Consider the following 57,671-nt stretch of genomic DNA (forward strand, 5'->3'; position numbering starts at 1 on the left):
GGCCGAGCTCGGCGAGGTTCCTTTCCGCCGCTATTACGGCAGCATCGATGCGACGCCACTGTTCGTGATGCTGGCAGGGGAATATCTCGAGCGGACCGACGACCTTGCCACCCTCGAAACTGTCCTGCCCAATATCGAGGCGGCGCTGACCTGGATCGACGAGCACGGCGATCGCGACGGAGACGGATTCGTCGAGTATGGGAGGCTGACCGAAGAAGGGCTGATCAACCAGGCATGGAAGGACAGCCACGATTCTGTCTTCCATGCTGACGGAATGCTTGCCAAAGGGCCAATCGCGATTGCTGAGGTTCAAGCGTACGTCTATGGCGCTTGGCAGGCGGGAGCCGAGATTTTTAGACGGCTTGGGCGGCCCGAGCGGGCGGCGAAATTCCTTGCAAGAGCAGAAGGCTTGCGCCGTCTCTTCGACATCAGTTTTTTCGACGAGGAGATTGGCACCTACGTACTGGCGCTCGACGGAGACAAGCGCCCCTGCCGGGTTCGCTCCTCTAATGCCGGCCATTCATTGTTTACCGGCATTGCCTACCCGGAACGGGCCGAAGTGGTCGCTCGCACGTTGATGGGAGCTTCTTCCTTCTGCGGCTGGGGCGTCCGGACCATTCCCTCGACCGAGGCCCGCTACAATCCGATGAGCTATCACAACGGCTCGATCTGGCCGCATGACAACGCCATGATCGCCAGCGGTCTTGCACGCTACGGCTACCGCGCTGAAGCGGCGCGGATCTTCGAGGGATTGTTCGCTGCGTCGACCTATATCGACCTGCGCCGACTTCCAGAACTCTTGTGCGGAATGTCGCGCCAGCGGGCTCAGGGGCCGACCTTCTATCCGGTTGCCTGTGCTCCGCAAGCCTGGGCAGCAGCGGCTCCTCTGTCACTGCTGCAATCGTGCTTGGGCCTCGACTTCGACCCGCATGGTCGGCAGGTCAGTTTTGGCGAGCCTATCCTGCCATCTTTCCTGGAGGATGTCATGCTGCGGAACCTGCGGCTTTCGAATTGCTCGGTTGACGTCGCACTGTGCAGATCGGGGCGGCATGTGGTCGTCGACGTCATCGAACGCCGGGGCGATATCAAGGTGGTGTCAACCTCATGAGCAGGCTGCAATGAGAGCAATAGGACAAGACTCGCCTGCGGGCGCATCCTGACCAAAGTTCGCCCCCGGATGTACTCGCTTTCGCCTTCGCCGCAAGAGAAGCGTATGCTTAGTATTGTCTATGTCCTGCTTATGATATCCGCTTTCATCGCAGCGGTGGCCGCCGGCGCGATCGGTGGTCTGCTGCTCACACTTGCGGCCTCCGTCGCTGGAGCGCTCGTCGGAACGAGCCGGTGATTTGGTCGGCCTGCTGCTCCGCTCTTGCTGTTGATCGGGCTAACGGTTGCACGGCTCCTGGATCGCTTGAATAGAATAGCCGAGTTCCGCCAACGGCGACGGCCCGTGGAGGATTTTTGACCAAACGGGTGAGCGGCGTGACCAGGAAGTGAGATTACGGCGGTCTTGAACCGGTTCGAACCGCCGACCTACCTCTCACTTTCGCCAGCTGCCGAAAGGAAAGTTTGTCAAGGCTGGTTAGAGCCGCGACGGTTCCAGCCAATTAGAAACGCGACACTTGCGCTTCGGATCAGCCCCCGATCCGACCGGCTGGGCCGGGTTGCAAGGGAGGAGCGGGGGCGGGTGAGATGCACCCTTTCGGCTTTAGCTTTTAGATATGCTCGCCACCGTTCATTCTGCAGCCTCCATACGAGCCAGAGCTTTCTGTCGCTTAGCAATTACGTCCGGATCGCTCATGAAGTCCTTCCGTTTACCCGGCTTGCGCCCCCGCTTCTGATATCCGTTGCTCGTGCTGCCGTCGCGAATGCCGAACATATGATCTGTCTGGCCGGGCCGGCGGGGCGGAGCTCTTCCGTTTCCGGGACCTTCCTCAAGAGTTACCCGCGACAAACACCAGCAAGCCTGTTCAAGGCGCTTGGCCTGTACGGTAACTGACGTGGAGGACGCCGCGAGCTGTTTAAAACATGAACATTCGCACCTGCCGCGTGCCGTCCTGACGGGCGCGGAGATGATTTTGGCCGACGACTCTTTACTCTCTTGAGGAGGTTTTGCCGATGAAGATCGCTCAGATCGCACCGCTTGCCGAAAGTGTTCCGCCCAAGCTCTACGGGCAACCGAACGCATCGTTTCTTATCTCGCCGAAGAATTTGTCGCCCAGGGCCACGACGTGACCCTCTTTGCCAGCGGCGATTCCGTTACCGACGCCAAGCTTGTTCTATGCTCGGATGTCGCCTTACGGCTCAATCCCGCCGTCAAGGACCCCCTGCCGCAACCGGAAGAAGCGGTCAGCGGCAGAGATCAGTTGAAGATGAGGCCCCACCATCCGTGCAACGACGCGACGGCGTTTAAGGCGCAAGCCCCCGCCGCCGACCAGCGCGTAGGGTGAAGGAGAACCAAGGCCGCCGAAAGCAGCGCGACCGCCGACATCACTGAACTCATATTCAATCCCCAGCTTTGATAATGCCCCTATCCTTCATCGCTTGGCTAACCTGCGGGTGGCTATCGTGTTCCCCGACGGCATTTCATTGTCTTGCACCGCACCGAGGAGGCTGCAGCGAGCTCCACACGATGATGCCGCCTCTACCTCGCCTGCGGTCGCGCTTTGAAGTGCCACGGGAACCGTCCCGGTTACGGCGGCACAGACGCACGTCCTGAGCTAGCCCGGCGGCTGGCTGATGAGGTATGCCCTGTTGGTAGACCGGCGGCGGTTCGGTGAACCGGCGCCGGAGTTGCCGCCGCGGCGGCGCGCGCGGATGCAATGAGCATGGCTGCAACCCGTTCTTGGTTTACGCCAACCCTTCTGCGGGTGAGCCCACAACGCCCCCTGGGAAAGCGGTCTGGCTGTTGAGGTTCAGGCGCCGATCTAGGCCGCGGCGACCATCTCTCTCACGGTGCTGATAACCCGGCTATGATCATATGGCTTGCTGAAGAACCGGCCCTTGACCGGCAGGACCTCGTCACTTAGGTCATGATGACCCGATGTAACGATGATTTGGACGGGCGGCCACCGGTCGCGTACCGCAGCAGCAAGCTTAAGACCATCCATTGACCCTGGCATGTCTATATCGGTGAACATCAACCGGATCTCTCGGTGGACATTCAGAATTTCTATCGCAGCGTCCGCGTCAGAGGCTTCGAAGACCGTGAACCCCTCGTCCTCGAGCGACATCACAATGGCCAAGCGGACGAGAACCTCATCCTCAACCACAAGAACCGCCGCGCCGACATCTGACATCTCAACGCTCTCCGCTCCAACCGCGAGCACCTCTCGCATCGGCCTAGAGCAGGTAACCCTTGGGCGGCTGGATGGATCCACCCTTCGGTGAAAATTGCAGATGGCCCTCAAACGATCTTCGAATCCGGCATCAGCCGCGAAACCGGACCCTCGGCGCTGCACTGAAAGCCTGCTGCAGCGAACGTCATGGTCGGCGCTGTGCCTAATAACGCGCCCAGTGCTGAGCGCACATAGCGTGTTCCATATCCCTGACGCGTCGGTGGCCGTACGGGCGGGCCATCTGACTCAGTCCAGTCGATGGAAAAGACCGGCTCTTTGCTGCCGGCGATGGTCCAGGAAACCTTCACCTTTCCGTCTGGAAGCGATAGCGCACCATACTTGATCGCATTTGTCGTCAGCTCATGCAGACAAAGAGCGAGCACCGTGCCCGCCTCGCGGGTGACCGCCAGGTCGGGACCAATGAAGTCGATACGGTTGGAGTCGTTGCTCCTGTAAGGGGCCACCGTCAGGCTGACAATCGATAGGAGTGAAATCTCCTCGCCGCCGGCTTCAAATACCGCGGTATGAACGTTGGAAAGCGCCTCCAGCCTGCCGGTGAATTCCCTGGCGAGATCATCGACCGTCGCCGCTCCCCGTTTGGTCATCTGGAAAATCGAGGTAACGCTGGCGAGGATGTTCTTAACCCGGTGATTGAGTTCGAGCCGCAACTCTCGCTCGCGCTCAAAGGCGTCGCGAACTTGTCGTTGCCGGAGGCGCACCAGCAGATTTGACTGCAGGACATTCACAAGTTCCAACGGAGCGATCGGCCTCATGTGGAACAGAAGGCGTGACCCCGGCCATGACGACTGCAGCCGCGTGCGAATTGCTGCGAGCGGCGCGGACCTCTCCAGAAGAATAATGATCGGCACCTCCGACCAATCAGGCTGGGTCGAAAGGTGTTCGGCGATCTTTGCTACCGTGTTCGGATCAAGCGCTTCGTTCGTGACGACGATTATGGCGGGCTCCAATACAAGATGTTGGCTCAAATCATCATCGACTTTGGCCGCAACGACGCCGATTTTTTGCTCCCGCAAAAAAGCGGCGATGTAGTCGGCATCCCGGCGAAAAGGAGCCAGGACCAGCACCCAGTCTAGTTCGCTTTCGCTTTGACTTTCGTTCATTTGGGGTCTGGGAGGGGATTGTAGGCGACGACGCTGACACTGCCGCTTTCGATGATCAATTCCCTCACGTTCAAGTCGTGCGGACCGTGGCGTTTCTTGACCACGGTGATGTTCCGCCGCAGTCGTCCTTCATGTTCGACGATCCTGAGCAACAAGACAGTGTCTCCCAGGAAGCTGACATCGACATCGATGCCAACATTTTGCCCAAGAAGGCCGTGTTGCGCCACAATAAGCATGGTCAACACGCCTGAGCGAGAGAGGTATTTTAGAAGAGACTGGATATCGCGGACGGCCTTGTCGCGATGCGGCAGCGAATTGAGGTAACCGGTCAAGCTGTCGATCACTACGACCTTCGACTTGCTCTGCGTCACCGCATCTTGAACGATCTGACCGAATTCCCCTGGCGAGATTTCGTTCGGATTGAAGTCGCGCAGGATCAGTTTGCCGTCTCTGTGGAACTGCCTGAGTTCCATGCCAAGGCCCTCCGATCGCCGGAAAAACGTCTCAAGCCGTTCCTCGAAGAGGAAGAGCGCGACGTTTTCCCCGCGCTCAAGCGCCGCCGTCGCATAAAGAGACGACATGGTCGACTTTCCGGTTCCGGACTGCCCGATCACCAAGGTCGTCGTTCCGGCTTCCTGACCGCCGCCGAACATTTCGTCGAGCTCTGCGACCCCTGATTTGATTAGCGGCGGCTTGCCACTGTCCGATGCCGTGTTCGGCATGATGCGGGGGAAAACCACGACACCTTCCCCCTCACGAATCGCCATATCGTGATATCCGTCGGCAACCGGCACGCCGCGCATCTTGGAGATTTCGACGCGGCGGCGCACGCCTCCATATTCTTCTAGGGATTTGTCGAGCCGGATGACGCCGTGAGCAAGGCCCTCAACCTCCTCACCGCTGCGGTCGTATCCCGCCGTTTGCGTATCGAGCAGCAATGCCACGACATTCCTTTTGGCAAGAAATGCCTTGAAGGCAATAAGTTCGCGGCGGAAGCGGGGCGAATCTCCGGTAATGAGCCGAATTTCAAGCAGGGAATCGTAGACGAGACGGCGGGGCTTGTGTTCCTCGATGGCAGCCTCGATGGCTTTTCTGGTCTCATCCAGCCTGAGATCGGAAGTCATGAAGATGCTTTGCTCATCAGCCTCATTGACCGAGCCAGACGTCGCGAGCTCTTCGACACGGATGCCGTCGAGCGTCCAGCCATGGGATAAGGCTATGGCGTTGAGTTCGGCGGCTGTCTGCGACAAGGTCACGTAGACGCAGCTTTCGCCCACTTCGACACCGGCACGCAAGAACTGCAGTGCAGCAGTCGTCTTGCCGGATCCCGGAGCGCCCTGAAGCATATACAGGTTGGACGCGGGAAGGCCACCGCGGAGGATTTCATCCAATCCTGATATTCCGGTGCTGACAACAGAGGGAGTTTTCCGTTTGGGCATAGTCACCTTCCGTTGCAAATGTCCGGGCGGCGTCGACCGGACGGAGACGCCTCTGCTTTATATTTATCTCCCCCCAAACATCAATAGAATGAGACATGGCTGCAGGTCCCTCAGAGCTAAAGGATGGCTTACCGAATTGCACACACCGGCCCAGGCTTGAAGATCGAAGTAACCAGTCCCAGATTGTCGGGATCAAAACGCTTAGAAAGGAGACAGCGATGACAAGCACTTTGTTTGACAGACCGCTCTTCGTTAAGCGGGGCCACCACATTCAGGAAGTGGCAAGCCTGGATGACGTATTTGACCTCCTTGATGAATGGCCGGCGGAAAAACGAGGCACAACCTACGAGGTGCTGGTGAAAGCCTGCCGGATGGCAGCTCAAGGGATCTTTCCGTTGAACTCCATTCGTGAAAATGTCCGGCGGTATCTCATCAAGGAACGGGCTCTTGCAAACATCGAGGAACTTCCGGTGATCGCGGAGAGGGTTACCTCCCGCCGCTTGACCTCCTAGACACTGCGGCATCGCAAAAATGTTCGAGGCCCGGAGAAAATCTGGCGTGGCGATTTAGCTGTCGGGGCATACACATGGTAACATGGTTCTCGGCCTCGACCGATTGATCGCGCGCGCCAATGGAGGGTTTGTTTGGGCTCTACCAAATCGGAGCCATGACGTTGTACGTAAACAACGGAACAGCCCTGTGGCCCGGATTCGCATTAAGGCTCGGAGCTCCATGGGATAACCAGAATCAACCTCCGGGCGATAACCAAGTGATTGGCAAGCATACCTGTCTGTAACTCGTTTGTACGGAAAACGACCCGGACCGTGTGGAAACTCAAAACCAAACTCGCTGCATAGAATGCAATTTCATCGAATTCTGACTTTCAATGATCTGGCCGCCTTGATGGGAGTTGAACCTGCCACCAGATTATTCAGTCGCGCACATTGGCCATTAATTTCAAGAGGTTAGCAAATCCCATATTTCACAGGGATTGAAATGATTAGAGAAATCACGGCTTCCAATATCAAAAGCTTCCTCCTCCATTTGGCAAGATCCTTACACAGTGAGTCCCGTCATCGCGCCGAAGCTTAAATCCTATTGCTCATCAGTTTGCAGCCACTTTTCTTTTGACCTTGCGTCCTCTTACTCCTACTCGGGGCTGATGGCTCATTCGCGTTCTATGAAAAGGCGGTATTCGTGGGTAATAGGTCATCTCGTAAGGTAGTCCGAATTGCTCCTCTGCCGCGGCTGAAGAATATGCTGGCGGATACAGATGACGGCGAACTTCTCCAAATGTTTTGGGCGGTGCACGCGCTACAGGACGGAAGAGAACATCTGGCGCGCCGCTTGATTTCGTTCCCATCCGACGCAGCAACGACAGCAATCACGTCACGCTGGAAGGTTCATCCGTGGAACCTTGAGACGCTGATAACCCTCCAGCTGAATACTCCGAACGGCCTGACCTCCTACCAGCGTGTCGACACCTCGAAATTCGACACGATTGCCGGTCTGACGAACTTGCTCGGCCGCGTTGAAGATGTGGAGAACAGAGATCGCATCAACGATCGCAATATTCTCCTTGAGATGCATCGGATCGGCCATCGAACCTTTCAGTGGCAGAGAGGCTGGCGGCGGCAGCAGGATCTCTATCGCTACATGTATATCTATGGTCAGGGCAAATGTGCCCAGTTCTTTGAAGGGCGGTATGGACTGACGATCGTAGATTTTGTGAGTGTCTGCTTTGCTTTGTTTGGTATCCTGTCGCAGGGCTGCTGGACATCCAAGCTTCACGGGCTCCACATTATGGGTCTGGATGACAAATTGGTTGATATCGTTCTTCCTCTCGTGTCGGCAGAGATCCACGACGTCAGGCAGGCCTCGCGAGACCTTCTCGAAAAAGTCGAAACAGGCCTAGGGACGAAGCTGCCGGTCATCTATCAACCAAGCTATCTTCGGGTAAAGCCTATCATTCGCTCGTTTGCCAATCGAAATTACTTCATTGCTCCATTGCCCGAGCTAATCTTGATGCGGGCGACCGTTGGCCTCTTTTACGACCTGATCCCTGGCGGACAGGATATCTTGAACGATGCCAATGAACGCTTCGAGGCCTACGCGCGTCACTCCATCAAAGCGCATTGCCCCGACTTTGATCCTTTGCCGGCGATTAGGTACCGACATAATAAGAACAATGTCGACACGCCGGACATCATCCTCAAGAAAAACAACAAGGTCGTGGCAGTTTTTGAATGTAAAGCAACCAAACTAACCTTCGAGGCGCAGTATGGCGAGGATCCGATCACCAATGCAGAAAAGGGATATACGCAGATTGCTAAGGCGATATTCCAGCTGTGGAAGTTTTTCTCGCATGTCCGGCGCGGCTTATTAGAACTCGATGTGGCGGAGGATGCCGTTGGCATCGTTTTGACCATGGAAGCCTGGACGCAGATGGGTGGGCCGTTGCGGGAGAAGCTCATAAACGACGCCAAGGCTCTCGCCGCTCAGAAAGATACGGATATCATCCTCCAAGATATGCGGCCGCCGGTATTCTGCCCAATCCAAGACCTGGATGATCTTCTCGCTACGTCAGACGGAGACCAGTTGCTGACGGCTTTCCGTGCTGCGACGCAACATCGCTATCACCCGTGGGGCATACGCGAAGTCAGGCAGCGGGAAGCCCTCCAACTGTCGGCATCAAAGCCCTATCCATTCGATATCGGGGAATTCTTTCCTTGGTGGAGAGAGTTACCAAGCCAGAAAAACCGGTCGACTTCGCAACGTCCGGTGACGTGATTGGATTTCAATCACACATACCGAGTCGCGGCGCTTTACCTGTGTAGTTGGAAGAACCAGCCGACTGTATCTTGGAGCCGGGCCCGGATCCGACCGCGAATGAGATCACGCATCTTGCGGAGAGCACTGTCGAGAGCATGGTAAAGGCTCTACCAAAAGCATCCATCCTCGAAGAGAGAACTTCTGACGGCCTATCACCGGCCCGTTTCTTAACATCTTTAGTCACGCGCGTTCTCGCGACTACACCCGTCAACATGTATGAAGAGGGCAGGAGGCCTAGGTCCTCAGTGTTGGCCAAGAGATAAAGGCCCTTCAAAATCTAATACACCCAAACTGTCACAGTCGCTTACAAGGATGGTGGATGCAGTACGCGTTGGTTGATGAGGTTCGTCGCGAGGCCTTCCCCAAGGGTAAGGGTACTTGCCCGACGTGCGGGTCGGCGATGGTCGCTAAATGCGGCCCAAGGATTCTTCACCATTGGGCTCATGCCGGGAGGCAAAATTGCGATCCCTGGTGGGAAAACGAAACAGTCTGGCATCGGGAATGGGAGGAGCTGTTTCCTGAAAGCTGTCGAGAAATCTCCCATATGGCGCCTGATGGTGAGATCCATCGTGCCGACATCAAGACACCCACAGGCATCGTCATCGAAGTACAACATTCGAGCATGACGGATGCCGAGCGGCTATCCCGCGAGTCTTTTTACGGCAACCTAGTTTGGGTGATCGACGGTCGAGGTTTCCGTGATAACTTCGACATTTACCACCTGTTGCCCGATCCGACGTCAGATCTCGCACAAGATCTGGTCTGGTCGAAGGCTCGACGTCATATGAATGGCTCTAATAGGGGCTTATTTTTCAGGCCGTCAGAGAACCAAGACCATCAACCTGGCGCTACGAAGGCCACACTCAAGGGCGGATGGGTGCATGGCATTCACGAGATCGAGGACCAAGTTAACACCAGCTACCGCGGTCACCATCAATATGATTGGGTTCGCCCGCGCAAAACGTGGCTTGATGCAACCTGCCCGGTCTACATAGACTTTGGCGAAGATTCGCTGATGAGACTTGAGATCTACGACGAGACTGGCCTCCGCTGCATTCGTATGATTTCCAAGAGAAAATTCGTGCATGACGTCATGGTCGAAACGTCGGCACGGGCCATTGCCACGCGGTTTTATCCCCTTCCGCGACCAGACAGTCCCCAAGACCAACTCACTGCGTGAATCAGTCGATGGCGCCCTAATGCCGAGAAAACTCTTTTAGCACAGCGCCCTTCACAGTCTTAGCGAACCCATTGACTGTCATGCGCCTGCCCGCCGTTCGCGCTGCACACGCCGATCAACCTGCAAAATTATGTGCGCCTCGGCCGGAGTGCTAATGTACTTGCACTTTATTCTTGCTTTTGTAATGACTCAGCAAAATGATGCCTCAACTTGTACGAGCGAAGGATTCGTTCTTGATCGAGGCATTGCGAAAACACCACAATGATGGCCGTCTTTACGAACGCCGCGCCGACACCACGGTCGCCCTCCTTCAGTTGGAGAACCTTTCGCAGGAGCAGCTCGTCGAGCGCGCAAAAATTCGCGCAAAGACAGATCCTCTCTATTTATCTTCGGAATGCCTCCTTCACCATATTCGGCAATCCAGACGGAACAACTCCGATCGGTTCTTCGAATCTCTTTTCCGTGTTCTCTTGGCGAGGGTGGAGAGCGCGGCGACGTTGCGCAGCGAAATCTACCGCCTTCCAAACGGAAAGGTCGCGATCACCGCATTCGGAACAAAGGTCAGAGAATATGTTGTGGATCGCTTCATGGTGCGCCTTATGGCCGATCGCGATGGCTACGATGAGCGTCTCGACTACTTCGAGGTAAATTTCGCGCACGCAATTGCCGCCTTGCGGTCAACTGCGAAAAGCAAAGCTGTAGTTGAGGAAAGGCGGTCGCAGCCGCTCTCTGCTAATGACGACGAAGAGGTCTCGGCGGAGGTTGAAAAGGCTACCGGAACATTTGATCCGTTCGATGTATCAAGAATTGACGATGAAAATTACCGGTCTCGACTTTTGGCCGCGATAAAGAATTTACCCGAGAAAGAACGCCATGTCGTTGCGTTGATTTTCAAAGAGTATCCAATCGAGTCAAATGACCCCGACAAGCCCTCAATCTGCAGGCTTCTGGGGTGCGTTGAAAAAACGGTAAGGAATCGACGTGACCGCGCTTTCGAAAAACTTAAAGCAGCTCTATCGGAGGAAGAGATAGATGCCTGACGGACGCAAAGACAACGCTGAAGAGATCCTCTCCGCGTTTGCCGTCGAACCGGCCCCCACCAAGGCTACCCTTGATCTCTATCTCAAACAATATCCGGAACTCGCTTCTGAGCTGATCGATTTATCGCTGGAGTTGGAGATGTCCGATCCGACGGTAGAGGATGTTATCGACACCGATAGTCCGATCGTTAATGCTGCCTGGGCTGCATTCGTTGGCGGTGCAGTTCCCGACGAGCCAATCACGGCCGCTTCGTTCACCCGTGAAGTGGCCAATGGCATGGGATTGAAACTGGCTGCGCTGATGGGTCTTCGCGATAGAAAAGTCGAAGTCGAGTCGCTTCCTAACTCGTTTTCCGCCCGCCTATCAAAAGCGCTTGCGACGCCTGTACCACGATTGATGGAATACCTTGCAGGCCCCCAAGGCATGCCCGTTGGGGCGAGCTTCAAGTCTGATACAAAACCAGAGCAAAAGCCAAAGATTTCAATCAAGCAGTTGCTCGCTGAATGCGGCCACACCCCTGAGCAGATTTCTGAGCTCCTGAGGGAGGATTGAGCATGGATGCCGTCGAGCTGGCGCGGCAACGAGCCCAAGACCTGAATAATGCAGCTGTCCAGGCAGGGGTCTCTGCCTGGAGCCCCTATGCATTGGCTCAACACGAAGCAGCACGGCGGGGTATTGAGATTGATCGGGTGGCAAAAGGAAGCAGCCTTCTAAATGGAGCACGTGCGCTATACGACCCAAGCCTACCCCTGATTATTCATGAAGCGACGGGGAGCGACTTTGAAGACGCGTTTCTCGTTGCCCATGAACTTGGCCACGTGGAACTGGGCGACGCTACGGTTAGAGACGAGGTGAATTCAATCCACCCCGCGCGTGCTGCGGAGATGCCGCCGGTCGGCGCGGAACGAGTTGAAGACTACAGCCGACGCCAGCGCCGCGAGGTCCAAATGGATCTCTTCGCCCGAGAATTTCTCCTTCCCAGGGCCTTGGTTCGCAAAGCTCATATCGAAGAACAGTCGACTGCCGAAGAGATTGCCGGACGGCTAGGCGCGCCTAAGGCTGCCGTGGCACAACAGATGCTCGATGCATTATTGCTTCCTGCAGTTGTCATCGAGACCGAAAAGCCAAACGTTTCGCGCCCGCTTAACCCGCGACAGAAGGAAGCGGCAGAGCACTGGGGGGCTGCGTATTTACTCGAAGCTGGCCCAGGAACAGGTAAAACGCAAACGCTGGTCGGTAGAATTCTTTGGCTGCTTGATAAGGGGGTCGATCCTCGCGGAATCCTGGTTCTAACCTTTTCAAATAAGGCGGCCGGCGAGTTGTTTGATCGCGTCGCCCAAGTGAATCCTGTTGCTGCGGCCGCCATTTGGATCGGCACCTTCCACGCATTCGGACTTGATATAATCAGGCGCCATCATGACTGCCTCGGGTTGCCTGACGATCCCAAGATGATCGAGAAAGCAGACGCGATCGAATTGCTTGAAAGCGAAGCACCCCGGCTAAATCTGGTTCAATTTCGCAACATTAGCGACCCGACGGAAAACTTGGACAAAATATTGGCCGCCATCTCTCGGGCAAAGGACGAACTGACGAGCCCAACTCATTTCCACGAACTAGCGCAGACCATGAAGTTGGTTGCGTCAACCCCTGAGGACGAAAGGGAAGCGGAGCGACAGATTGAGGTCGCCAATGTTTACAGACGCTATGAGGAGCTCAAGGCCGGACTACAGCGGCTAGATTTCGGTGACCTTATGACCCTTCCAATTCGGCTTTTTAACGAAAACGAAGACGTTCGAGCCGCCATTGCTTCAACTTATGAACACGTCTTGGTCGATGAATATCAGGACGTGAACCGTAGCAGCGTAGATCTTCTGAAGAAAATCAAGCCGGGCGGCACCAATCTCTGGGTGGTTGGTGACATAAAGCAGTCGATTTACCGCTTCCGCGGGGCATCCTCGATCAACATGGCGAAATTCGCAACGGGAGATTTCCCTGGCGCTCAGACCGGCCGGCTCGAGGTCAACTATCGCTCAGTGGAAGAGATCGTTGACGCCTTTTCAAAATTTGCGGTTGATATGAACGTTGCGAAGGGTCGAGATAGCTCCCTTCAAGCGCATCGAGGGCCCTCGGGTTGCCCCCCAGAGCACAGGCTTACCGCTTCGGCCCAGAATGAGATCGAAGCTGTAGCTGATGCGATCTCTGAAATGCGCAATCTTGGACTCGCATACCGAGACCAAGCGATTCTCTGTACCGGCAATGATCGCCTCGCAAAGTTCGGATCTGCACTAGAAACACTGAATATCCCAGTGCTCTATCTCGGCAGTATTTTCGAACGGGAGGAAGTCAAGGACCTGCTATCCTTCCTATCTCTTCTTGTCGACCGGAAGCCTATGGGTCTCGTACGCCTCGCGACCATGGAAGGCTTTGCGATGCCGCTGGAAGACGTCGGTGTCATTCTGGATGCCGTTAGCAAAGGAGAGGCACCCACTCCTATATGGACTATTGGTGAAAAGGATCTGCCTAACCTGTCGCTTGATGGCAGGAATGCGCTGGCTAGCACTTGCCGGGTATTCTCTGACCACGATGAGGCCTCCCAGCCTTGGGATGTTCTCGTGTCGCTGTTGCTTGATCGCACTCGACTAGCCGCCAGAATTGCGGAAGCGCCTACAATCTCTTCACGAGCACGCGGGATCGCAATTTGGCAGCTTCTCAATTTTTGTCGCACTCAACCAAGCGGCAAGGGTCTCCCTATCAAAAGACTTCTCGACCGTGTGAGGCGCCTAGTTCGCCTTGCCGATGATAGGGATCTGCGCCAATTGCCGGCGGCGGCGCAGGGTCTCGACGCCGTGCGCCTCATGACGGTGCATGGATCGAAAGGCTTGGAATTTCGTGCGGTCCACTTCCCCGGCGTCAACGCTGACAGTATTCCCCGATCGCCAAATCATTTTCAGGGCATCGAATCGCCCGACGGTCTGATCGAGGAGATGACAGGCAAGGCCACTGCAATCCGATCCGCTGCACATGTTGATGAGCAGGAATGCCTTTTTTATGTCGCCCTGTCTCGAGCGAGAGATCGCCTCTTTCTTTATTCTCCGGCAAAGAAGGCAAATGGCCATAACTGGTCGGTTTCACCATTTGCGGCACGACTGATAGCCCCAATGGTTCAGCGGCAAGTGACTCCAATAGCGCAGCTTCCCCCGACGATCGAAGAAATCATCGATCTTCGCTTCGCCGGCCGGCCAACGTTTAAAGACACCCAGTTGGCCATATATGAGAAGTGTCCTCGTCGGTTCCTTTACACCTGCTTGCTTCAGACAGGCGGTCGTCGGGTTGAGTCCGCTTTTATGAAAATGCACAATGCGGTTCAGGCCGTGGTTGACTGGATCACTACAGTTGACCCCTCTTCCGCCGCAACTTCCGAAGCCTCTAGTCGCCTGCGGGCTGCGATGACGGCCCGCGGTCTCGACATGAATGGGTATGTCGATGATTATGTAAACATCGCACAAGTGTTGATCTCCAACTTGCTCAAAAGCAGGCAAGGTCTTTCGCTCAAGGAAAATAATGAGCTCTCGATTTCTGCTGGCACGATCGAGGTCGCAGTGCGTGTGGATGAACTGCTTCAAACAGACGATGGCGGGATCGTTGCCCGAAGGATACGCACGGGTCATGGGACGAAGGCGTCTCAGACCGATCTGGCGGCCAGCTCTTTCTTCATGGCGGTCCGCGAAGCGTTCCCCAATGCCTTGGTGGAATTGATGAACCTCGCCGACGGCGAACCGATCAGGCTCGAATTCGAGAAACTCGCCAGCCGTCGCCAGAAGATCGGCGACATTGTCGGCGGCGTTACGAGCGGCCGCTTCCCCGCGAAGCCAAACAATCGGACATGCCATCGATGCCCAGCGTTTTTCATCTGTGGCCCGATACCCGCTGGACCGCTCTCAAAAAAAATCTGACCTAAATTACCGGTCTGCCGTTTCCGCTCCGATTAGCACTCCAGAGACGTATCGCAATCAAGCGGGCGCTCCGGAGAAAAAAGAAATGTCTGACTCTAACAACGCGGCTGGCTCTGCCAACAAGTCGTTCCGTATCCGCTTCACCACCGACGGTATTGCATATCGCGATGCTTCAATTGAAGATCCAATTCCCGTGGGGAGCCAGCTCCTTATGGCGGCCGGTATCCGTGATGTGGAGAACTACAACCTCTTCGCCATCCTGCCCAACGGTGAGTTCGAGGATATTCGTCTCGACGAAACCTTCGACCTTCGCGGAAAGGGCGCCGAAACGTTTGCTTACTTCGAAAGCGATCGTTCGTTCAACTTCACGATTGAAAACCGCCAGATGTCATGGGGCAAGAATCTGATCAGCGGAAAAGCTCTTCGCAACCTGGCCGGTGTTGACGCCCGCTACAGCATCTATCTCGAAGTTCGTGGTGGTCATGATCGCCTGATCGAAGATCATGATCTGGTTGACCTGGCCGGTAAGGGCATCGAGCGCTTCATCACCGTGATTAGCGAAACCACGGAGGGGCTGGAGGCCCTCCCTTCTGCTGACCGTCGCTTTCTCGAAGCTCATGGCCTGACCTATGAGATCGTGAACGACGGCGGTGTGGGGGCGGTCGTTATCAAGGATTTCACTCTCCCTCCGGGAAAGTTCGATCACGACAAGGTCGACGTGATGATCCAGCTTCCGGCGGGATATCCCGATGCCAGTGTCGACATGTTCTACACGATGCCTTGGATTCGGCTGAAGGCGACCAACACTTACGCGGCCTGTGCAGACGTCCCGCAGCTTTTTGCTGGCGCCAACTGGCAGCGTTGGTCCCGACATGCGGACTGGCGTCCCGGCATCGACGGCATCCGCACCATGGTAACCCGCGCCCAGGCGGCCTTCGAGAAGGCAAAGTGAAATGGCGATGTTGGACATTACCGTTCTTGATCAACACATGCGCGCCCTCGCTGGCCTGCTTCCGGACAGTACATCTCCGGAAGCAGCTGCCTACATGCTGTTTGGATCGTCGGACATCGCCACTGATCCTTGGTCGGGCGGACCGCGTCACCGTCTCATTTCACATCAGGTCGTCGAGATCCCCGCAACAGATATGGTCAGCTCGTCTGGCATGCATGTGACATGGAGCACGCGAAGCTTTATGCGGATGTTAGGTGACGCTGCGATCGGGGGCAAGATTCCGGGTATCTTTCACACCCATCCCGGCAGCCATGCATTCTTCTCCGAGCAGGACGATGCCAACGAGCGAGAACTGGCGCGGACTGCTCAACAGAAGGGTGCGCGAGGTCTTGTCAGTATCGTTCTCGGTGGCGACGGCTCAGTTTGTGGGCGGATCTGGCATGGCTCCAATGCCTACACCATGGCTCTCGCCCTGCAGATTGTCGGCGGACGATATCAGCGGCATCAACGTCACCTCGCCGAAAACGCTGTCCATCATCACTTAGACCGCCAGCGCCGTCTATTCGGGCAAGGCTTCAACGACAACCTCTCGTCGTTGCGTGTGTGCGTCGTCGGGTGCGGCGGTACCGGCAGCCCGGTTGCGCTTCTCCTGGCGCGGCTCGGCGTTGGCCACATTTTCCTTGTAGACAAGGATGTGATCGATGAGACAAACCTCAATCGGGTGCATGGAGCGCGGCGCGATGATATTGGGCGGGCCAAGGTCGAGGTCCTCAAGCGCGAAATCGAATTGATGGGCGTCGGATCTCGAGTCGAAATCGCACAGGACTGGATCAACGCTGCGCACGTTCGCGATGCGCTCAAGGCTTCGGACTTTGTCTTCGGTTGCACTGATGACAACACCGGACGCATTCTGATTAACCGGCTTGCCCATTTCTACGGAATTCCTGTGATCGACGTCGGCTTGCGCATGATCGCAGCTGCCCATGAGCACGGGCATGATCTCAACGGGCGAGTCACTACGCTCATTCCAGGTCGCCCATGCCTCATTTGCGGTGGTGTCGTAAACGCCACTCGTGCCCAGGAAGAAGAATTGGAGCGCAATCAACCGGACGAATTCCAGCGCCGAAAAGCTGAAGCGTACGTCGTCGGCGCCAGTGACCCCGCGCCGGCCGTCGTGACTTTTACGACTGAGATGGCATCCGTTGCCGTCAATGAAATGATCGCTGCGATCACCGAATTTCACGGCGCCGATGGAATGATTCCGACCCGTATCAGACGTTGGCACGTCCGCGATGATCGGTTCCTGAACGTCAGGGTGCGGGAGGGTTGCCCGGTTTGCCAATCTGATGAATCCCGCGGTGCCGGCGACGTATTGCCCTTCCTCGATATGGCAGGGTGAGATCATGCTGAAATCCATAGCCCTTATCCTCCGCGCTGTTGGGCTGCTCAAGTTTGATCGGCTTGCTGACTACTCGTGCGAGTACCCGTCTACCGGTCGGGTGCTAGAGGAGAGCCTCGTCGTCGTTCGCGACGGCAACGTTGCGAAATGGGCATGTCTGGCCTGCCCGGGCGGCTGCGGGAAGATGATCACGCTGTCCCTTAATCCAAGTCGTCGGCCGAAGTGGCACGTCTCGGTGGATTTCTGGAACCGCCCTACGCTCAAACCATCGGTGCACCAGTTGAATGAATGTGGTTGCCATTTCTGGATCACCAACGGCACTATCGATTGGTGCCCAGGTGGCCGCCCTTACCACTTGGAGAGGAGTAACTAGATGGCTGATCGCGCTCAACAAGACGGCAATTTTCCGTTTCGTGAAAAAGCCCGTGAGCACCTTGATACCGCACAAAAACTACTTTGCGGACATGGACAGCGGCTAATCTACGCCTGCCTCGAGCTTCGTCTGGCGATTGAAGCAATCGCCTACGACACTCTTCAAACTTATGAAAAAAATATGAGCCCCGAGATCGCGGAGGCCTATGAACATTGGCAACCCAGCAAGATCCTTCGACTTCTATCGACACACGACCCGCTGGTGGACGTATCACTTCGGGTTCAAATTCGTGAAGTTGGTGAGGATGGAGCGCCCGTTGGGGGTGACCCAACGTTCGACGGAGTTGATCGCCGGTTAACTGTCGCCTGGGTGGAAAAAGCCCATCGATCTCTTGGTAGTTTTCTGCATCAGCGGACAATTTCCCAGCTGAAGAAGGGAAAGACAATCGATGAGGCAAAAGTAAGAACAGAGGCGAGCCGAATTCTCATCATGATGAGAGAGGTTCTGGCGTCTGAAGTCTACGGTATCAAATTGTCCAGCGAGCTTTCGATTTCGATCTGCGACCCTCTTTCGGGTTGAATGCGACTATCGCATCCACTTCTAGTCGTTCTTGTCAGAACAGCCGTATTTCTCCCGTATCCAAAGGCTGAGAAGAGCGGCATTTGTCGAAAGCCAGTGGCGACCATCCGGAGTGATGGCTTGGTGAATGGGTAATCCGATCGAAGAAGCATAACCGTCCGGTCGCCATGAAAAAATCCTGTCCTCCACAAGCCGGGACGCCAAATCGGTTATGCTAACCTCATGTTTGGCAGCGGCTTCAAGCAAAACGTCGTCGTATGTTTTCAAACCGCCGCGCCTCATCGCCATTTCGAAAAGGATCATTTCATCTGGCGTCATCTCTACCGGCGACCATTCGTCAATCGCGCGGTCGTCCAGCTGATCTTTGTTGAGTTCAATCGCCTTCAGACGCCAGCCTCGCGCGCCGTCTTTAACACCTGGTGTTCCGGTCAGGAGCCGAGCGATGGATTCGACCTGCAGGTTATCATCGACAGGGAATAGAGCATTGAACTGATTAGAAAGCCGCGTCCAGATGAGTTCCAGTAGTAGGCCAAAAGGCGCCTTTTGAGTGGAGCCGAACAGATCCCACTCTCCGTTCTCCGATCTGCGCGTAACGAACGGATAGCCGTTAAGCTTCAGGATGGCGTTGTGACGACAAATAATCAGATTTGGTAACACCCCAGGACCAGCGACCCCTTCCGGGACTGCTTCCAACGCATCGAGGAACGCGGTGCGAAGCCCAACTTCATCCACATAGCCCTGAAAGCCGAACACCACGCGAATAGGTGCGAGCTGCTCATGCGCAAGGGTTCGGAAGATTTCACCTTCGGCTGTCTCTAAATTCTCATCTTCATCCGGCTCAGGGAAACGTCCGATGACACGCGCAAACGCGTATTCCGCAGGCCTGAGGTCAACAAGGATGTTGGTCTCCAGCAATCTTTTCTGCTGCAAGGATATATACTGCATCTTCTTTATGCTATCGGCCAGATCCGCGGTGTAGAGGTTCTTTTTCACCTCGAACACCGCCAGAACATCCTTGATTGGCCAGGCCCACTTTTCCGTTCTCGGAATTCGATGCCCATCGGTGCCCATCACAAGCATAGCGTCTGTCTGCGGGCTGTAGTCCCCATCAACTCCGACCACAAAGCCATCAACAAGCTTCAAGTTAAGCTTTTCCGGTATCGCCCGTTCAATCAGCTCACGAGCCAAACCTTCGTACATGTCGCCAATCGTTGGCCCGTGCTTGACCTCCTCTTGCGCTAAGATCGCAGCTTCCCGCGCCTGGAGCTGTTCGAGAAACTGAGCAAAGGATGTAATCATGAGAGACCTTGAATCTAAGCTGGCTCCGGCCTTGCAGGACGCTAAGAATATTCTCGTCTAAACCGCCGATAAATTCACGGCAAGCTTCGTTTGAAGTCAAATCCGCTTCGCATGAAGTGTATGTCAGGCAGGTACTTCTGTTTCAGTATTCGCCGTCTCGGCATAAGGCTCGTCCTTCAGGACATAAGGCAAGACTGCGGCCAAAAGCTTCGGCAGCTTGTTCTTTGGGAATGAGACAATTCGCTCGAGGTCAACAGCCGCTAGCGTCATCTGACGGGTCGCTAATGCGATTAGAAACTCCAAGACGGCCTCGCCTTGGTTTTCGGCGTGACGCTCCAACATTTTCAATATCAGATGGCCGATCTTTGCGCTGTGATTCACTGTCGTCGTGTGGGCGTAACTCAGCTCATGTGGAAACGCCGCCCGGAGGAGCGATGCCTGAATGATTCCATCATTGAAGCGCGTGAAATTCTCGCTCGATAGTATCGTCAAATGAAATGGTGATTGTGCAAGATCAGGTGAACTTTTCGTTTTCGACGGCTTACGGCGGCTTTCCAGAATGCTCGCAATCGTCGCGAAGACATCTCCTTGCTTGATCGTGTTTGTTTCATAGCCGCCGTCCCAAAACGCGAAGCTCGGCCTCAGCTCGAGGGGAAGCTCCGCCGTGTTGGTCAGGAAAAAGTCATTCTCTACGATATCACGCAAGAGGACACGAATTCTGCGTTTGATGAAGCTGACCACTTTTTTCGTCTTGTAGCCCTCCGGAAGATCCGCTTCAACCTTCCTCCAGAACTTTAGCTCCTTTTCCCAAGCTGAAAATTGATTTTCATGGGGCAGGGTCATTGCGTCCACGACGCAAAAGATATGCTTGTGTTCCCTGTTGTTGTGCTCGAGATCTTTCAGCAAAGTCCCCTGATACTCTGCCAGGCTATGTTTGTTGACGCCGGCAAAATAGGTCCGGGGCAGATTTTTAAAGGGCGTGCGAAGGTCGCGAGACGCATCTTGAAAAGACTGTCCTGAGCCAAGTGTGGCCGCGACGATTACAACGCCTTTACGCTCTCTCGTTGCAACACCGGCGGTCGAGCTTGAGAGGATCTCAGGCCTTGGGAGGCCGAGGGCACTGATTTCATCCGCCACAATCTCGGCTAATCCCTCGCTGTCCTGGCTTTCCGTTGGCAGTATGTGCGACGTCGAGGCTGGAATGTTTCGCTGCACCATTTTGCGGATGGCAGCTCGGTTATCGTCAGCAAGCAATGTGTGCTGGAGGTCGACAAATAGGCCGTGGCCAGGTCGCTCTCGATGAAGCCGCAGGCTGAATGCGTTATGGGCGCGATATTTTTGCATAATCGCTTTGAGTGCAGGCGAGGCGGCTGACTCGACAATGGTGTAGGGCAACACAACCGCGGCATCCGCGAGAAACTGATCTCCAACGAAGGTAATCAATCGCGACCCATCCCGGCACCATGGACATTGGGTGGCATTGAAGGTCTCGAGCATTAGTGGCTCAAGGCCGCGGATTGTCTCGCGGGCATCGAAAACTACCGTTCCGTATGGCTGTTTTGATGTCGAGAAGAGGGTGATGATACGGTCTTCCGGCAATCTCGTTTTCCCGGCCACGATCTCGGGAAGGGAGCCGCTTGCGGTAGCGGAAATCAGGACCAGCGCTTTCGAGGGATCTTGGACTTGGAGGCGGTCAACGCCTTCATAGGAAAGAAAGCTCTGTATCTGAATACAAGTGATTTTCTTGGTGAGACGCCCCTTCAATGCATAAGCGGCGTACACCAGAGCAGCTATCGACGAAGAATCCACCCAGACTTTTTCGTCTGCTTCACCGAGATAGGGTAGCAGGACGAGGGCTAGAAACCCTATTTCTTCACCTTGGATCAGCGCATTTGCCGTTCGGAAGAAGGCGCGAGAATGCTTTCGCTTCGGGTGCACGAAGTGATGCCCAGGGGGTGCTTCGAGAACAGCTTCGCGAGACGTAACGAGGTGGAGCGTCCCGGCGCGAACAATGGCGGCAAAATCCTCGCTCCCAAGCGTCAACTCGCCTTGGAGGACATCGGAAACCACGATTTGTCCCCGTTCGTCAAACGCTGCAAGGATAATCGCCGTGTCATTGGGAAGCCTTAAAAGAGCCTCAGAACCCATCATGCTCGCCAAAGCGCTCTTCATTTCTTGCGCCGCATCCGCAGGCACAATGACGATGAGCCCTTCCGGATATGGATTACCGCTGATGAGGTCCTGATCAACAATCTCCATGAAGTCGTGTTGCACGAAGTCTGCAAGCGTTGTCATGAGCACGAGACAATCGGCGTGCTCCTCACGTGTCCAATGGAAGTGATAAAAGGCGCTCATTAGTTGCCGAGCCCAATCGGTATGAGGATTGTGAAAACAGCCCCTTCGGCGCGCGCATGACGTTTCGGCGGCCCACTACCGATGTCCATGAACTGCAGGTCATCAGGTGTAACGCGGGGATCTTTTATACCCGGTGGGAACCACTTACACAGCGACAGCCGACCAGTTCTGAGCCGCATGAAACCGCCGGAAGATTTCAGGGCGTGCATTACTCGCGGTAGACCCCACCCATGCGCGGGATTGGAGACCGACGTGTAAGTCTTCAGGAAGCACTTTTGCACGAGCTCGTATTCGCGCTCTATCGGCAAATCGGCAGGGATCAGGGAGCGAAGTGTCCGCGCGGCCAGGCCTGGCCCACTGTCGAAAACTGAAACTTCGAGGAATTCGACCCGCGGCCGAGCCGCCTCACGCTCCATGCTCTCGATGTAATCCTTGAGAACCGGCAATCCGGCTGCAAAGGAGTCGTGCGGAATATCGACTGGCCTCAGAGCGAACACGATCCCACGAGCGGAGCGCCGATAAAGCGCGCCCTCTAGATCCGTTCTTGCGTGGAGATGAGTGTTTGAGAACAATTCTCTGAAGAGGCTCGCAAGCAAGCCGACATCGACATCTCCAATTCGAAGCCTGTTTCTCTGTACAAGACGGTCGAGCGCCTGCCTTACAAGTCCCGTAAAATCAGCCAGAACTTCCCCGGTCCTCGGATGATAAAGAAAGGGGTTCGGCCCCGCACGCTCAAGGTGGTCGATAGAGACGAGGGGGAGGGACTGACCGTGGATTATTTCATCGAATCTTCCGGTGTAGAGCTCGTTCAGTCGATTGGCCACGCGACGAAGCATACTAGCGCTCACGTCTCGGGTGCCGTCCCGGCCAATGATGCGATCCGCAAAGGATGCCGCTATCAGTCCATAGGTTCTGTCGAGCAATGTTTTTGCAGCAAGCTCAGGTTCAACATCGTTGTTGAGGTAGAGTGTTGCGTCTGGTTCATTCCGACGTGACCAAGTGATCGCCAGCTGTGCGCCGCTCACCGAACCACCGGCTCGCGCCTCGAACGCCCATTTGTTTGGGAGTGTCAAACCACTCCTTCGCTCGTTGACAAGGTTGAGCGCTGACTCCACCTTGTCGTACATAGCGGTTTGAGCAAGGCGATCACGAGCTTCTGCACTTGGTGCCATGGCGGAAACACTACCGTTTTGACAAGATCGACATGAATTCATCCCATTCACGTTTCGACATCGCGGTATCAGACTGCTCGACTTTCTCTCCAGACAGCATCCGCCGCAACGTTTTTACGCCTTCGCCCGAGAACGTCGCCGCGTCCAGACGGTGTTCGCGAAAAGCTTCATAGGTCAGGGGAACCCACTTTTTAAGCACATCCAAGATGACATCAGCGTAGACCCTGATCTCATACTGGGCGTGCGAGTCAGCGCGAAGCCTCAGAAAGTTCATGAGATTGTGAAGATCAGTCTTCCAATACCATTGTGTGTAGAAATTCAGCGAGAGGTTCATGCGCGCCAGTTCGCGCGCTAGGCCCTGTCTATTCTCGTCGATTGGCTTCCCAGTTTCGTCGTGGTTCAACATGTCCAGGTAGTGATCGTAAGACCGCTGCGAATCCTCTTTCAGCAACTCGAGGATACGCTCAGCTTCAGCCGGACCAACGACGTTCCCACGACCCTGCCTATTCTGGACCGATTGTGCGGCCAGTTGTTCCGGGGCTGGAATGTAAAATTCACGATCTAGTAGCGAGTAGCGTGCAGAGTATTCGTTGACATTCGCCATCCTGTGGCGAATCCACTGTCGGGCGACGAAGATCGGCATTTTGACATGAAGCTTGATTTCAGCCATCTCAAAAGGCGTCGTATGCCAATGACGCAACAGATAGTTGATAAGGCCCCGGTCTTCGCTGACTTGTCGAGTGCCCCTTCCATATGACACGCGCGCCGCTTGAACTACAGCGGCATCATCGCCCATATAGTCGATGACCCGAACGAACCCATGATCAAGTACAGGCATCGCTTCGTAAAGTATTTCTTCCAGGCCGGAGGAAACAATCCTCCGGGTCGACGCGGAAGCCTCACGCGATTGTTGAATCTGGAGCTTTTGTTCGTTTGACAGTACGCTCATGGATTATCCTCGCATGCTCTTTTACTGAGAAAATATCTCGTTTCGTCGCCAGTCTGGACGTTAGCCACTTTTAATGGACCGGTGCAAATAAATGGTTGACGGGCAGGACATTGAAGCCCGCATATTCTGCGTCTCTTGGAGTTTCTCACGAAGAGAAATCGAGCACTCTCTTGGCGTGGCCATTGCGGAAGCACGGTCCTGACTATCTGGTTGAACAATGGTCTGGCAGGTCACGACTTCGGCTGCTTAACGTATGATGATTTCAGCTGTGCGATCCGTTCTTCGATTTCGTCGTCCGCGACTTCGATCTTCAGCTTTTCCTGGATGAAATGCAGACGGCTTTCGCTGTCTCGGATTATCTCTGCCCAAGTTTTCAGCCAAACCTTAATGTTCGGCTTGTTGACCACCAGTCCGATGGGCCAGCCGTCCTGCGTGGCACGATCCTTGGCGTAATTGTCGTACTCGCTAGTGACAAGATAGAAAGTCCAGTTGGTGGACGTGGTATTGAAGTCCGGCTGTGAGGTCAGCGAGGCCATGTAATCTTCGAGCTGATTAAGCTCCTTCCTGCCGACGACAAGAGCGGGCTTCTTTAATTCGACGACGAGATATTCGCGATGGGCCGGATTGGGGTGCGGAACCACGCGCCCAAGGAATTGATCGATCCGACCAATCTTGCCGTCAGGCTTCTTGAGTGTGGACTTCTTCGACCGTGACACCGATAGATCATCGGCTACCCGATGCATGACCTTCGTCAGACCGGCCTCTGGCATCGTGATGTGGAAGTCCTCGCCAAAAATCCAGGTATGGTCTCGGATGACAACGTCTAATTCGCCGCGCTCTTTGGTTGAGCGCCGCGACGACGGATCGAAAACGATCTCCTTAAGGATTTTCAGAGCAACAACTCGATCAGCGATGAGGTTAGATGCCGCGATAATGTTCGCGAGCTCTGTCTTATCCAGGAGCGTCGAGAACTCATCCTGCCGGTTCTTCGGGAGGTTGAAGACCGCCTTGAGGATTCGAGAGATCGATTCAGGATTATGCTGCAACGCCTCGCGAAGAAGGCCAAGCGTAATTTTCTTAAGGGAGTTCTCAGCGTTTTTGAAATCGCGTGAGTAGGAAGAAACCGCGTGCGTCGCGATGTCGAAAACCTGGCGCTCCCGCCGTTCGATATCATCACGGGGATCACCCTCATACGGATACACGCCGGCTGCCTTGAGTTCGTCAATCAACTCGCCGCTGCGCTCCGCCTGACGACCCCGGAAATAGTCCGTGACCTCATCTTTAATGTAGCCAACGACGGTCGCGAACGCCGGATCGCTGAGATTGTCGAATTCGAGGAGGTTCGCTTTGGCGATCTCTTCGAAGAACGGGGAACTGGCGTACACTGAAAAGTCAAAGCCCGGCGCGTTCACGCCTGCCGCCTGCGAGCCAAGCACGATGCCGCTCTTGCCACCGAAATATATTTTGCGGGACGCACTTTTGGTGCGCCATTCGATGACCTTCAGGGTCAAATCCCTAACGACCGTCCCACCGGGGCATACGACCGGCTTCGTCGGCAAATCCACCGATCGCTCGATAGTCACAGAAGGATCGACCGGTGCGTCGTTGTAGACTATCTGGACATTGGGATATTGCAGCAAATAGGGAGCGAAAATTGCATCGAATTCCGCCCTAGCCTCCGGGCCAATGATCCAATCGAATGTTTCCCTCAGACCGTCGAGCGCAACCTTTGTCCCTGTGTCATTATTTTCAGCATCGCTCGGCTCAGGCACATCCGCATGATTCAGACGATCACCGTCAATCTTGATTTCGAGCCCGAGCTTCTTCTCTTTTTCCGCATAGACTGTTTTCCAGGTCGCCCATCTGGCCAAGGAGAAGAATCGCAGACGACCACGCCCCTCCTTGCCATGGATAGCGCGCTTCTCACCGGCGGTCCGGTTGAGCGAAAGCTTCCACGAATCGCCGATATTGGTGAAGTCTCTATCCGCTCGGACCTTTGTTATGCCCGTCCCATTGTCACTGATCTCAATGCGTTCAATACCGCCCAATCCGTTTCGGACAAAATCAACGGCGACCACAGTCGAGTCCGCGTCCAGGGCATTCCACACGAACTCCGAGAGCGCTCTTACCGGTTCACGCGTACTCGCGACCTTGCGCAGGTATTCGTGCGTAGCCTTTACCTCTTGGACGGACATCGTACCCTCTGCCTTAACGTTCGCCAGCTCAATCATCAGGGTTATAAAGTGTCAAGATGCAACCAAGGGGCGCCACCGTTATGGCTGTGGAGGCGCCCCCTGTCTACTTGCTTTGTCTCACGCTCAACATGAACCAGTGAAACGCCAATCTGTCGAGGCGTTAACTTGCTTGAGGGCGCCAGCGGACTCTTGATCACAGAATTCCCCACGCCCGAAACCTCCCCCTCCCCGTCATCTCCCGCAACCCCAGCTCCAAAACAATCCGCCGCGCCGCCTGCGGCGTCACCTCGAGCGTGCTCGCCACCATCCCGGCCGAGACCAGGGGTTTCGCCATCACCAGCTCGACCAGTTTTGGAAGTTTTGAAGACGTCCGGCGCCCCTCCACTTTTCTATCCATCATCTGCCGCGCCAACGCCAGCCGGTCATGCTCTTTCATGCCGATCTCGGCGGCCGCCAAAAGCCCATGGGCGATGGCAAGCAGCCGGGTCTCGCGATCGCGATGGCGGCGCCGATCAACGGGAATGGTTTTGAGGCCGAGGTTGATCGCCGCGAGGTGGGCGCCGGTGGTAACACCGGCTTGGCGCAGGATGGAGGCGGCCAATAGCCGGCCGAGCCAAGGGGCATGCTGCAGCACCGAAAGCTCGTTCCAGGCATCGAGGAGCACGATCGCCTGCAGAACCGCCGGCAGATCTTCGGCCTGTCGCACCACGCCGCGCCATTCCTCGAGCCGCGCGTCCTCGTCCCAGTCGAGATCGTAGACCAGCGGATCGGCCGGAGCCCGGCCGGGCTTGCTGGCTCGTTCGATCGCGGCATCAGAGCGCGCGAGGATCGCATCGATGGCGGCATAGTCCACGCCGGATAGGTTCTCTGCGTCATCACCATCCCCCTCCCCTTCCGGATCGATGGCGACCGCGGGCCGAATGACGCCGCTTGGCTGCCCCGCCTCAGCGCCGACCGGATTGATGTCCGACGTCTGTCGCAAATTTCGGATACCCTCGGTCGATAACGCCCAATCCGGCGACTGCGCGGCAATGCGCCGGCGGGTCCGCAAAACGTCGCGAGCGATGGTGAGTTCGTGGGTCGGGGTGCGGATATCGCGGGTGGCGTCGTGCAGCACCAGGTCTTCGAGATGGACCAGTTCGCCGTCGATCCACAGCGAGGCACAGGCGTCGGTGAAGTGGGAGCGCTCGGTAAAGCCCTGCCCGACCGGGGAGCGGGCGATGCGCTCGTCCAGACGCGTGAGAGCGATGCCGGCGCGGAATGCCGGCTCCAAAAGGGCTGTCATGCTGATTTTTGCGAGATCGTAAGTCATTGTTTTTATGGTAAACGATTTGCTAAAGGAACTCTATATGATAACTACAGTTCCTCACATGGTATGATTGGGGGGTTGAGTGTCTAACCACCGATATGTACTGGTTATCGATGGTAGATTGATTTGGCGGCGCAAATCAGCAAGGATCGCAGCAAAGCAGGGCCGAGACGGCCGCCGAAACCCGCCATTTGGAGCGCCCGTGCCCAAACCCAAGACATCACTGACCGCCGCCGAGCGGCGCGCCGAAGAGCTCGACACCATTGCCGCCGTGCTGCCGATCGAGCGCCGCGACGAGCTCGCCGAGCTTTTGACCGACCAGGACATCGAGACGCTGCGCCACCTCGTCAACCAGGGCATGGGCGACAACACGCTACGCGCGCTAACCTCGGACCTCACCTATCTTGAAGCCTGGGGATTGGCGGCGACCGGACAATCGCTGCCTTGGCCGGCGCCCGAGGCGCTGCTGTTAAAATTCGTCGCCCATCATTTGTGGGATCCGGAAAAGCGTGCTGCCGATCCCGATCACGGCATGCCGACAAAAGTCGACGAAAACCTTCGGCGCCAGGGATTTCTCAAAACCGTCGGACCGCACGCGCCGGCGACGGTGCGCCGGCGACTGGCGAATTGGTCGACGCTGACCAGATGGCGCGGTTTTGACGGCGCCTTCGCCTCCCCTGCCCTCAAGTCGGCCATCCGCCTCGCCGTGCGCGCCGCGCCAAGACAACGTCGTCGCAAGAGCGCCAAGGCGGTCACCGGTGACGTGCTGGCAAAGCTGCTGGCGACCTGCGCCACCGATGGTTTGCGCGATCTGCGTGATCGGACGATCCTGATGGTTGCCTTCGCCTCCGGCGGCCGCCGGCGCAGCGAGATCGCCGGGCTGCGATGCGAACAACTGACCGTCGAGCCGCCGATCGAGGTGCCGGACGGGCCTCCCCTCCCCTCTCTCGCCATCCATCTCGGCCGCACCAAGACCAGCTCAGGCGAGCAAGACGATGTGGTCTATCTGACCGGTCGGCCGGTAGAGGCGCTCATCGCCTGGCTGCAGGCTGCGAAGATCGACAATGGCAGTGTGTTTCGGGGCATCGGTCGCTGGGGGACGGTTTCGCGGCGGGCCATCGATCCGCAGTCGGTCAATGCGATCATCAAGCAGCGGGCCGAGATGGCTGGGTTGGATGCTGGGGAGTTTTCCGCGCATGGATTGCGGTCGGGATATCTGACAGAAGCGGCCAATCGCGGCATTCCCCTCCCCGAGGCTATGGAGCAGTCGCGCCATCGCTCCGTGCAGCAGGCGTCTAGCTATTATAACAATGCAACAAGGAGGAGCGGCCGGGCCGCGAAACTTCTCTGACCGAACTCGACAGAGGGCCGTCTTGAGCAAGGTCGGGTACAAGAGTACTGCGATTAAGAGCGAATTTTCACGCTAGCGATTGGTGCAGCGGGCCTTGAGTTGCTAACCGACGTCACCCACGGCAACGGCCTAGGCGTCCGAATGCTATAACGAGCAATCTCATAAACGCCTTGAAAGCGTTCTTTGTTACATGAGAAGTTGGCAAGAGCCAGGTAGAGTATGACCGACAAAAAATTCTTATGCACCACGTGTGACCAAGAACTCCAGATATGTCATTGCGAATGTTCAAGCATGTTCGTAGCGGGCACTAAACGTCTTTGTGAGCTCTTGGAGTTCTGCCTCAAGAAGACGGATCATGAATTAATCATCTCTTCGCCTTGGATAACGGACAAAGCCGTGCGGACGATCACCGAGCGTTTGGCAAAGGAGGCGCATCGGATATCAATACATATTTACACCGACTACGCGTCAAACCGGGAAGAGCCAGGTTTGAGTAAAAATAAGCGGCAGACCCTCACCCAGGGCAGCAAAGTCACCTTGAAGAAGCGATTTGAGCGGAGCGTGCGGACGCTCCGCTCCCTTGGGATATCAATCCATCAGCTTCGGAACGTTCACAATAAATCGCTCGTTGTAGACGACAAGATCTTCATCGACGGTTCTTTCAATTGGCTTTCTGCAGAGAGGACAGCGAATTCGCCGGTGGTTCGCCACGACTCTGCTTTGGTCATCACCGGCAAACAGGCGCATCGTCATCGATGCGAATATCTGGATGCCCAATACCGGATAGAGCTCGAACCAGAGCCATTGTATCTCGACGACACCGACCGAGACAACGACATAATGGATTTCATTGATCTCAACACTGAAATCGCTCGGTTTCCGAGGAACAAGGATGAACCAATATACACTCGGTCGCTCGCACTTCCGCAGTGCCAGCCTTTGTTCTTTGCCGTCTGCGAGCGGGACAAAGGCAAGGTGATGCGACGTGGTATCGACATGGCCATCCTGAAACTCAATGAGGGATCCGTCCCGCTTATGCGGGAGGAGAATTTTCATATTGAGGACGCTTTGGTCGCTGCGAGGCCATACAATGAATACGACGACGAGCAAAAGCGCTTCGTAGTTTTCAGGGTTGAGCGCAGAAACCTCGCCACGGATATCAGGTTAACGGGCACGTTCTCGCGGAGTAGGCCTCTCCGCGATAGCAAAACTCCACTCCAGACACATGACATCATTCCACCAAACGCGTTGTGCCTGCTTCCAACGGTCTTCGAAGAGAGCTAAGAGGGATTGGGAATGACACGCCCCTATGTATTGCCTGCGGCTGCGCTTTCTGCCCTGACTGACGTGGCCGAAAGCCTAGCCAGGCATATGCCGATTGATTGTAAGATCGATGGAGTTGACAGGATCACGCAGCACCGCTACTCGAATTCGCTCATCGAAAACTCGCCTGCACAGTCAGCCGCAGGTCGCATTCTGTAAGAATGCAAATATGCTTCGCGGCTTCGGTCTAAATGAATTTAGCGCAGCCCGACGCAACGGCCGGGCAGCGCAAATGCTTTAGGGCGCTATGGTAGCTCCGCGCATCCACTAGGCGTGAACCCCGCGGCTCCCATACTTCTATAGTCCGTCGCGATATTGACGAGCTGGGACATTGCTTTTGCAAATTGCATAGGAACGATGCCGCTCGTCACGAGCGCAGACCGGAGGCGAATTTTCGCCGGGGCAATGCCTGTCAGTTTGGTCAAAACGCCTGGATCATTCTTGAAAAAGCTGATGCGATCGAGATGCTTCTGGATTGGCGTCCGCTTGCCGTTTCGCATTCCCGTCGTCGTGTAATCAGCAAGACGTTCACCAACTTCACCAACCGTTCGATCGAGCAGCAGCCGTTTGCACTCAATGATCCAGACATCACCCTCCTTGTTCCAGGCGAGCACGTCTACATCTCCAAGTTCCTTCTTTCCGTGGAACTGTGTCATCAGCTGATCGGGCAGTGCCGTCAGGCCAAGCTCCGTCAATCGCGCCGCAACGGAATGATTGAAGGCATGCCCGCGCTGATCGACGACTTTGCCGATCCATTTTCCGATCTCTTTGGTATCGAATAATTCGGCTCCTAACCTGCCTTCGATAACCTCGAAGTAGCGCCGAACGACTCGTAACAGGAGTACCGAAGAAATCAGGATTTCGGGGTCCTCGCCATCGCTCAACTGAACAAACGGGCGTCGCGTCAGCGACAGCTTCCTGTTCATTCTCCAAGGCTCCCAATCCCGCGGACGGGCGCCTTCCGGCTTTAACTCGTCCCACTGGGGCCTCGGCCTTAAGGTGAGAGATACGTAGGCGCGATCAACGTCGACATCGGTGCCGAGATCAGCCAGCAGTCCACGAAATTCGGTTCTGGTCATCGAGACCAGGATATCACCATTTCCGAGTGCCATTTCCGCCACGCTGTGCGACAGCTCGATGAGCTCCGCTAGCCCCATGCCGAACTCAGCGCGCACCCCCGCGATGAGGTCGGGATCGAGCACCGGAGCCGTGGGGCTCCGCGCGTCAGGCTCGGATTTGTCAAATGAATCCGCGTAGCCTGCGGCCGCATCGCGAAAGGCGCGGTCACCGTGCGCGTGAGTATAGGGCTTATGCAGCTGATCGTAGAAACCCTTATCAAAGAGGAAGCATCCACTCGGTGTGATCCTAAGAGGACCTGTTGCCAAACCGTAGTAGTAGGCATCGCTTTGCGTCGCACAGTCTATCAGTGTGCAGACTTCCGCAAGCAGTTGGTCGAAGTCGATCTCCGTGCAGGAAATGCCGCCTTCGGTCGGGCAGGTACACAACGCCATTTCCGCCATCGCTCGGCTGGCCACTCCGGCCGAAGCCCGCTTGCCCTCCTGCTCATTGTGTGTCGACAGGACATCTCCCTGATCCTTGTGCAGGGCAAGAAGCGCTGCAGCGGTCTGGCCCCACTCGGCTCTATCCCGATCGATAGCCTCATGGTTAACAACCGCTTTCACGACCAGACTTCGTCGATCAATCGTTGCCAGCCGAGCACGGATTCTATCCCAAAGCCGAATCACCGCAGCATGTAGCAGAGATTTGACATTGCCTTGCTCAACAATCCCACGCCCCGTTGCGCCAGCTAGCGTCGCCAGCCCGAGGTCGGACCAGGCCCGGTCTTCGTCTGATTGATAGAGCGGCGTCGGCAGGGGCAACGCCGCCTGGATCATCTGCTCGGGGTCTCCTGCCGGGATCGCATGTGCAAAACGGGCGTCCTTAGTGCCAGCAATCATTGCAGCGAGCTCGTCCGCCCAATCGACTGAGCGAGGCAATCCCGCCAGCTGGCTGGCGCCAAGCGCCATCGCTGCGATGAGATAACGCTCCGCAATGTTCGTCTCGTGGATGTAACCACATAGACTGGCAATCCTTGAATCGATCCTGATCACGCCGCTCGACACTGTCACATTCGGACGCGCGAGCTGATCGGCAGCGATCGGGGCCAGTTGTGACAGGTCTTCAAGATCAGAGAACAGTAATTCCATCGCAACCGGGCCGGCCGGCAGGGTTGTCAGCTCATGCTCTAAAAGAGGCGCCAACCTGAGCAGCCATTTCTGTGCCGCGTCCCAGATGTTCAGGGTCAACGCCCGATTGCCAAACGGTCCGAATTCCTGGTCGATCCACCACGGTCTCTGCTCTGTTTCGACGACAACGCGCAATTTGTCCTGGAGAGCATCCATCGGCGAAACGAAAATGGGGAGTTGACTGACTTCCTTGAAGTACGAGGACGTGGAACGCCTTTGCACCTCGATGAGCGACCGCCCGTCCGGTCCTATAGTGAGATGGTAGTCGCTCTCCGTTCTTATTCGATGACGCGCCAGACCGGCGTAGCCACCGTCGAGGGTCGCTATCCCTGACAACGGCAATTCGACGGGCACAACTTCAAAATTGCGTTCCTGCAGATAACCGTAGAGATTGATGAAGCCGTAAGGGTTTTCGATTTGCCAACCGCGCGAGTGAAGCTTCTCCTGTTGCTCCAGGATTTTCCAGATCCGCTTCGCGGTGAAGTCCCCATCCCAGCTCATTCTTAACCCATCGCTCAGCGACAAGTCGACGTGATGCCAACTGGCCGGAGAAGATGCAGCATCTCTAGCCGATCCTCGCCCTACTCCGCCATGGACGAAAAGAGTTAGCCCGTGCCGATAGTTGGGGCGACTGGCAAGTTCGGTTTCAGCGTCGCGAACCGATTCCATCACTCCTTCGCCCACCTCGGATACTCCGAGCAGTCCTGTTTGCAGTGTCTCGGTAAGATCGTCGCCAATGTGCACAATAACAGCATGGCAGCCATCTCCGAATGTCGTCCTAATTAGGGTGGTGCGCGAATTCAGCTGCTCCAGATCGTCATCCGAAATCCGATTGCTGAAGCCAAGATTTGATGCGAAAAATGTCCGAACGTCCTGAAGCTCGACAGCACGGAGCGCGGCCTCGAGGCGCGGCAACGCGTTCTCCGATTGGGCAAACTCCAGAATAAAGCGGCGTGCTGCTGCCCCGATTGCGGTCGGCAAGGCGAGGAGCCAGTCGTTTCCCTGCCTCAGCAATGGGTACCGCTCCAGGACCGAATGCCCGAGCACGTCTGACCCAATGACGTCGCGCTCATCGTCTGCAAGAACAAAGGGGGCGATTTGCCAAGCATGAATACGAAGGTTTTCCAGGTCCTGGACGCTGAACCGCGCGGCTGACCGCGTTGCCTCGGCTGTACCTGGCGAAACGGTGACTTTTTTTCCAGGGCGGGACGCACATTTGCCATAGCGTTTGACACCGGTTCGCTCCGAAACCCCGCGGGCAATTTGGAGAATGGCCATCACGTGGTGATAGGCGGCTTGAGCCCATTCCTCATCGGGCAAACAGAGCAGGGCAGCCAGGAGGTTCTGAAGGTAGTACCCGTTATCAATCCAAGAGCCTTCGAGCAGGACGACGCCGCCTCCCCATGCTGGCACGACGGTGGCAAAAACATCTTCGACAGGATCCTCACCGAGGCCAAGGGGGTCTTGAAGCAGGTCATCATTGAGCCACTCACGGATCTGGGCATCAGACGGGATTTGCGTTCCCCGGCAGAAAGCGACGGCGAGATGGATCAAGGCCTCGATCCGGTACGTGGCAACCTGGTTTTCGGGGATCGTCGACAGACCCGATAGCGTCTGGACGAGGTGGAGGCCGTCGAACTTCACTAGCCGCGCACACAGTTTTGCCTGCCGCGTAGCCAGGGCATTAAGGTGAAGGCCCTCCCCTAATTGGTTATGTAGCTTTCCAGTTAACAATCGCAATCTCGCTCCAGCATTTTTACAACATGACGGGTACCTCTAGTCGATCGTGCTGGTAATGTTAGGCAACTCTTTTTGGGAGGCTGCCAACTTCGTCCCCAGCCTTCTAGGCAACTTGGGGGATTAACCTGCTTCATTTCCTCTATTTATCTGTATTTGCTTGAATATCTTTCAAAAAAAACGGCTGACAATCGGGATTGAGAAAATAGCCGGATGGCATCGTAATAACTAATTTGGCGGTTTGCGTCTATCCCACGCGACGTACGGTATCACCGTTTGCCTTCAACAGAGACATCAGCATCGGTCCAAGCGAGAATTCCCCACGTTCCGCGCGTTTCGTGAGGTCGCGAAGATAGCCTCCAGCAGAATTTATGAAGTTTGATCGCTCGAGAATGCACGCCATAGCCACTGCGGCATTTTCTGGCCCCATCGCATTGCAGGCCTCCTCATAGGCTGACGGGCTGACACCCAACATGGAGCGGACCACCACGGCCGCAGTCATCAGCTCTCGCCAATGTGCAACGCCGCCGCCCGGCCCATAGTCTCCAATCTGCGGACAAGCTCGAAGAACCATTCCCAGCGGGAACACTTTGATCTGTTCGAGCTTTGCCTTCGTCTCTCCAGGCGTCACACTCGTTGCTTGAGGCTCTTCCGGCACGCTCTCGCCCTGCTCTTTTTCGGAGCTAGGTTCAAGTTCATTTATAGATTCGGTATTTGAATTCTGTATGTGGCGGTCATTCGGGATGGCATTGCCGTGCATATTTTTGGTTTCTGATTGCATTTCCAGAAGGTTGAGTGCCTCAGAACGCAAGAGCTCCATCTCATCGAGTGTGGCTTCGACTTGATTTCTGTCCGGATAGCGAGGATGCCGCCCCAGAATTCCAATATACATCATTTCGACATGCTCCCAATTGCCGGGAGCGCCTTCCTCAATCGCAGCTGTTATCAACTTGCGGACATCTCGGCGGCAGATCGTGAGTGCTTCCTTCGCCCGGCGAAAGCGCATACGCTCCGCGGCTACGTCCTGAGCCAGCAAGGCAAGCTCGGTCGCACGCGCAAGCAGCGGGCTCAGATCAAAGCCGTAAGCCTGTTCGATCACCCCAGCTCGATCGCGGTGTGCATAACGTTTTCCGTTTGGACTATCACGACGCTGGATAAGTCCTGCATCGACGAGTGCTCCGAGTTGGCGGCGCAGTGTACTCTCGGTAATCCCGTGAGCGCGAACGGACAGCTGCGCATTGGATGGAAATACAACAAGTCCGTTCTCGCCATCGAGCTGTGGATCAGGGTAGAACGTCAAAAGGGCATCGAGAACGGCAAGCGCTCTGTCTTGCAGGCCAAAGCGTTCCCTCGCTTCGCACACATCGCGAAATACTTTCCACTTTTCGACACGCGTGCCTGGTGTTGAAGCCGCGATCGCCAATTGCCCTTTCACCAAGGCAAGCGTCGCCGGCCGCCGCCCAAAGGGCGTCGTTACATGTCTCGTTTGCATTTTTCTTTCACCTTTCTTCAGGCAAAGGAAATTCGCTCACCAAATCGGTGCCAAGACTCTTGACTGTGATTCCGGGAAATGCGATTCTCAATCCTGCGAGAGATACGAGAGAGGCTTCCACGGTTTACCGTTTGGGGGCCTTTTTCTTTTGCGGTTTATTCTCCGTTGTTTTCCTGCTTCGATCCTCGGTACTCGTCGTACAGGCGGTCCATGTGGGCTGAAAGCCACTCGCTGAAGGGCTTCGCTTCCACATTCGAAAGCTCGATCGCAACCTTCTTGGATTTGGCGTTCATCACGAAATCCAGTGATGTATCGCTCGACGTCCAAACCTTCCCGGACACAGTGGACTTGGGCTTTTTTGCCGCCGATTTGACCTTGTAGCGCTTCAGGTAGTCATGAAGTTCATCGAACCGCTTGTCCTCTGTCAGCTCAGCGAACTCCGCGGTTCCTGCATGTTCCGTAGCTGCCTTCAAGAGGGCAGGGGCGAGAACCAATTGACGGAGGCTCAGCCACTTGTCACGTCCGATCTTCTTGGATGCTCCAAGCACCTTGAGGACCGAGGCTGGAACTGCCTCCACAACACCAAGCATCTTTGAGAGCATCGCCTCATCGATCGCGAGCGACGACCGAACCACATCCTTCGTCATTCCGGACGCGAGTAGGTTCTGTGCGAAGTAAGCGCGCTCGATGAACGACAGATTCGAGCGGGCGGAATTTTCTTGCCCTTGGGCGATTGCTGACGTGATGTCGTCCAGTTTCTTGACGACTGCCTTGACCGGAATGCCAAGTTCGTTGGCGACTTTCAGACGGCGGTGACCAAAGACCACCATGAACCGCTGGCTATCTGCCTGACTGGGTCGAACCAGAATGGGCGTTGTCTGGCCGGATGTCTTGATCGCCTGCTTTAGCTCCTGGTACTCGTCGCCATCGTCGGAAAGGCGATCGGCGACAAACGAAACGTCAATCAACCGCGGATCCAGATCCACGATCACCTCGCCTTCCATCAGCTTCTTGGTGTTCTCGGCCAAGTCCTCGATGGAGCGAACGACAGTCTTTGCTGCCCCCGTCATGCCGTACCCAGGCTTTGTCGGTGTCTGGTTAGAAGCGATGGAAGCCATGTCCAGCTTCGCAAAAGGATTTTCACGCGCCATAGCCGGCCTCCAAACTCGCTTTCAACGTCGCCAAGAAATTGATATGCCTCATAAATCCCCGCGAAAAAACGGCTGACAAATACGTCATTTCCGCCCCCATGCGCCGTGGATTAGTTCCATGATTTCGCCGTTGGCTGCGTTCAGGCTTTCCATCGCCCGGTCATAGGTAGACCGGACGAAATCACCCCGCTCTACCTCGTATAAGGTCTGCTTCTTTATTGAAGCATCGGAAATTGCCGTCGATTTCAGGACGTGGTTTCGCAACATCTGCTGGGCGAACATGGATTGCATGAATCCGACCATCTGTGCCTGTGGAATGTCCGTCGGCTCGAAGCGAGTTACAAGATAGCGGAACCACTCAACACGCATTTCAGCGCCAGCCTCTGCGACGGGGCCCATAATTCCGCCTAACATCATCAGAAATTGGCTCATCGACATGATGTCCAGCATCTGAGGATGGATCGTAATCAGAATGCCTGTCGAGGCCATGAGCGCCGTTATCGTCAGGTATCCCAGTTGTGGTGGGCAATCGATGACCACGATATCGTACCTGTCGTCCACCTGCTTCAGCGCGTTGAAAATGCGCATATAGAACAGTCGGCCGTCCTCACCCTTCTTGGAGGAGATTGCCAGGGGAACATCATACTCATACTCCTGCAGGACCAGATTTGCAGGAACCACGTCCAGGCCAGGAATGTTCGTTGGCTGGATGACTTCCGCGATCGACCTCCGTTCATCATCGAAACGAAGCGCCTCGTAAAGGGAGGCCGTATCATCGAGTTCAGGTTGGATTCCAAACAGGGAAGTCAGCGATGCCTGCGGATCCAGGTCGACCGCCAGTACGCGATGGCCGGTGAGAGCGAGATATTGAGCAAGGTGCGCGGCGGTCGTCGTCTTCCCGCTCCCGCCCTTGAAATTCACGACCGATACGACCTGCATCGGCTCGCCTTCACGACGACGGGGAACGTAGTATCTCTTATCAGATTTTTTATTGGCCTCCAGATAATCACGAAGCTCGAGCATCTGGTCAGCCGTGTAGTAGCGCCGCCCACTGACCGATTCTATCTCGGGACCCTTACCTTCCGAATGAATCTGTCGAAGATGGCTTTGGGTGACCCCGATGAAGTCAGCGACCTCTCCCAATTGGAACTTGCGCAGTCCCTTGCGAGCATCTGGCGGATACTGTTGTCTGCGCAGCATATGCAACGCGTTTGAGATCTTTGCCCCTTGCTGGGCAATCTCGATATCAAAACGATTAGGCTGCTGATGGCTCATTTTGCAAACTATTTCCCGGGAGGCTAAACTTTCGAAAAAATGGCCCCATAGCCATAATTTTCGCAACTATCTCCCGATTCTCAGATAGCCGCAAGAGAATTAAGGTTAACAAAGGGTTAAGGCAAAATCGACGGGTTGCACACCCATAGCTTCTTTTCCTTGCGTTTTCACGGATTTAGCTAGGGGGATGGCCCGCCGCGTTCATGGTCCGTTTTACTGTGAATCCTACAATGCGCCCCGCGTTTATGTGGCTGCGCAAGGCCCCCTCGATCACCCCTTATCGCTTTTCCTTGCCGACTCGCGTGAGTGCGACTTGTAGGATCCTACAACTGCCTCTCGATTCAATTCTGTGCTGATTTCGCCGCCACCAACAACGACGGAGAAAGTTCATGCAGGTTCTCGCGTTTTCAGCACCCCGGACGATTCAAGAGGCTCACCTCCTTCACCTCCACTACCAGCTACGTGCGCGGGTTTTTTCCGACCGCCTCGGTTGGGAGGTGGACGTAACGGCGGGGTACGAGTCCGATGGCTTTGACGCGCTTCGACCGACCTATGTTCTCGCCATCGCCGAGACCGGCCAATTGGCTGGGTGCGCGAGACTTCTTCCGGCGCTTGGTCCGACGATGGTGGCCGATGTTTTCCCCTCGCTTCTCCCCGACGGTCAGCTCAACGGTCATGCCGCGATGATCGAGAGTTCCCGGTTCTGCGTCGATACGGCTCTCACGGAGGGGAGGGCGGACGGCTCGGTCCATGAAGCGACGCTCACCATGTTCGCTGGCATCATCGAATGGTGCATGGCGAATGCGTACACTGAGATTGTTACGGTGACCGATCTTCGGTTTGAGCGGATCCTCGCTCGCGTTGGGTGGCAGCTGCATCGTTTAGGCGAACCCAAGAAGATCGGCGTGACGATGGCCGTAGCAGGCACGCTGTCCGCCGACGCAGATACGTTCCTCAGGCTTCGCCCCTCCAACTACCGTTCTGAACTCGCCCCCTGTCAGCCTGGCAGCCTAAGGAGAAATACGTGAACCAGCTTCGCTCTCACCCTCGGCTCGTCCGCAAACTTCAGGATGCGCTCGGCGATCAGCTTTGTGTTGCCCTGGATGACGTGAATGTCGTCGAGATTATGCTCAATCCAGACGGAAAGCTGTTCATCGAACGGTTAGGTCACGGCGTTGCGCCCGCCGGCGAGATGTCATCCGCTGCCGCCGAGATGGTCATTGGTACAGTGGCGCACGCGCTGCAGTCAGAGGTCGACACGGAACAGCCCATCATCTCCGGCGAGCTGCCAATCGGTGGCCATCGCTTTGAGGGACTGTTGCCCCCCGTTGTCACCAAGCCTGCCTTCGCGATTCGTCGCCGGGCATCACGCCTCATTCCGCTCGAAGACTATATTTGCGCCGGCGTGATGACAGAATACCAAGCCGCAACGATCCGCAGTGCCATTTCCACGAGGCTGAACATCATCATTTCCGGGGGAACGGGCTCGGGCAAGACGACGCTTGCGAACGCTGTGATCCGAGAGATCGTCAAATCCGCCCCAGACGATCGCCTCGTCATTCTCGAAGACACCGCCGAAATCCAGTGCGCAGCCGAGAACGCCGTTCTCCTCCATACCAGCGATACGATCGACATGGGGCGGCTACTCAAAAGCACGATGCGCCTGCGTCCCGACAGGATCGTCGTGGGCGAGGTCCGCGACGGCGCCGCTCTGACGCTGCTCAAAGCTTGGAACACCGGCCATCCAGGGGGCGTAGCGACCATTCATTCGAATACCGCCATGTCGGCGCTTCGCCGTCTCGAACAGCTGACCGCTGAGGCAAGCCAGCAGCCAATGCACGAGGTAATCGGCGAAGCGGTCGACCTGATCATCTCGATCGAGCGGACCCCGCGCGGGCGGATTGTTCGCGACATCATCCAAGTCGAGCGGTTCATCAACGGACGGTATCAGGTCGAGTCCGATCAAGTCGCCGAAGAACAGGAGGCTCGCCATGTCGCGTAACAAGCCATTCATCGCCATCATGCTCCTGGCGGCACCCATCGTTCTTGCCTCTGTCGCGCCGGCGCTCGCCAGTTCCGGCGGCGGCCTACCATGGGAAGGTCCTTTGCAGCAGATCCAGGAGTCGATCACCGGCCCAGTTGCGGGTGCGATCGCGCTTGCAGCCGTGGCGATCGCCGGCGGCATGCTCATCTTCGGCGGGGAACTGAACGATTTTGCGCGGCGCCTTGTCTACGTCGTCCTCGTCGCCGGTATCCTTCTCGGCGCCACCAACATCGTCGGCCTTTTCGGCGCAACCGGTGCGTCGATCGGGCTATCCGACGAGCCGGTGACATCAACTGGTCCGGGCAGAGGAGGGGAGGGAGATAATGGCTGAGTCCCTGTCCGGCCTGCGGCGTAACCGCATTCATCGAGCGCTGTCTCGCCCAAATCTGCTGATGGGTGCCGACCGGGAACTGGTGCTGATCACCGGCCTTGCAGCCGTGATCCTGATCTTCGTCGTGCTGACAGTTTATTCGGCGCTCTTCGGAATTGCCGTCTGGGTCATGATCGTTGGCGCGCTGAGGATGATGGCGAAGTCCGACCCGCTCATGCGGCAAGTCTATATCAGGCACATTTCCTTCAAGCCCGCCTACAAGGCGACCACTTCGCCCTGGCGACGGTATTGAGGAGGAGGCCATGGTAGCTCTCAAGCGCTTCCGGGTGACCGGCCCCTCCTTTGCCGATCTCGTTCCTTATGCCGGCCTCGTCGACAACGGCGTCCTCCTCTTAAAGGACGGGAGCCTGATGGCCGGATGGTACTTCGCGGGACCAGATTCCGAAAGCGCGACCGATCTGGAGCGCAACGAACTGTCCAGGCAGATCAATGCCGTCCTGTCGCGGCTTGGAAGCGGCTGGATGATTCAGGTCGAGGCCATCCGCATTCCCACGGTCGACTATCCATCGGAAGACCGTTGTCACTTTCCCGACCCGGTGACCCGCGCGATCGACGCCGAGCGGCGCGCACATTTCGCACGTGAGCAGGGACATTTCGAGAGCAAGCATGCACTGATCCTGACCTATCGGCCACTCGAGTCCAAGAGGACCTCTCTCAGCAAATATATCTATTCCGATGAAGAGAGCCGGAAAAAGTCTTACGCAGACACGGTGCTCTTCGTGTTTAAGAGCGCAGTACGAGAGCTTGAGCAGTATTTAGCCAACACCCTTTCGATCCGGCGAATGGAAACCCGCGAAACGATCGAGAGGGGAGGGGAGAGGGTTGCTCGCTACGACGAGCTCCTTCAGTTCGCCCGATTCTGCATCACTGGCGAAAGCCATCCAATCCGGCTTCCCGATGTTCCCATGTATCTCGACTGGATCGCCACCGCCGAGCTTGAGCACGGACTGACGCCGAAGGTCGAAAACCGTTTCCTCGGCCTCGTTGCGATCGATGGTCTGCCGGCCGAAAGCTGGCCGGGGATTCTGAACAGCCTTGACCTGATGCCGCTCACCTATCGGTGGTCATCGCGCTTCATTTTCCTTGATGCCGAGGAGGCCCGGCAAAAGCTCGAACGCACGCGCAAGAAATGGCAGCAGAAGGTGCGGCCGTTCTTCGACCAGATCTTCCAGACACAAAGCCGCTCGGTCGATCAAGACGCTATGACAATGGTTGCTGAAACCGAGGATGCAATCGCACAGGCCTCATCGAAGCTTGTTGCCTATGGCTATTACACGCCCGTCGTCGTGTTGTTCGACATTAATCGCGAAGCACTGCAGGAGAAGGCCGAAGCGATCCGGCGACTGATCCAGGCGGAAGGTTTCGGCGCACGGATTGAAACGCTGAACGCCACCGACGCCTATCTCGGTAGTCTTCCCGGCAACTGGTATTGCAACATCCGTGAGCCGCTGATCAACACCAGCAATCTTGCCGACTTGATCCCGCTGAACTCGGTCTGGTCCGGAAGCCCGATCTCCCCATGCCCGTTTTACCCGCCGAACTCCCCGCCTTTGATGCAGGTTGCGAGCGGATCGACTGCGTTCCGTCTGAACCTGCATGTCGATGATGTTGGCCACACACTGATCTTCGGTCCGACCGGCTCGGGCAAGTCGACTCTTCTGGCTCTGATCGCTGCGCAGTTTCGCCGGTACGAGAATGCGCAGATCTTCGCCTTTGACAAAGGCAGCTCGCTGCTGCCGCTAACGCTCGCCGCCGTTGGCGATCACTATGAAATCGGTGGCGACAATGCGGAAGAGGGGAGGAACTTGGCTTTTTGCCCATTATCCGAACTCCGGACTGATGCCGACCGCGCCTGGGCGACAGAATGGATCGAGATGTTGGTCGGCCTGCAAGGCGTTACTATCACCCCAGATCATCGCAACGCCATTTCTCGGCAGATCGGCCTCATGGCGAGTGCATCCGGTCGCTCGCTATCGGATTTCGTCAGCGGCGTTCAGCTGCGCGAGATCAAGGACGCGTTGCACAACTACACCGTCGACGGCCCCATGGGCCAGCTGCTCGATGCGGAAGAGGATGGCCTCACACTCGGCGCATTCCAGACTTTTGAGATCGAGCAGCTGATGAATATGGGTGAGCGCAATCTCGTGCCCGTGCTGACCTACTTGTTCCGCCGGATCGAAAAGCGTTTGGACGGGTCGCCGAGCCTGATCGTGCTCGACGAGGCGTGGCTGATGCTCGGCCACCCTGTATTCCGCGACAAGATCCGCGAGTGGCTCAAGGTGCTCCGGAAGGCGAATTGCGCCGTCGTTCTTGCGACCCAATCGATATCCGATGCCGAGCGGTCCGGAATCATCGACGTGCTGAAGGAATCCTGCCCGACAAAGATATGCCTCCCAAACGGCGCCGCTCGCGAGTCGGGGACGCGAGAATTCTACGAGCGCATCGGCTTCAACGAGCGACAGATCGAGATCGTCGCCACCGCCATGCCGAAGCGCGAATACTACGTCGCCACGCCGGAAGGCCGGCGGCTCTTCGACATGTCGCTTGGGCCAGTCGCCCTGAGCTTTGTCGGCGCGGCGGGCAAAGAGGATCTCAAACGAATCCGCGCCCTGAAATCCGAACATGGCCACGACTGGCCGATCCGCTGGCTTGAAACGAGAGGACTTTACGATGCCGCATCGCTACTCAAGTACGAATAAATGGTTCGCTATCCTCGCGGCGGCCGCCGCCCTCACGGTCGTCAATCAAGGTTCGGTACAAGCCGGTTCAGCTACCGGCGCGGCGACGGAATGGACACAGCTCGCCAACAACGCGCAGCTCGTGGATCTCATGAAAAGTTCCGGCATCCAGGTCGACAACCAGTTGACCCAGATCGGCCAGCTAGCAGAGCAGATCCAGAATCAGCTGAAAATCTACGAGAACATGCTGCAAAACACAGCGCAACTTCCTGAGCATGTCTGGGGGCAGGTCGAAAACGATCTCAACCAGCTGCGCAGTATCGTCGAGCAGGGTCAAAGTATTTCATTTTCCATGGGCAATGCCGACGATGTTCTTCAGCAGCGCTTCCAAAGTTACGCTGACCTGAAGACAAATTTGCCTGATAACGCAACGTTCTCTTCGACCTACCAGTCCTGGTCGGACACCAACCGCGATACCATCGCCAGCTCGCTGAAGGCAGCGAGCCTGACGGCCGACCAATTCGATAGCGAGGAAGATACCATGTCCTCGCTGCGTTCGATGTCTGAATCGGCTGACGGACAGATGAAGGCCTTGCAGGTTGGGCATGAGATCGCCGCTCAGCAGGTCGCGCAGACGCAGAAGCTTCGCGGCCTCGTCTCACAGCAGATGACGATGATGGGAACCTGGCTGCAAACTGAACAGACCGACAAGGACCTGGCACAGGCGCGGCGGGAGAAATTCTTCAGTGCGACGGCTCCTTCCACCTCAGGCGGCGAGAAGATGAAGGTGGAATGGTGAGAACGAAAGCGGTCCTGATTGCAATCGCAACGATTCTGGCTGCGGGCAGCGCCGGCATTTGGATGGTGATCTCCGAAAAGCAGGAAGCTCAAGAGCGCAGGGCGAAGTTCTTCGGCTCGTCGAGCAACCACCCGACATCCGGTGGCGAAAAGATGAAAGTCGAATGGTGACAGGATGACCGCAACGACGACACTTTATCAATTACGGGCCGCCATGCTCTTTGCCGCCTTTACGGCGGTCGCGGCCCAGCCGGCCCTTGCGCAGGAAGGGTCAGTATTGACGTCGCTCCAGAGCCAGATCACGACTGCAGCGAAGGGGTGGGAAACCACCGTCATGGATGCGGCCAGATCTCTGTTCTGGATCCTCGCAACGATCGAGATCGGCATTGCCGCCGTCTGGCTGGCAATCCAGTCCGCCTCGTTGGATAGCTGGTTCGCTGAACTTGTGCGGCGGATCATGTTTGTTGGATTCTTTGCCTTCGTGCTCGCGCAGGGACCGACGTTCGCCAAGGCGGTCGTGGATAGCCTCTTCCAGATCGGCGCAGGGGGAGGGACGGCGTCACCAGCTGACGTGTTCAACGCCGGTCTCACAGTGGCAACGAAAATGTCGGAGAAGGTACAGTTCGGTCTCTTCGAAGATAACGCGTTGGCAATCTCAGCGGCGTTCGCGATGGTCGTGACGGTTATCGCGTTTTCGCTTGTCGCCGCGATTTTCGTGTCGGTCATGGTCGAAATGTATATCGGGCTTCTCGCTGGCATGATCATGCTCGGCCTTGGCGGATCGTCCTTCACCAAGGATTTTGCGGTCCGCTACTTGGTCTATGCTTTCTCCGTCGGAATGAAGCTCATGGCACTTGTCATGATCTCCCGCATCGGCTCCGAAGTGCTGATCGGCCTCGCCAATCAGCCCGATATCGGCGACCAGTTTCAGACCGCTCTCGCCATCGCTGGAATCGCCGTCGTCGTTTTCATTATCGCGATGTACGTCCCGAACATCATGCAGGGCGTTGTGCAGGGCGCATCTGTCTCTGGTGGTATGGAGGCAATCCGACACGGTGGGCAAGCGGTGTCTTTCGCTGCGGGCGCTGGATTCCTCGCCGCTGGCGCGGCGGGCGCGGGTTTTGCGGCGGCACAAGCGGCACGCGCTGGTGGCTCATCGGTCGCTGGTGCTGCTCTGCGCGGCATGGGCGCGAGCTTCACTTCCGGCGCACAGGCTGCGGGATCAGCCGCGAAGGAAAAAGCGATCGGTTCTCCCGGCGCCTATGCGGGGTCGATTCTCGGGTTGGCCAACGCGAAGCTCGATGAACAGCGTGGCGGTCACAGCGGACCGAAACCTCTTCCCGAACGCAACGACAAACCATAATCGAAACAAGGGAAGAACAAATGGCCGCGAACCGCGCCCCGGAAAACCCGTATCTTGCCGCTCGCCAGGAATGGAGTGAACGCTATGGCTCCTATGTCCAGGCGGCGGCCGCATGGCGCATCGTCGGAGTCCTTGGGCTGGTCATGGCGGTGATCGGCTTCAGCTATGCGATGTATCTGAGCACGCAGGTAAGGCTCGTGCCTTACATCGTCGAGGTAGACAAGCTTGGGACCGCCGTCACAGCAGGCTTTCCGCAGCAGATCGAGTATGCCGATGTGCGCGTGGTGCGCGCCACGCTCGGCAACTTCATCACCAGCTTTCGATCGATCACGCCGGACGCAGTGGTGCAGAAACAATATATCGACCGCACCTATGCGCTTTTGCGCACGTCCGATCCGTCGACGGAGAAGGTCAACGCCTGGTTCCGAGGCAATTCTCCGTTTGAGAAGGCGAAGGCTTCGACAGTTGCTATCGAGGTCAACAACATCGTCGCGCTTTCGAACCAGACCTATCAGATCGACTGGACGGAATATGAGCGGGACCGCAAGGGCAAGGAAACCGGCACGAGGCGGTTTCGCGGAATCGCGACTGTGACGATCACCGCGCCACAGGATGAGGCGACAATCCGCCTCAATCCAATCGGCCTTTATGTCCGGGATTTCGATTGGACGGCACAGCTTTAAGGGCAGGGGATTCTCAATGTACACAACACGACTACTGTTGGCAGCCGCCGGCTGCATGGCCGGGCTTGTCCTTGCGGCGGGCGCACATGCGCAGAGCATGACGAGCAATGAAGTAAAAGGAACAAATCTTTCCAGGAAATGGCGCGGCACACCGGGGCTGGTCACGACAGGTCCGGACGGAAAGGTTATCTTTCTGTTCGGCGAGACCCAGCCGTCCGTCGTCTGCTCTCCTCTCCAGGTCTGCGACATCGAACTTCAGGGTGGCGAGATCGTTCGCGACGTCCTCGTCGGCGACACCGTGCGCTGGAAGGTAGAGCCGGCCACTTCTGGGGCCACAGGCGGACAGGCCATCCATCTGATCGTCAAACCCTCCGAACCCGGGCTCGATACCTCGATGATCGTCACGACATCGCGGCGAACCTATCATATCCAGCTCAAGTCCCATCCCAGCCAGTACATGGCGCGTGTTGGGTTCGAATATCCGGAAGACGTGTCGACCAAGCTCGCCGACATCAATGCCCGTCTCGAAACCGGCGGCATTCCGGGCACCGCGCCGGACAAGCTGAACTTCTCCTACTCCATTAGCGGGGGCGCCTCGTGGAGGCCGAAACGGGTCTATTCGGACGGGGTGAAGACCTACATCCAGTTCCCGAAGTCGATTTCCGGCCAGGATGCGCCTGTGCTCTTCGTCATCTCCGGCGGTCAAAATCGCATCGTCAATTACCGGATGAAGAACGACATGATGACCGTCGACTATGCGATCGACAAGGCGATCCTCGTTTCCGGTGTCGGTTGGCGGCAACAGAAGATCACGATCCGGCGAGGAGGCTGAACCATGCGCAAGCTTCTCGCATATTTCGTCGTGGGCGCGCTGCTCTCCGGTTGCCAAACGGCGGACGACGCACTGACCACCAGTTCCACACCTGTGGCCGTCACCGGACCGGCTGCAAGCGCCATCGCCGGCGACATGGCAAGTCGTCTGGCCGAACAGATCGGCCCGGCCGGTGCTACGACCACGATCAAAATGGAGACGGACGCATCGGAGTTCGCATCCGCCCTCGAGGCGGCCCTGAAGGGGCGGGGTTATACGGTCGTCAGGGACGGCAAAGTCGCCAAAGACATCAAGCCGGTCGAGCTTGCCTATGCAATTGAGGGAATCGACGGGCAGCTGCTCGCGCGGGTTTCGACGCCTTCGATCGCTCTCGGACGTGCTTATACACCAACGGCGGCAGGCGCCACGCCGGCTAGTCCGCTTTCGATCATGCAGCGTAACTGACGGAGAGCAATATGGTCCAGTCGCTCCAACTTGGCGCGTCAGCCCAGGCCGACGATCAGAATGGCATGCGCCGGCTCAACCGCCTGCCGATCATCGTCGCCATCATCGTCATCGTGCTGTTCGTCGGCGTGGTCGTGATTGGTCTGTCACTGCGCGGGCTTTCCTTCAATCATGGCGACATCGAGGGTGCTTCCAACAGCCCTGCGACCAGTTTCGGCGATCAGCTTAAGCGGGGTGTCACCGACGGCATTATCGGTGACCCAGAGCAGGAGGTGTTTCAACCGACGCCAGTCGTCGCGGAGAAAAAGGAAAAGCAGGAACCGGTCTTCGAGCGCCAACCAACAGATCGACAAGATCGCCGACAAAGGCTCGAATCCGAAGAGGAGTGGAAGGCACGCCTGAAGCGAGAGCAGGATGAACAATATATGCGCGAAGCCCAGCGGCAACGGATGGCGCGTCTCCAGGCCCGTTCCACGGCGCTCGATTCGCCGCTAAAGGTAGACATCTCCGATGTCGAGAAGGCTGCAATCTCCACCAATGACACCGTCCGCCAGCCGACAAATGCCGTGACGAGCAGCGCCTCAGACCTTTATGGCGCGGCCATGAAATCAGGCTTGATGGAGCAGAACGTCGATCAGAACGGGCAGACGTCGAAGGAGGACTTCTTTAATCAGGACATCAAGGATCTCGGCTACCTGCCGAACCAGGTCGTGCCGCAGATGTCACCCAACGAATTGAAGCGCGGTTCAGTCATCCCGGCGACATTGATCACCGGCCTCAATTCCGACCTGCCGGGGCGCATTACCGCTCAGATCAGCCAAAATGTCTACGACAGCGCAACCGGTTATCGCCTTCTCATCCCGCAAGGCGCAAAGCTCTTCGGTCGCTACGATTCCAAGGTGTCTTTCGGCCAGGAACGGGTACTCGTCGTCTGGACGGACCTCATTTTTCCGAACGGGTCTACCCTGCAGATCGGTGGTATGGCGGGCACTGACGCTGAAGGTTATGGCGGCTTCCAGGACAAGGTCGACCGGCATCTCTGGAGAACATTCGGTTCTGCAGCCCTGGTGGCAATCATCGGGGCGGATACCGATATGTCGATGCCTGAGAGTTCGACGCTCGCGACGCAGGACACGGCTTCGGATGCAGCAAGACGGAATTTTGCCGCGTCATTTGGCCGCGTAGCAGAAGAGACGATCTCGAAGAATCTGAACGTTCAGCCGACGATTCGCATCCGGCCGGGCTACAAGTTCAATGTGTTGGTCGATCAGGATGTTATTTTTCATTCTGTCTATAGCGGCCGCTAAACAGCTAACGGACGCTCAGATTTTCGCTTGTCGCTGAACGTCGCAAGTACATTCCGCGCGGGACGCAGGTGTGACTAAAAATCTCTATAAAAATCATCGTCTTTAGATCAGAAAGAGTTGAATACCCGGCAGAGGTCAATAGACCTAAGCGATGCAACGAACGTGGATCTGCTTCGCGTAGAAGCAACTGCCGTATCGTCCAATGTCCCATGTGGTTCCGGCTAGCCGAACGGTGGCAACCGGTACCTCGCGGCGTCAGAACGGCGCGACGAGTGGGAGGCTTGCACCGTCGAAAAAAGGAGAAAAGTTAGTGGACGGTGACCTTCGCTCTCTCATCGATATGACAGAAGCCGCGCATGATGAACGTATGATCAAAAGTGCTTTGAAAACATTTGCGCACGCATGCGGCTTCGACCGTTTTGCTTATCTGCAGACTGAGGGGTTGGAAATCCGCACATTCAACTCCTATCCGGAGGAATGGCAGGGTGTTTATCTCGAAGGCCATTACTCCCGCATCGACCCGGTCGTTACTGAAGCCAAGCGTCGCATGGAAATGTTTTCCTGGACGGCCGACGATTGGCCCGCTCGTGGAACCTCCGAACTCAGGCGTTTTCGGGACCAGGCGATCGAGTACGGAATTCGGAGTGGGGTGACGATCCCCGTCGAAGGAAGTTTCGGGTCGACGATGATGCTGACGTTTGCATCTTCGGCGCCGACGGCTGACGTTTCAAAACTGCGGGATGCGCAACAAGCGATCCGAGCGGTGCTGGTGATCCATTACTGCCTGAAGATTATCGCTGCGACGACCATTGTCGCTCCGAGACGGTTGCTTTCACCAAGAGAAGCAATGTGCCTCATGTGGGCGGCAAAGGGTAAAAGCGCTCCGGAAACCGCAATGCTAACGGGGATCAACCCGAGGACAGTGCAGCACTACCTTGATAAAGCGCGCGAAAAACTTGAGGCTGCGACCGTCCCACAGCTCGTCGCAATTGCTAAAGATCACGGGTTGGTTTGACCGTCATTCATGTTTATCGAGTGGAACCTCGGGGACGTAGCCTAACGCATCGATGATTTCCGAAAGTTCTTCTTGCTGGACTTCAGATTTCTTTTGGCGCGCGACATACTCCTCCTGCAGGCTCTTGAGCACGGCGGCGGAAATTGATGGGTCTGCGGTCGCGCGAGCCCATTCCTCATAGACAGCTTCGTCGGCGGCGATCAGGAGGCGGTGTTCGAGAATTGCCGAGACAGCCAACGCCTCAAGCTTCGACTGTTGCATCGAGCTGAAGCGCGATTCTCTTTTCTTTTCTCGACCATTTGCATCGGATGAGCTCGCTTTGTTCACCCGCTTCTCCCAAACTTTCATTCTCTCACCAAGCGGCCCCGAAGGTTCGCCTACATCAAATGGGACACCGTTACATCCGAAATCTCTTAGTTGCAGACAATGTGCTGATGCTTATATCGACAACTAAACCCATTACCCGCCCGCATTGGCGGGATTTACGGGAAGGAGCTTTACATACTTTAGTTGATAAACTCCGAGTGTGTAAACGGCGATCTTTCGGCGCATGGACATGCGCAAACTGGTCGGCTCGAATTTTGCCCGCCTGCGTCGGGAGAAAGGCCTGACACAGGAAGAGGTCGAGGCGCGTTCTGGTTTCAGCCAGCAATATCTCAGTAGCCTGGAGCGAGGTCGTCGCAACCCAACTTTGATTACGATTTATGAACTGGCTCAAGCCTTAGATGTCAGCCACGTCGAATTAGTGCGACCGATTGGTGAGACCCAAGTGAGTACGCAAACAGGCGCATAATCTGGGATCTCAGCAGCTTCAATCCGGCCCGCGACAACGAGAAATCGTCGAAGCAAGCCAAATGGAATTGAGATTTGTGCTCCTCTCGAGTCCGAACAATCGCTGCGATGAAATTGCAAGGCGCTGCCGCAGACGAGATCGTCGAGGGTTATCCGGCTCTCACTGCGCGCATAGTGGACCTCGCCGCAAGCTACATCTTTACTCCAGGCGACCACTAGAATTGTCAACTTTGTCCATCGAGGCAATTAGCGTGGTGAAGAATTCATAATGCGAGGGCTTTCTCGGCCCCAGGGATTGTGATACAAATCCTAGGATAATAGATCCTATTCTCCGAGCTTTTATATCAATGCCCAGTTCAGTCACGCAACGCCAAATCGCTCGGACCGTGCTAACCGAGCGCGGAATAGCACGTTTCGTCGAACTGCGGAACGCAGGAGTCACGGCTGCCACCATGAGCCGAATGGAACGAGATGGTGAAGTGCTGCGGCTTGCCCGCGGTCTCTATCAACTTCCTGATGCGCAGCTCGACGCCAGCCACAGCCTGGCGGAGGTTGCCAAACGCGCGCCCAAAGCCGTTATCTGCCTCGTTTCGGCATTGGCATTTCACAGCCTGACAGATCAGCTCCCCGGACAAATCTGGCTTGCCATAGGCCGTAAGGACTGGCCGCCGAAACTGGAAGCCCCCGCTGTGCGCATCGTGCGCTTCACAGACAGCCTTCTCAACGACAGCGTCGAAACCCATATCATTGAAGGCGTTCCTGTGAGGGTCTTTGGAATCGCCAAGACAATTGCCGATTGCTTTCGATATCGCAACAAGATCGGCCTTTCGGTAGCGATAGAAGGGCTGCAGGAGGCGCTGCGGCAACGAAGGGCTACTCCTGGCGAAATCGCCAACCAGGCCGAACGCGGTGGCGTTGGCTCTGTGATCCGGCCGTATCTCGAGGCGCTGACCGCCAATGGCTAAAGAAATCAGAAACGTCGGCGCCTCGGTGCGCGCCCGCCTGTTGCAACTCGCCAAGGCAAGCGGGCAAAGCTTCGATCTCGTCCTGACGCGTTTCGCCCTTGAACGGTTATTGTTCCGGCTTAGCCAGTCGCCCCACGCCGATCGCTTTGTTCTAAAAGGGGCGATGTTGATGATGAGTTGGTTCGACAATCCGCACCGAGGCACGCGCGACCTGGATCTTTTGGGTTTCGGTGATCCGAGTCCGGACCCGATGCTTGAGACATTTCGGGAAATTCTGGCGCAAGAGGCCGACGATGGCGTTACGTTCGACGCTGATACGCTGCATGTGGATCGTATTCGCGAGGCACTGGATTATGGTGGGCTCAGGCTGCGGGTGATCACTTCGATCAGCGGAGCCCGGATCAACCTGACCATCGACATCGGTTTTGGCGATGCGCTTGAGCCTGGGGTGGAGGTTTTGGATTATCCTTCCATGCTCGATTTTCCGATGCCGCGGCTTCGGGCCTATGCGCGAGAAACGGTCATTGCCGAGAAGTTCCAGGCAATGGTGATGCTGGGGCGAGTAAACAGCCGCATGAAGGATTTCTACGACATCTGGATCCTCAGCAGGTCTTTCGACTTCAGCGATGATCGGCTGGCGCGCGCAATAGCCGCTACCTTTGATCGCCGCGAGACACCGATCCCCATTGACCTGCCGGACGCCCTAACGGACGCCTTTGCCAAGGACCAGCAAAAGCAGCGACAATGGCGTGCTTTCATTGAAGGCGTTGCACACAATCCTGGCGATCTGATCGACGTCATCGCGCAGATTGCCACATTCCTGATGCCGCACGCGGTTGCGGCTGCGAGGCTGGACGAATGAGCGGTTTGGTCGCAACCACGCGAGTTCATGGCTCAGCGAGCAGAATTCAGATCCTGTCGGGTTTTTGTCGGGCAACTTCATAGCTGGAACCCGTCAGTACGGCGGGTTTTACTGGCTCGCCGCCATTACAACCGCGGACGAGGCATCTGGAAGGGCATTAATTTCATGCTTTGGAGTCGCCTAAACTTTGGCTTGGCCGGAACATGCCTCGCCAATGCGAGGTGAACTCAACGCTGTTGTTGACCAATGCGGGAAAGATCGATCCGTATCCCCGCATGCCTAACATCCTGCATCGTCTCTGGTTGTAAGTCTTTCGGCGTCGCTTCCTCGCCATCCACTTCCTTATCGCTTTGCTGCGGCGCTTCGATGGGTATGCCAGGATCCTCCGCCTGAAACACGCCGACACCCCCGAACTCGCCGGTCTTCCATGCGTAGACCGCGTCCTCGAAGATTTGCGGGAAGACGTCTTTGCTCGTGGGGTTGCCATACCATTTTGCAACGATCCTCAATACCTTGGCGAACATCGCAGTGCCTTTCCGGAGGTTCTGGCAAGGATCGACGAGATCGGGCTTCAGATCCGCCGGTTCCTTGACTCCCACGCCAGCGGGGAACTGGGTGAGCCCTACGCGGACGACCGTTTGACCAGCATATTGGCGCGCGATCGCAATCGCCTCCTCGGCCGATGCCGCTTTCGGAACGAGGATCAATCGGTCGCCTGATTTGACGGTGACGGCGAAGGGATCAGCCGAGCCCGCCGCCATCACGAACTGCTCGACGATCGTCGGCTTGAGAGAAGGGTCTGCGCATTCATTTATCAGGGCTGCGTCGATCATGGTGTCTCCTGAGCACTCAGGTGTTGAAGGCAATAACAATCGGTTTTGCGAAGAGCTTTGACCACGCTGTAGTGGCAGTTCGCTGGATAGCAACGATTGATGTCCCTTCGGTCCACCACCCGTTTCCGACAGCAACAATGAGGTCCGGATCGTGCAGCATCGACTGAAGCACCGGCCAAACAATCAGTTGCTCGTAGCAGATCAGCGGTGCCGCGCGGCTGGCGCCGATGGAGACGACCGGGTTCGCGAAGAAATCCGCCCGAGCACCACCACTCTCCCCAAACCAGGATCGCCACGGCTGCCACATCGAACCGGGAACCGGCATACGTTCGCGATAGAGGATGTGGCCGCCCCTCCCGTCGACCGCGACCAGAACATTGTCGTAGCCCCCAGCATCGACCATCGCCGCACCGGCGATCACCGTCCCATCATCATCCCTGAAGGCGTTCGTCCAAAGCCGCGCCACGGTCGGTGTCCAGAAACCGAGCGCAGTTTCCGGCAGCACCACAAAACGGGCCCCATCGCTGGCCGCGCCACGCACCGTTGCGATCATGTCACGCTGGCGTTGAAGCCCGGGCTCCCGACCGAGCGAAGCCCCCATATCAAGATCGACGCCGCGCCAGCCTTCCGGTAGTTTCGGGTCGGTCCAGATTGCGGCGGACCACAGCCAAGGGCCTGCGAAGGCGATGGCGACAGCTGGCCAAATGCGGGTTACGAGACCCGCAAGGCCGGCTGTCATGACGCCAAGTCCCCACCATCCCCATCCCGGAAACAGAACACCCGCGGCGGTGACAGGATGCGCCCAGCCCGTGATGCCGAACGGCGGAACGGCCATGACGGCTGCCGCAAGGAGGTAGCGAAACGGACGCGCGCGTCCGTTCATCGTCCAGACGAGCGTATGCACGGCAACGAAACTCATAGACGCACCCAGCCAGAGCAGGAGGCCTGGCCAGATATCCGACGAATAAAAGGCGGCAACGCCTTGTGGCAGACCCCGGGACGCGGCCAGGAAGTATCCGCTGGAGACAAGTGCCGCGACCGATCTCGTTTGCGAGATCGACCAAAGAACCGGAAACCCGAGCGCGACGGGTAGGAGCAACACATGGCCGCTCCAGCCCACCACGCCGATCGCGATCGAAGCGAATATCAGCAGCGCCGGCTGAAGGTAATCACGGCACATAGGTGAACACCTCCTGCGCCAGCCCGAGAATGCCGGAGATCGGCACCGGGCCAAAATATCGGGAGTCATAGGAGCCGGGGAAGGCGGAATGCAGGAAGACATATCCTGGCGGTATGATGCCGCTCGGAAACGGCGTCAACGGCCGGCCTTTTCCATCACGTAGTGCGAGACTGGATGAGGAAACCACCCGCCCATCCACTCTCACGTTGACGCCGATTTCGACACGCTGTCCTACAACGGCGATCACTGTCTTGATCAACGGTGCGACGTCGCCCGGGCAGGAACCAGAACGGAAATAGCCTCGTGCCCTGGCTGCCCGCATCGCCGCCGTTTCCAGCGGGCAGATGAACAGGAGGTCGTCGACTGCCACCGGTCGATGAAGCGGGATAATGCGCCATAGGCCCAGTGGCTCGCTCGGCGTCAAATTGATGCGGTAGCCGCCGGCGACGGCAGTCACCACCAGCAGAATGGTGGCCGCGGCCGCTATCGACAGAACCGCAGTGGCACGTCGTTGTTGCGTGGTCATCGACCGGGTGGTTGCTGCCCGGGTCATTTCAGCGAGAGCCCTTGACTCTTGGTTTGCCGCAGCGTCTCTGCCTGCTTGAGCGCTTCGGTCGTGCGTTCATGAGCGCCAAGCTGCTGGACCGTCCGCATAGATTTCCACGCGGACTGGACCTCAGCCTTCTGGACGACCGTCATTCCTGCTGTGACGGTCTCGAAAGTCTTGCCATCAGTGTCTTTGGCAGCCAAAGGCAGGAAGGTCCGTTCCCCGAAACGCTCCGACACAGCCTTGGCAAAACCTTCGAGTTCTGCCTTCACGTTTCTGTCCGCCAGCGCATATTCGAGGCCAGCCGGGAGATCGTTGCGATCGATGGCATCTCGCACGCGTTCGAGCGTTTGCTTGGCAGATGGGGAGAGCGCCGGGATATCGACTGAAACCTTGAGTCGGACCGCGCGCTCCTCCGTCTCATGTTTGAATTCGGCCTCGGCCCGCTCACGAAGGTAGCGTTCAAGATTTCGGGCAAGCGCCGGCACATTGGCGATGGCTTTTTCCCGGTCCTGCTTGTCGGCACGGCTGGCGAGAAGACCGGTTTTGCCCTTCAGCGCGCCAAAGCTCTCTGGCTCGCCGGTAATCCTTGCCAGGGTCGACTGCTCGACCGACTGGTCCTTCAACATGGTATCGACATTGATGGCCTTGAAGGCCACTTCCGGCTTCGCGTAGACGAGCTGGAAGCGGGTCGAGACGTCCTCCCATTGCTTCTTGAGCCCGGGATCGCCGGCGAGCTTGTCTTCGACAGCCTGGTCGAGCGATTTCGGGAAGGTGGCGATACCTGACACCATGGGCTTGGCCTCCTTGATTGTGTCCGGGATGGAGTGTTTGTGGCTGCCGTGGACCAGTCCGAGTGCCGCGCCGATGGCGGCAAGACGGGCGCCGAGATTGTCGAGCTTCTGTTTCTGCCGGACGGCCCATTGGAGGCGATCGTGTGCGATCGTGCGGGCGACGTTGACAAGATGAAGGCCGCGGGCTTCCGCGAAGCGCAGCGCCTGGCGATAGAACGACGCCTTCTCGTAATCGAGGGTCGTCTCCTTGGCGTTTCGGCGCGACAGGATCGGGATGAGCCCGCCGGATTTCGCAAAGGAACGACTGCCGTAGTAGATCGCGAGATCCTCACGATGGCGCGTCATGGCCACATAGGTGAGATGCCGGTCCAATGAAAGGGAAGCAAGCACCTTCACCCGGTCGACGGTCGCGCCCTGGCTCTTGTGGATGGTCGTGGCATAGCCGTGACCGAGATTGTTGTAGAAGCGCTGCTCGATCGTGACCTGGCGACGATGTTCCCTTTCGCCGATCTCAGCGACGATCCGGCCGGGTGCGGCCTCAACCACCTTTGCGAGCATGCCGTTCTTGACGCCAAGGCTGCCCTCGTTCTTGAGGAACACGATCTGGTCGCCGGCCGCGAACATGCGGGTTCCGTCCTCTGTCTTGAACGCAAATCCGTCTGCGACGACGCCACGCTCGACCAGCTTGGCGCGGGCCATATCGTTGAGCTTTCGGGCGTCGCGGCGAAGGTGTGCGAGGATCAGGCTGGTCTTCGAAGGGTCGTAGTCGCGGTCCCACGCTGCGATCAGGCTTTCGACCGCCTCGTCCTTCAGTCTCAAACCAATCATTCGACCATGGGCGGTGTAGGCATCGACAGCCTTGCGGATATTGCCACGCGCGAGATCGAGCGAGGCGTCGCGCATCCATTGCTGGCGCTGACGATAGATCGTCTCGAGTTCGGCATAGCCGATGCGATCGGCAATGGCGCGAAAGGCCGCACCCGCTTCGATCGGTTGAAGCTGTTCCGGATCGCCGACAAGGACGAGTTTGGCGCCGGCCTTGGTGACTGCTTCGACCAACAGCGCCATCTGCCGTGACGAAACCATGCCGGCCTCGTCGAGTACGAAGACGGTCTTATCATCGAGCTGGTTGCGGCCCTGGTTCCAGCGAAGCTCCCACGACGACAGAGTGCGGGAAACGATGCCAGCTTCCTTCTCCAAACCTTCGGCCGCTTTGCCAGCCAACGCTCCGCCGACCACACGATAGCCGGCCGTTTCCCACGCCTCGCGCGCAGCCTTCATCATCGTCGTCTTGCCGGCGCCGGCGCGGCCGATGACAGCGGCAATCCGCGTGGCCCCGGCGAGATGCTCGATTGCCGTTCGCTGCTCATCCGACAGACTGGAATGGCGCGCAAAGGTTGCCTGCAGCACCGCCTCACGGACACCATGGGAGGCGCGACCGGAGAGCCAGGTCGCGCGATCGGCCATCTCGGCTTCAAGCCGGATCATCTCGCGCGTGGTGTACTTCGCGGGTGTCCGAATACCTGTTGCAAAGTTGATCCGCTCGCGTTCGAGCCGGAGCGCTTCCGGACTTTGCAGAATGCGGATCATCAGACTTTGGAACAAAGCGACCTCGTCGACATAGCGATACAACACCTTGGCAACATCGCGTTCGTCGAAGACGCTCCTCTCCCGCGTGATCAGGTCGAGCACAATCTCCGGACGGCGCTGGATGCGGCGGGCGTTCTCGCCGCGGCGCTCCTCCTGAAGCTCGATGCGTTCGAGTTTGGGAGTCGAGGTCTCCGACTTGTGGTGGGATTGCTCGGCCTTGCGCTCGATGGCTTTGGCGCCGACGCCGAGGTGAATGGTTGGCTCGAGGTCGATACCCCGCTTTTCGAAGGAACTGCCATCGATGCGGATATCGAGGCCGGCAAGCGCCAGATGTTTGTTCTGGCAGGCAAACCAACCGTCGCGAAACGCATTGAAATCCTCAGTGCTGCCGGCCCATAGCTGATAGATGATCTTGCCGGCGTCATTGCGGAGCGGCTTGCCGTCCGGGGCGAGAACCGCGACTTTCTTCGAGCCGAACCCGTCTTCGGTGAG

General features: G+C 56.9%; 48 protein-coding genes and 3 pseudogenes (2 of these 51 only partly in view). 32 read left to right on the forward strand and 19 right to left on the reverse strand.

Going from position 1 to position 57,671, the window contains the following annotated elements:
* On the forward strand, positions 1 to 1,108 hold the 3' portion of the coding sequence (locus RWK44_RS29420; RefSeq protein WP_221954840.1) for an amylo-alpha-1,6-glucosidase. Its footprint begins 1,103 nt before the window's first position; only the last 1,108 of its 2,211 coding nucleotides appear in the window; the start codon falls outside the window, past its left edge; its stop codon occupies positions 1,106 to 1,108.
* 105 nt (positions 1,109 to 1,213) lie between these two features.
* Positions 1,214 to 1,345 carry a hypothetical protein gene (locus tag RWK44_RS29425; protein WP_260687084.1) on the forward strand — a complete coding sequence of 44 codons (132 nt, stop codon included), beginning with the start codon at positions 1,214 to 1,216 and terminating at the stop codon, positions 1,343 to 1,345.
* A 390-nt stretch (positions 1,346 to 1,735) separates the two neighbouring features.
* Here RWK44_RS29425 and RWK44_RS29430 read toward each other — a convergent pair.
* Positions 1,736 to 1,909, reverse strand: a pseudogene (locus RWK44_RS29430) (ISNCY family transposase); the annotation flags it as partial.
* Positions 1,910 to 2,118: 209 nt separating this feature from the next.
* Here RWK44_RS29430 and RWK44_RS29435 point away from each other — a divergent pair.
* Positions 2,119 to 2,333, forward strand: a pseudogene (locus tag RWK44_RS29435) (glycosyltransferase family 4 protein); the annotation flags it as partial.
* Positions 2,334 to 2,927: 594 nt separating this feature from the next.
* Here RWK44_RS29435 and RWK44_RS29440 read toward each other — a convergent pair.
* The 3 genes from RWK44_RS29440 to RWK44_RS29450 form a co-directional block, all read right to left on the reverse strand.
* Positions 2,928 to 3,299 carry a response regulator gene (locus RWK44_RS29440; protein WP_221954842.1) on the reverse strand — a complete coding sequence of 124 codons (372 nt, stop codon included), beginning with the start codon at positions 3,297 to 3,299 and terminating at the stop codon, positions 2,928 to 2,930.
* Positions 3,300 to 3,406: 107 nt separating this feature from the next.
* Positions 3,407 to 4,459: a sensor histidine kinase gene (locus tag RWK44_RS29445; protein ID WP_221958033.1), complete on the reverse strand. Its 1,053-nt coding sequence runs from the start codon at positions 4,457 to 4,459 to the stop codon at positions 3,407 to 3,409.
* Positions 4,456 to 5,898 carry an ATPase domain-containing protein gene (locus tag RWK44_RS29450; protein WP_221954845.1) on the reverse strand — a complete coding sequence of 481 codons (1,443 nt, stop codon included), beginning with the start codon at positions 5,896 to 5,898 and terminating at the stop codon, positions 4,456 to 4,458. Before RWK44_RS29450 ends, RWK44_RS29445 begins: the two co-directional genes overlap by 4 nt.
* Positions 5,899 to 6,116: 218 nt before the next feature.
* Between RWK44_RS29450 and RWK44_RS29455 the strand changes: the two genes are divergently transcribed.
* The 11 genes and pseudogenes from RWK44_RS29455 to RWK44_RS29500 all read left to right on the forward strand — a co-directional run bounded on the left by RWK44_RS29455 (position 6,117) and on the right by RWK44_RS29500 (position 18,207).
* Positions 6,117 to 6,410, forward strand: coding sequence for a DUF982 domain-containing protein (locus tag RWK44_RS29455; RefSeq protein ID WP_221954847.1), 294 nt, complete (start codon positions 6,117 to 6,119; stop codon positions 6,408 to 6,410).
* A 58-nt stretch (positions 6,411 to 6,468) separates the two neighbouring features.
* Positions 6,469 to 6,671, forward strand: a pseudogene (locus RWK44_RS29460) (metallophosphoesterase); the annotation flags it as partial.
* A gap of 484 nt (positions 6,672 to 7,155) precedes the next feature.
* Positions 7,156 to 8,688 carry a hypothetical protein gene (locus tag RWK44_RS29465; protein ID WP_316029824.1) on the forward strand — a complete coding sequence of 511 codons (1,533 nt, stop codon included), beginning with the start codon at positions 7,156 to 7,158 and terminating at the stop codon, positions 8,686 to 8,688.
* Positions 8,689 to 9,049: 361 nt separating this feature from the next.
* Entirely contained in the window at positions 9,050 to 9,910 is an 861-nt protein-coding gene (locus tag RWK44_RS29470) for a competence protein CoiA (protein ID WP_316029825.1), read from the forward strand.
* A gap of 233 nt (positions 9,911 to 10,143) precedes the next feature.
* Positions 10,144 to 10,950 carry an RNA polymerase sigma factor gene (locus tag RWK44_RS29475; protein WP_316029826.1) on the forward strand — a complete coding sequence of 269 codons (807 nt, stop codon included), beginning with the start codon at positions 10,144 to 10,146 and terminating at the stop codon, positions 10,948 to 10,950.
* A complete protein-coding gene (locus RWK44_RS29480) occupies positions 10,943 to 11,503 on the forward strand; it encodes a hypothetical protein (protein WP_316029827.1) in 561 nt (186 codons plus the stop codon). The genes RWK44_RS29475 and RWK44_RS29480 overlap by 8 nt, the downstream gene beginning before the upstream one ends.
* A gap of 2 nt (positions 11,504 to 11,505) precedes the next feature.
* Positions 11,506 to 14,904 (forward strand): UvrD-helicase domain-containing protein, encoded by a 3,399-nt coding sequence (locus RWK44_RS29485; protein ID WP_316029828.1) that lies wholly within the window; start codon positions 11,506 to 11,508, stop codon positions 14,902 to 14,904.
* A gap of 85 nt (positions 14,905 to 14,989) precedes the next feature.
* Positions 14,990 to 15,856: a multiubiquitin domain-containing protein gene (locus RWK44_RS29490; RefSeq protein ID WP_316029829.1), complete on the forward strand. Its 867-nt coding sequence runs from the start codon at positions 14,990 to 14,992 to the stop codon at positions 15,854 to 15,856.
* Between the two features lies 1 nt (position 15,857).
* Entirely contained in the window at positions 15,858 to 17,255 is a 1,398-nt protein-coding gene (locus RWK44_RS29495; protein WP_316029830.1) for a ThiF family adenylyltransferase, read from the forward strand.
* Between the two features lie 4 nt (positions 17,256 to 17,259).
* Positions 17,260 to 17,628 carry a DUF6527 family protein gene (locus RWK44_RS35080; RefSeq protein WP_410056148.1) on the forward strand — a complete coding sequence of 123 codons (369 nt, stop codon included), beginning with the start codon at positions 17,260 to 17,262 and terminating at the stop codon, positions 17,626 to 17,628.
* Complete coding sequence (locus RWK44_RS29500; RefSeq protein ID WP_316029831.1) at positions 17,629 to 18,207, forward strand: hypothetical protein; 579 nt, start codon at positions 17,629 to 17,631, stop codon at positions 18,205 to 18,207.
* Positions 18,208 to 18,228: 21 nt separating this feature from the next.
* Here RWK44_RS29500 and RWK44_RS29505 read toward each other — a convergent pair whose 3' ends face one another.
* From RWK44_RS29505 to RWK44_RS29530, 6 genes are all read right to left on the reverse strand, one after another.
* Positions 18,229 to 19,506 (reverse strand): DUF6602 domain-containing protein, encoded by a 1,278-nt coding sequence (locus RWK44_RS29505; protein ID WP_316029832.1) that lies wholly within the window; start codon positions 19,504 to 19,506, stop codon positions 18,229 to 18,231.
* A 123-nt stretch (positions 19,507 to 19,629) separates the two neighbouring features.
* Complete coding sequence (locus RWK44_RS29510) at positions 19,630 to 21,861, reverse strand: hypothetical protein (protein WP_316029833.1); 2,232 nt, start codon at positions 21,859 to 21,861, stop codon at positions 19,630 to 19,632.
* Positions 21,861 to 23,033 (reverse strand): hypothetical protein, encoded by a 1,173-nt coding sequence (locus RWK44_RS29515; protein ID WP_316029834.1) that lies wholly within the window; start codon positions 23,031 to 23,033, stop codon positions 21,861 to 21,863. The genes RWK44_RS29510 and RWK44_RS29515 overlap by 1 nt, the downstream gene beginning before the upstream one ends.
* Before the next feature lie 10 nt (positions 23,034 to 23,043).
* Complete coding sequence (gene thyX, locus RWK44_RS29520; protein WP_316029835.1) at positions 23,044 to 23,982, reverse strand: FAD-dependent thymidylate synthase; 939 nt, start codon at positions 23,980 to 23,982, stop codon at positions 23,044 to 23,046.
* Between the two features lie 230 nt (positions 23,983 to 24,212).
* On the reverse strand, positions 24,213 to 26,177 hold the full coding sequence (locus RWK44_RS29525; protein WP_316029836.1) for an ATP-binding protein: 1,965 nt from the start codon (positions 26,175 to 26,177) through the stop codon (positions 24,213 to 24,215).
* A 193-nt stretch (positions 26,178 to 26,370) separates the two neighbouring features.
* Complete coding sequence (locus RWK44_RS29530; protein WP_410056149.1) at positions 26,371 to 27,489, reverse strand: RHE_PE00001 family protein; 1,119 nt, start codon at positions 27,487 to 27,489, stop codon at positions 26,371 to 26,373.
* A gap of 199 nt (positions 27,490 to 27,688) precedes the next feature.
* On the opposite strand from RWK44_RS29530, the gene RWK44_RS29535 reads away from it, so the two are divergent.
* Entirely contained in the window at positions 27,689 to 28,837 is a 1,149-nt protein-coding gene (locus RWK44_RS29535) for a site-specific integrase (RefSeq protein WP_316029837.1), read from the forward strand.
* A 291-nt stretch (positions 28,838 to 29,128) separates the two neighbouring features.
* The gene (locus RWK44_RS29540; RefSeq protein ID WP_316029838.1) at positions 29,129 to 30,121 is read left to right on the forward strand and encodes a phospholipase D-like domain-containing protein; all 993 of its coding nucleotides are present in this window, start codon (positions 29,129 to 29,131) and stop codon (positions 30,119 to 30,121) included.
* Between the two features lie 284 nt (positions 30,122 to 30,405).
* Here the strand turns inward: RWK44_RS29540 and RWK44_RS29545 are convergent, their stop codons facing one another.
* From RWK44_RS29545 to repA, 4 genes are all read right to left on the reverse strand, one after another.
* Positions 30,406 to 34,146 (reverse strand): hypothetical protein, encoded by a 3,741-nt coding sequence (locus tag RWK44_RS29545; RefSeq protein WP_316029839.1) that lies wholly within the window; start codon positions 34,144 to 34,146, stop codon positions 30,406 to 30,408.
* Between the two features lie 244 nt (positions 34,147 to 34,390).
* Positions 34,391 to 35,635 carry a plasmid replication protein RepC gene (gene repC / locus RWK44_RS29550; protein WP_316029840.1) on the reverse strand — a complete coding sequence of 415 codons (1,245 nt, stop codon included), beginning with the start codon at positions 35,633 to 35,635 and terminating at the stop codon, positions 34,391 to 34,393.
* A gap of 155 nt (positions 35,636 to 35,790) precedes the next feature.
* Entirely contained in the window at positions 35,791 to 36,786 is a 996-nt protein-coding gene (gene repB / locus RWK44_RS29555) for a plasmid partitioning protein RepB (protein ID WP_316029841.1), read from the reverse strand.
* 84 nt (positions 36,787 to 36,870) lie between these two features.
* Positions 36,871 to 38,061 (reverse strand): plasmid partitioning protein RepA, encoded by a 1,191-nt coding sequence (gene repA, locus RWK44_RS29560; protein WP_316029842.1) that lies wholly within the window; start codon positions 38,059 to 38,061, stop codon positions 36,871 to 36,873.
* A gap of 389 nt (positions 38,062 to 38,450) precedes the next feature.
* On the opposite strand from repA, the gene RWK44_RS29565 reads away from it, so the two are divergent.
* The 13 genes from RWK44_RS29565 (at position 38,451) to RWK44_RS29625 (ending at position 49,616) form a co-directional block, all read left to right on the forward strand.
* A complete protein-coding gene (locus tag RWK44_RS29565; RefSeq protein WP_127431485.1) occupies positions 38,451 to 39,089 on the forward strand; it encodes an acyl-homoserine-lactone synthase in 639 nt (212 codons plus the stop codon).
* Positions 39,086 to 40,063 (forward strand): P-type conjugative transfer ATPase TrbB, encoded by a 978-nt coding sequence (trbB, locus tag RWK44_RS29570; protein WP_310856111.1) that lies wholly within the window; start codon positions 39,086 to 39,088, stop codon positions 40,061 to 40,063. Before RWK44_RS29565 ends, trbB begins: the two co-directional genes overlap by 4 nt.
* Positions 40,053 to 40,436 carry a TrbC/VirB2 family protein gene (locus tag RWK44_RS29575; protein WP_310856110.1) on the forward strand — a complete coding sequence of 128 codons (384 nt, stop codon included), beginning with the start codon at positions 40,053 to 40,055 and terminating at the stop codon, positions 40,434 to 40,436. Before trbB ends, RWK44_RS29575 begins: the two co-directional genes overlap by 11 nt.
* Entirely contained in the window at positions 40,429 to 40,728 is a 300-nt protein-coding gene (locus RWK44_RS29580; RefSeq protein ID WP_316029843.1) for a conjugal transfer protein TrbD, read from the forward strand. The genes RWK44_RS29575 and RWK44_RS29580 overlap by 8 nt, the downstream gene beginning before the upstream one ends.
* Positions 40,729 to 40,738: 10 nt before the next feature.
* Positions 40,739 to 43,195 carry a conjugal transfer protein TrbE gene (locus RWK44_RS29585; protein ID WP_316029844.1) on the forward strand — a complete coding sequence of 819 codons (2,457 nt, stop codon included), beginning with the start codon at positions 40,739 to 40,741 and terminating at the stop codon, positions 43,193 to 43,195.
* A complete protein-coding gene (gene trbJ / locus RWK44_RS29590) occupies positions 43,167 to 43,973 on the forward strand; it encodes a P-type conjugative transfer protein TrbJ (protein ID WP_310856107.1) in 807 nt (268 codons plus the stop codon). Before RWK44_RS29585 ends, trbJ begins: the two co-directional genes overlap by 29 nt.
* Positions 43,967 to 44,143 (forward strand): entry exclusion protein TrbK, encoded by a 177-nt coding sequence (trbK, locus tag RWK44_RS29595; protein ID WP_316029845.1) that lies wholly within the window; start codon positions 43,967 to 43,969, stop codon positions 44,141 to 44,143. Before trbJ ends, trbK begins: the two co-directional genes overlap by 7 nt.
* 4 nt (positions 44,144 to 44,147) lie before the next feature.
* Complete coding sequence (gene trbL / locus RWK44_RS29600; RefSeq protein WP_310856105.1) at positions 44,148 to 45,335, forward strand: P-type conjugative transfer protein TrbL; 1,188 nt, start codon at positions 44,148 to 44,150, stop codon at positions 45,333 to 45,335.
* Positions 45,336 to 45,355: 20 nt separating this feature from the next.
* On the forward strand, positions 45,356 to 46,018 hold the full coding sequence (locus RWK44_RS29605) for a conjugal transfer protein TrbF (RefSeq protein WP_316029846.1): 663 nt from the start codon (positions 45,356 to 45,358) through the stop codon (positions 46,016 to 46,018).
* A 16-nt stretch (positions 46,019 to 46,034) separates the two neighbouring features.
* Positions 46,035 to 46,850, forward strand: coding sequence for a P-type conjugative transfer protein TrbG (gene trbG, locus RWK44_RS29610; RefSeq protein ID WP_316029847.1), 816 nt, complete (start codon positions 46,035 to 46,037; stop codon positions 46,848 to 46,850).
* A gap of 3 nt (positions 46,851 to 46,853) precedes the next feature.
* Positions 46,854 to 47,294, forward strand: coding sequence for a conjugal transfer protein TrbH (gene trbH / locus RWK44_RS29615; protein ID WP_316029848.1), 441 nt, complete (start codon positions 46,854 to 46,856; stop codon positions 47,292 to 47,294).
* 11 nt (positions 47,295 to 47,305) lie between these two features.
* Positions 47,306 to 48,601, forward strand: coding sequence for an IncP-type conjugal transfer protein TrbI (gene trbI / locus RWK44_RS29620; protein ID WP_316029849.1), 1,296 nt, complete (start codon positions 47,306 to 47,308; stop codon positions 48,599 to 48,601).
* 310 nt (positions 48,602 to 48,911) lie between these two features.
* Entirely contained in the window at positions 48,912 to 49,616 is a 705-nt protein-coding gene (locus RWK44_RS29625) for an autoinducer binding domain-containing protein (RefSeq protein ID WP_127431476.1), read from the forward strand.
* Between the two features lie 3 nt (positions 49,617 to 49,619).
* Here RWK44_RS29625 and RWK44_RS29630 read toward each other — a convergent pair whose 3' ends face one another.
* On the reverse strand, positions 49,620 to 49,943 hold the full coding sequence (locus RWK44_RS29630) for a transcriptional repressor TraM (protein ID WP_246763174.1): 324 nt from the start codon (positions 49,941 to 49,943) through the stop codon (positions 49,620 to 49,622).
* 223 nt (positions 49,944 to 50,166) lie between these two features.
* Between RWK44_RS29630 and RWK44_RS29635 the strand changes: the two genes are divergently transcribed.
* The 3 genes from RWK44_RS29635 (at position 50,167) to RWK44_RS29645 (ending at position 52,235) form a co-directional block, all read left to right on the forward strand.
* Positions 50,167 to 50,409: a helix-turn-helix domain-containing protein gene (locus RWK44_RS29635; RefSeq protein WP_127431474.1), complete on the forward strand. Its 243-nt coding sequence runs from the start codon at positions 50,167 to 50,169 to the stop codon at positions 50,407 to 50,409.
* 346 nt (positions 50,410 to 50,755) lie between these two features.
* Entirely contained in the window at positions 50,756 to 51,373 is a 618-nt protein-coding gene (locus tag RWK44_RS29640) for a type IV toxin-antitoxin system AbiEi family antitoxin domain-containing protein (protein WP_127431473.1), read from the forward strand.
* Entirely contained in the window at positions 51,366 to 52,235 is an 870-nt protein-coding gene (locus RWK44_RS29645; RefSeq protein WP_127431472.1) for a nucleotidyl transferase AbiEii/AbiGii toxin family protein, read from the forward strand. Before RWK44_RS29640 ends, RWK44_RS29645 begins: the two co-directional genes overlap by 8 nt.
* Before the next feature lie 227 nt (positions 52,236 to 52,462).
* Here the strand turns inward: RWK44_RS29645 and RWK44_RS29650 are convergent, their stop codons facing one another.
* The 4 genes from RWK44_RS29650 to traA form a co-directional block, all read right to left on the reverse strand.
* Positions 52,463 to 53,068, reverse strand: coding sequence for a TraH family protein (locus RWK44_RS29650; RefSeq protein ID WP_316029850.1), 606 nt, complete (start codon positions 53,066 to 53,068; stop codon positions 52,463 to 52,465).
* Between the two features lie 16 nt (positions 53,069 to 53,084).
* Positions 53,085 to 54,248, reverse strand: coding sequence for a conjugal transfer protein TraB (locus RWK44_RS29655; RefSeq protein WP_127431470.1), 1,164 nt, complete (start codon positions 54,246 to 54,248; stop codon positions 53,085 to 53,087).
* Positions 54,238 to 54,801, reverse strand: a complete 564-nt coding sequence (gene traF, locus RWK44_RS29660) for a conjugative transfer signal peptidase TraF (protein ID WP_127431469.1) — start codon at positions 54,799 to 54,801, stop codon at positions 54,238 to 54,240. Before traF ends, RWK44_RS29655 begins: the two co-directional genes overlap by 11 nt.
* Positions 54,798 to 57,671: part of a Ti-type conjugative transfer relaxase TraA coding region (gene traA, locus RWK44_RS29665; protein ID WP_316029851.1), annotated on the reverse strand (this coding region is incomplete at its 5' end). 221 nt of the annotated region lie beyond the right edge of the window; the window shows 2,874 of its 3,095 annotated nt. The genes traF and traA, both read right to left, overlap by 4 nt.

This window comes from Rhizobium sp. 25PS6 (assembly GCF_032464655.1).
GTDB classification, from domain to species: Bacteria; Pseudomonadota; Alphaproteobacteria; order Rhizobiales; family Rhizobiaceae; genus Rhizobium; species Rhizobium laguerreae.

Coding starts and splice junctions, on each gene's coding strand:
- RWK44_RS29565 (WP_127431485.1), top strand. CDS start 38,451: ATGCAGGTTCTCGCGTTTTCAGCACCCCGGACGATTCAAGAGGCTCAC.
- RWK44_RS29445 (WP_221958033.1), bottom strand. CDS start 4,459: ATGAACGAAAGTCAAAGCGAAAGCGAACTAGACTGGGTGCTGGTCCTG.
- repB (WP_316029841.1), bottom strand. CDS start 36,786: ATGGCGCGTGAAAATCCTTTTGCGAAGCTGGACATGGCTTCCATCGCT.
- RWK44_RS29540 (WP_316029838.1), top strand. CDS start 29,129: ATGTTCGTAGCGGGCACTAAACGTCTTTGTGAGCTCTTGGAGTTCTGC.
- RWK44_RS29530 (WP_410056149.1), bottom strand. CDS start 27,489: ATGACTTACGATCTCGCAAAAATCAGCATGACAGCCCTTTTGGAGCCG.
- RWK44_RS29465 (WP_316029824.1), top strand. CDS start 7,156: ATGCTGGCGGATACAGATGACGGCGAACTTCTCCAAATGTTTTGGGCG.
- repC (WP_316029840.1), bottom strand. CDS start 35,635: ATGCAAACGAGACATGTAACGACGCCCTTTGGGCGGCGGCCGGCGACG.
- RWK44_RS29585 (WP_316029844.1), top strand. CDS start 40,739: ATGGTAGCTCTCAAGCGCTTCCGGGTGACCGGCCCCTCCTTTGCCGAT.
- RWK44_RS29450 (WP_221954845.1), bottom strand. CDS start 5,898: ATGCCCAAACGGAAAACTCCCTCTGTTGTCAGCACCGGAATATCAGGA.
- RWK44_RS29515 (WP_316029834.1), bottom strand. CDS start 23,033: ATGGCACCAAGTGCAGAAGCTCGTGATCGCCTTGCTCAAACCGCTATG.
- trbI (WP_316029849.1), top strand. CDS start 47,306: ATGGTCCAGTCGCTCCAACTTGGCGCGTCAGCCCAGGCCGACGATCAG.
- trbG (WP_316029847.1), top strand. CDS start 46,035: ATGTACACAACACGACTACTGTTGGCAGCCGCCGGCTGCATGGCCGGG.
- RWK44_RS29440 (WP_221954842.1), bottom strand. CDS start 3,299: ATGTCAGATGTCGGCGCGGCGGTTCTTGTGGTTGAGGATGAGGTTCTC.
- RWK44_RS29510 (WP_316029833.1), bottom strand. CDS start 21,861: ATGAGCGCCTTTTATCACTTCCATTGGACACGTGAGGAGCACGCCGAT.
- RWK44_RS29470 (WP_316029825.1), top strand. CDS start 9,050: ATGCAGTACGCGTTGGTTGATGAGGTTCGTCGCGAGGCCTTCCCCAAG.
- RWK44_RS29505 (WP_316029832.1), bottom strand. CDS start 19,506: ATGATTACATCCTTTGCTCAGTTTCTCGAACAGCTCCAGGCGCGGGAA.
- RWK44_RS29485 (WP_316029828.1), top strand. CDS start 11,506: ATGGATGCCGTCGAGCTGGCGCGGCAACGAGCCCAAGACCTGAATAAT.
- repA (WP_316029842.1), bottom strand. CDS start 38,061: ATGAGCCATCAGCAGCCTAATCGTTTTGATATCGAGATTGCCCAGCAA.
- trbJ (WP_310856107.1), top strand. CDS start 43,167: ATGCCGCATCGCTACTCAAGTACGAATAAATGGTTCGCTATCCTCGCG.
- RWK44_RS29580 (WP_316029843.1), top strand. CDS start 40,429: ATGGCTGAGTCCCTGTCCGGCCTGCGGCGTAACCGCATTCATCGAGCG.
- RWK44_RS29575 (WP_310856110.1), top strand. CDS start 40,053: ATGTCGCGTAACAAGCCATTCATCGCCATCATGCTCCTGGCGGCACCC.
- RWK44_RS29425 (WP_260687084.1), top strand. CDS start 1,214: ATGCTTAGTATTGTCTATGTCCTGCTTATGATATCCGCTTTCATCGCA.
- trbK (WP_316029845.1), top strand. CDS start 43,967: ATGGTGAGAACGAAAGCGGTCCTGATTGCAATCGCAACGATTCTGGCT.
- RWK44_RS35080 (WP_410056148.1), top strand. CDS start 17,260: ATGCTGAAATCCATAGCCCTTATCCTCCGCGCTGTTGGGCTGCTCAAG.
- RWK44_RS29650 (WP_316029850.1), bottom strand. CDS start 53,068: ATGATCGACGCAGCCCTGATAAATGAATGCGCAGACCCTTCTCTCAAG.
- RWK44_RS29500 (WP_316029831.1), top strand. CDS start 17,629: ATGGCTGATCGCGCTCAACAAGACGGCAATTTTCCGTTTCGTGAAAAA.
- RWK44_RS29455 (WP_221954847.1), top strand. CDS start 6,117: ATGACAAGCACTTTGTTTGACAGACCGCTCTTCGTTAAGCGGGGCCAC.
- RWK44_RS29490 (WP_316029829.1), top strand. CDS start 14,990: ATGTCTGACTCTAACAACGCGGCTGGCTCTGCCAACAAGTCGTTCCGT.
- RWK44_RS29635 (WP_127431474.1), top strand. CDS start 50,167: ATGGACATGCGCAAACTGGTCGGCTCGAATTTTGCCCGCCTGCGTCGG.
- trbH (WP_316029848.1), top strand. CDS start 46,854: ATGCGCAAGCTTCTCGCATATTTCGTCGTGGGCGCGCTGCTCTCCGGT.
- RWK44_RS29645 (WP_127431472.1), top strand. CDS start 51,366: ATGGCTAAAGAAATCAGAAACGTCGGCGCCTCGGTGCGCGCCCGCCTG.
- thyX (WP_316029835.1), bottom strand. CDS start 23,982: ATGAGCGTACTGTCAAACGAACAAAAGCTCCAGATTCAACAATCGCGT.
- RWK44_RS29655 (WP_127431470.1), bottom strand. CDS start 54,248: ATGTGCCGTGATTACCTTCAGCCGGCGCTGCTGATATTCGCTTCGATC.
- RWK44_RS29525 (WP_316029836.1), bottom strand. CDS start 26,177: ATGTCCGTCCAAGAGGTAAAGGCTACGCACGAATACCTGCGCAAGGTC.
- RWK44_RS29495 (WP_316029830.1), top strand. CDS start 15,858: ATGGCGATGTTGGACATTACCGTTCTTGATCAACACATGCGCGCCCTC.
- RWK44_RS29480 (WP_316029827.1), top strand. CDS start 10,943: ATGCCTGACGGACGCAAAGACAACGCTGAAGAGATCCTCTCCGCGTTT.
- RWK44_RS29605 (WP_316029846.1), top strand. CDS start 45,356: ATGGCCGCGAACCGCGCCCCGGAAAACCCGTATCTTGCCGCTCGCCAG.
- trbL (WP_310856105.1), top strand. CDS start 44,148: ATGACCGCAACGACGACACTTTATCAATTACGGGCCGCCATGCTCTTT.
- RWK44_RS29640 (WP_127431473.1), top strand. CDS start 50,756: ATGCCCAGTTCAGTCACGCAACGCCAAATCGCTCGGACCGTGCTAACC.
- traF (WP_127431469.1), bottom strand. CDS start 54,801: ATGACCCGGGCAGCAACCACCCGGTCGATGACCACGCAACAACGACGT.